At 70.0% G+C, this 50,886-nt stretch carries 43 protein-coding genes; 15 read left to right on the plus strand and 28 right to left on the minus strand.

The annotated features are described in order from the left end of the window. The first annotated feature begins 336 nt into the window (after positions 1–336). A complete protein-coding gene (locus AB0M43_RS30920) occupies positions 337–657 on the plus strand; it encodes a tetratricopeptide repeat protein (protein WP_363729866.1) in 321 nt (106 codons plus the stop codon). Positions 658–761: 104 nt separating this feature from the next. Here the strand turns inward: AB0M43_RS30920 and AB0M43_RS30925 are convergent, their stop codons facing one another. Continuing rightward, complete coding sequence (locus tag AB0M43_RS30925; RefSeq protein WP_363729328.1) at positions 762–1,976, minus strand: NADP-dependent isocitrate dehydrogenase; 1,215 nt, start codon at positions 1,974–1,976, stop codon at positions 762–764. Between the two features lie 235 nt (positions 1,977–2,211). Beyond that, the gene (locus AB0M43_RS30930) at positions 2,212–2,805 is read right to left on the minus strand and encodes an MBL fold metallo-hydrolase (protein ID WP_363729330.1); all 594 of its coding nucleotides are present in this window, start codon (positions 2,803–2,805) and stop codon (positions 2,212–2,214) included. A 75-nt stretch (positions 2,806–2,880) separates the two neighbouring features. Between AB0M43_RS30930 and AB0M43_RS30935 the strand changes: the two genes are divergently transcribed. After that, positions 2,881–3,819: a helix-turn-helix domain-containing protein gene (locus AB0M43_RS30935; protein ID WP_363729331.1), complete on the plus strand. Its 939-nt coding sequence runs from the start codon at positions 2,881–2,883 to the stop codon at positions 3,817–3,819. A gap of 210 nt (positions 3,820–4,029) precedes the next feature. Here the strand turns inward: AB0M43_RS30935 and mdh are convergent, their stop codons facing one another. Both mdh and AB0M43_RS30945 read right to left on the minus strand, forming a co-directional pair. Beyond that, positions 4,030–4,980, minus strand: coding sequence for a malate dehydrogenase (gene mdh, locus AB0M43_RS30940; protein ID WP_363729333.1), 951 nt, complete (start codon positions 4,978–4,980; stop codon positions 4,030–4,032). Positions 4,981–4,994: 14 nt separating this feature from the next. Further along, positions 4,995–6,140 carry a peptidase M23 gene (locus tag AB0M43_RS30945; RefSeq protein WP_363729334.1) on the minus strand — a complete coding sequence of 382 codons (1,146 nt, stop codon included), beginning with the start codon at positions 6,138–6,140 and terminating at the stop codon, positions 4,995–4,997. 150 nt (positions 6,141–6,290) lie between these two features. On the opposite strand from AB0M43_RS30945, the gene AB0M43_RS30950 reads away from it, so the two are divergent. Beyond that, positions 6,291–10,232 carry an endo-alpha-N-acetylgalactosaminidase family protein gene (locus AB0M43_RS30950; RefSeq protein ID WP_363729336.1) on the plus strand — a complete coding sequence of 1,314 codons (3,942 nt, stop codon included), beginning with the start codon at positions 6,291–6,293 and terminating at the stop codon, positions 10,230–10,232. A 50-nt stretch (positions 10,233–10,282) separates the two neighbouring features. Here AB0M43_RS30950 and AB0M43_RS30955 read toward each other — a convergent pair whose 3' ends face one another. The 6 genes from AB0M43_RS30955 to AB0M43_RS30980 all read right to left on the minus strand — a co-directional run bounded on the left by AB0M43_RS30955 (position 10,283) and on the right by AB0M43_RS30980 (position 17,864). Beyond that, on the minus strand, positions 10,283–11,284 hold the full coding sequence (locus AB0M43_RS30955; RefSeq protein ID WP_363729337.1) for a dipeptide ABC transporter ATP-binding protein: 1,002 nt from the start codon (positions 11,282–11,284) through the stop codon (positions 10,283–10,285). Next, on the minus strand, positions 11,277–12,260 hold the full coding sequence (locus tag AB0M43_RS30960) for an ABC transporter ATP-binding protein (RefSeq protein WP_363729338.1): 984 nt from the start codon (positions 12,258–12,260) through the stop codon (positions 11,277–11,279). Before AB0M43_RS30960 ends, AB0M43_RS30955 begins: the two co-directional genes overlap by 8 nt. Before the next feature lie 2 nt (positions 12,261–12,262). Beyond that, positions 12,263–13,225 (minus strand): ABC transporter permease, encoded by a 963-nt coding sequence (locus AB0M43_RS30965; RefSeq protein WP_363729339.1) that lies wholly within the window; start codon positions 13,223–13,225, stop codon positions 12,263–12,265. An 11-nt stretch (positions 13,226–13,236) separates the two neighbouring features. Then, positions 13,237–14,163 carry an ABC transporter permease gene (locus AB0M43_RS30970; protein WP_363729340.1) on the minus strand — a complete coding sequence of 309 codons (927 nt, stop codon included), beginning with the start codon at positions 14,161–14,163 and terminating at the stop codon, positions 13,237–13,239. Between the two features lie 97 nt (positions 14,164–14,260). Next, complete coding sequence (locus tag AB0M43_RS30975) at positions 14,261–15,862, minus strand: ABC transporter substrate-binding protein (protein ID WP_363729341.1); 1,602 nt, start codon at positions 15,860–15,862, stop codon at positions 14,261–14,263. Positions 15,863–16,271: 409 nt separating this feature from the next. Next, on the minus strand, positions 16,272–17,864 hold the full coding sequence (locus tag AB0M43_RS30980; protein WP_363729342.1) for an ABC transporter substrate-binding protein: 1,593 nt from the start codon (positions 17,862–17,864) through the stop codon (positions 16,272–16,274). Positions 17,865–17,978: 114 nt separating this feature from the next. Here AB0M43_RS30980 and AB0M43_RS30985 point away from each other — a divergent pair, with 114 nt between their 5' ends. Beyond that, positions 17,979–18,839 (plus strand): bifunctional methylenetetrahydrofolate dehydrogenase/methenyltetrahydrofolate cyclohydrolase, encoded by an 861-nt coding sequence (locus tag AB0M43_RS30985; protein WP_363729343.1) that lies wholly within the window; start codon positions 17,979–17,981, stop codon positions 18,837–18,839. 58 nt (positions 18,840–18,897) lie between these two features. Here the strand turns inward: AB0M43_RS30985 and AB0M43_RS30990 are convergent, their stop codons facing one another. From AB0M43_RS30990 to purN, 4 genes are read right to left on the minus strand one after another with little or no spacing between them, the layout of a single operon-like run. After that, the gene (locus tag AB0M43_RS30990) at positions 18,898–19,158 is read right to left on the minus strand and encodes a UBP-type zinc finger domain-containing protein (RefSeq protein WP_363729868.1); all 261 of its coding nucleotides are present in this window, start codon (positions 19,156–19,158) and stop codon (positions 18,898–18,900) included. Next, positions 19,151–20,725: a Na+/H+ antiporter gene (locus tag AB0M43_RS30995; protein WP_363729344.1), complete on the minus strand. Its 1,575-nt coding sequence runs from the start codon at positions 20,723–20,725 to the stop codon at positions 19,151–19,153. Before AB0M43_RS30995 ends, AB0M43_RS30990 begins: the two co-directional genes overlap by 8 nt. A gap of 10 nt (positions 20,726–20,735) precedes the next feature. Beyond that, on the minus strand, positions 20,736–22,280 hold the full coding sequence (purH, locus tag AB0M43_RS31000) for a bifunctional phosphoribosylaminoimidazolecarboxamide formyltransferase/IMP cyclohydrolase (protein ID WP_363729345.1): 1,545 nt from the start codon (positions 22,278–22,280) through the stop codon (positions 20,736–20,738). After that, positions 22,277–22,906, minus strand: a complete 630-nt coding sequence (gene purN / locus AB0M43_RS31005; protein ID WP_363729346.1) for a phosphoribosylglycinamide formyltransferase — start codon at positions 22,904–22,906, stop codon at positions 22,277–22,279. Before purN ends, purH begins: the two co-directional genes overlap by 4 nt. A 135-nt stretch (positions 22,907–23,041) precedes the next feature. Between purN and AB0M43_RS31010 the strand changes: the two genes are divergently transcribed. Both AB0M43_RS31010 and AB0M43_RS31015 read left to right on the plus strand, forming a co-directional pair. Then, positions 23,042–23,479, plus strand: a complete 438-nt coding sequence (locus AB0M43_RS31010) for a CD225/dispanin family protein (RefSeq protein WP_363729347.1) — start codon at positions 23,042–23,044, stop codon at positions 23,477–23,479. A 96-nt stretch (positions 23,480–23,575) separates the two neighbouring features. Continuing rightward, the gene (locus tag AB0M43_RS31015; protein ID WP_363729348.1) at positions 23,576–24,373 is read left to right on the plus strand and encodes a hypothetical protein; all 798 of its coding nucleotides are present in this window, start codon (positions 23,576–23,578) and stop codon (positions 24,371–24,373) included. A gap of 106 nt (positions 24,374–24,479) precedes the next feature. Here the strand turns inward: AB0M43_RS31015 and AB0M43_RS31020 are convergent, their stop codons facing one another. The 4 genes from AB0M43_RS31020 to AB0M43_RS31035 form a co-directional block, all read right to left on the minus strand. Beyond that, a complete protein-coding gene (locus tag AB0M43_RS31020) occupies positions 24,480–25,739 on the minus strand; it encodes a DUF6350 family protein (RefSeq protein ID WP_363729349.1) in 1,260 nt (419 codons plus the stop codon). 164 nt (positions 25,740–25,903) lie between these two features. Next, positions 25,904–26,791: a succinate--CoA ligase subunit alpha gene (gene sucD / locus AB0M43_RS31025; protein WP_363729351.1), complete on the minus strand. Its 888-nt coding sequence runs from the start codon at positions 26,789–26,791 to the stop codon at positions 25,904–25,906. A gap of 3 nt (positions 26,792–26,794) precedes the next feature. Continuing rightward, positions 26,795–27,973, minus strand: a complete 1,179-nt coding sequence (gene sucC, locus AB0M43_RS31030; protein WP_363729353.1) for an ADP-forming succinate--CoA ligase subunit beta — start codon at positions 27,971–27,973, stop codon at positions 26,795–26,797. Positions 27,974–28,479: 506 nt separating this feature from the next. Next, the gene (locus tag AB0M43_RS31035) at positions 28,480–28,884 is read right to left on the minus strand and encodes a cobalamin B12-binding domain-containing protein (protein ID WP_363729354.1); all 405 of its coding nucleotides are present in this window, start codon (positions 28,882–28,884) and stop codon (positions 28,480–28,482) included. A gap of 245 nt (positions 28,885–29,129) precedes the next feature. Between AB0M43_RS31035 and AB0M43_RS31040 the strand changes: the two genes are divergently transcribed. Further along, positions 29,130–29,924, plus strand: coding sequence for a M23 family metallopeptidase (locus tag AB0M43_RS31040; RefSeq protein WP_363729355.1), 795 nt, complete (start codon positions 29,130–29,132; stop codon positions 29,922–29,924). Positions 29,925–30,070: 146 nt separating this feature from the next. On the opposite strand, the gene AB0M43_RS31045 is transcribed toward AB0M43_RS31040, so the two are convergent. From AB0M43_RS31045 to AB0M43_RS31060, 4 genes are all read right to left on the minus strand, one after another. Continuing rightward, the gene (locus tag AB0M43_RS31045; protein ID WP_363729356.1) at positions 30,071–30,772 is read right to left on the minus strand and encodes a DUF4386 domain-containing protein; all 702 of its coding nucleotides are present in this window, start codon (positions 30,770–30,772) and stop codon (positions 30,071–30,073) included. Between the two features lie 641 nt (positions 30,773–31,413). After that, positions 31,414–31,797: a DUF2809 domain-containing protein gene (locus tag AB0M43_RS31050; protein ID WP_363729358.1), complete on the minus strand. Its 384-nt coding sequence runs from the start codon at positions 31,795–31,797 to the stop codon at positions 31,414–31,416. Between the two features lie 63 nt (positions 31,798–31,860). Next, a complete protein-coding gene (locus AB0M43_RS31055) occupies positions 31,861–34,371 on the minus strand; it encodes a UvrD-helicase domain-containing protein (RefSeq protein WP_363729360.1) in 2,511 nt (836 codons plus the stop codon). A 110-nt stretch (positions 34,372–34,481) separates the two neighbouring features. After that, the gene (locus tag AB0M43_RS31060) at positions 34,482–35,636 is read right to left on the minus strand and encodes a helix-turn-helix transcriptional regulator (RefSeq protein WP_363729361.1); all 1,155 of its coding nucleotides are present in this window, start codon (positions 35,634–35,636) and stop codon (positions 34,482–34,484) included. Positions 35,637–35,767: 131 nt separating this feature from the next. Between AB0M43_RS31060 and AB0M43_RS31065 the strand changes: the two genes are divergently transcribed. The 4 genes from AB0M43_RS31065 to AB0M43_RS31080 all read left to right on the plus strand — a co-directional run bounded on the left by AB0M43_RS31065 (position 35,768) and on the right by AB0M43_RS31080 (position 40,357). Further along, positions 35,768–37,765: a M4 family metallopeptidase gene (locus tag AB0M43_RS31065; protein ID WP_363729363.1), complete on the plus strand. Its 1,998-nt coding sequence runs from the start codon at positions 35,768–35,770 to the stop codon at positions 37,763–37,765. Between the two features lie 73 nt (positions 37,766–37,838). Beyond that, entirely contained in the window at positions 37,839–39,191 is a 1,353-nt protein-coding gene (locus AB0M43_RS31070) for a M20/M25/M40 family metallo-hydrolase (protein WP_363729365.1), read from the plus strand. Between the two features lie 233 nt (positions 39,192–39,424). After that, complete coding sequence (locus AB0M43_RS31075; RefSeq protein ID WP_363729367.1) at positions 39,425–39,718, plus strand: chorismate mutase; 294 nt, start codon at positions 39,425–39,427, stop codon at positions 39,716–39,718. Positions 39,719–39,922: 204 nt separating this feature from the next. After that, entirely contained in the window at positions 39,923–40,357 is a 435-nt protein-coding gene (locus AB0M43_RS31080; RefSeq protein WP_363729368.1) for a hypothetical protein, read from the plus strand. A 124-nt stretch (positions 40,358–40,481) separates the two neighbouring features. Here the strand turns inward: AB0M43_RS31080 and AB0M43_RS31085 are convergent, their stop codons facing one another. The 3 genes from AB0M43_RS31085 to AB0M43_RS31095 form a co-directional block, all read right to left on the minus strand. Continuing rightward, the gene (locus AB0M43_RS31085; protein ID WP_363729369.1) at positions 40,482–41,576 is read right to left on the minus strand and encodes a thioester domain-containing protein; all 1,095 of its coding nucleotides are present in this window, start codon (positions 41,574–41,576) and stop codon (positions 40,482–40,484) included. Positions 41,577–41,723: 147 nt separating this feature from the next. Then, a complete protein-coding gene (locus tag AB0M43_RS31090; RefSeq protein ID WP_363729370.1) occupies positions 41,724–42,365 on the minus strand; it encodes a response regulator transcription factor in 642 nt (213 codons plus the stop codon). A gap of 4 nt (positions 42,366–42,369) precedes the next feature. Further along, positions 42,370–43,605, minus strand: a complete 1,236-nt coding sequence (locus AB0M43_RS31095; RefSeq protein ID WP_363729372.1) for a PspC domain-containing protein — start codon at positions 43,603–43,605, stop codon at positions 42,370–42,372. Between the two features lie 135 nt (positions 43,606–43,740). Here AB0M43_RS31095 and AB0M43_RS31100 point away from each other — a divergent pair, with 135 nt between their 5' ends. The 3 genes from AB0M43_RS31100 to AB0M43_RS31110 all read left to right on the plus strand — a co-directional run bounded on the left by AB0M43_RS31100 (position 43,741) and on the right by AB0M43_RS31110 (position 46,539). Beyond that, positions 43,741–45,027, plus strand: coding sequence for a PspC domain-containing protein (locus AB0M43_RS31100; RefSeq protein ID WP_363729373.1), 1,287 nt, complete (start codon positions 43,741–43,743; stop codon positions 45,025–45,027). After that, positions 45,024–45,248 carry a hypothetical protein gene (locus AB0M43_RS31105; RefSeq protein ID WP_363729375.1) on the plus strand — a complete coding sequence of 75 codons (225 nt, stop codon included), beginning with the start codon at positions 45,024–45,026 and terminating at the stop codon, positions 45,246–45,248. The genes AB0M43_RS31100 and AB0M43_RS31105 overlap by 4 nt, the downstream gene beginning before the upstream one ends. Before the next feature lie 85 nt (positions 45,249–45,333). Further along, on the plus strand, positions 45,334–46,539 hold the full coding sequence (locus tag AB0M43_RS31110; protein ID WP_363729377.1) for a phosphatidylserine decarboxylase: 1,206 nt from the start codon (positions 45,334–45,336) through the stop codon (positions 46,537–46,539). A gap of 56 nt (positions 46,540–46,595) precedes the next feature. Here the strand turns inward: AB0M43_RS31110 and AB0M43_RS31115 are convergent, their stop codons facing one another. The 3 genes from AB0M43_RS31115 to AB0M43_RS31125 all read right to left on the minus strand — a co-directional run bounded on the left by AB0M43_RS31115 (position 46,596) and on the right by AB0M43_RS31125 (position 49,656). Beyond that, the gene (locus AB0M43_RS31115; protein WP_363729378.1) at positions 46,596–47,498 is read right to left on the minus strand and encodes a CDP-alcohol phosphatidyltransferase family protein; all 903 of its coding nucleotides are present in this window, start codon (positions 47,496–47,498) and stop codon (positions 46,596–46,598) included. 311 nt (positions 47,499–47,809) lie between these two features. Further along, positions 47,810–48,727: an NUDIX domain-containing protein gene (locus tag AB0M43_RS31120; protein ID WP_363729379.1), complete on the minus strand. Its 918-nt coding sequence runs from the start codon at positions 48,725–48,727 to the stop codon at positions 47,810–47,812. Continuing rightward, a complete protein-coding gene (locus tag AB0M43_RS31125; protein WP_363729380.1) occupies positions 48,724–49,656 on the minus strand; it encodes an NUDIX domain-containing protein in 933 nt (310 codons plus the stop codon). Before AB0M43_RS31125 ends, AB0M43_RS31120 begins: the two co-directional genes overlap by 4 nt. A 218-nt stretch (positions 49,657–49,874) precedes the next feature. Between AB0M43_RS31125 and AB0M43_RS31130 the strand changes: the two genes are divergently transcribed. Continuing rightward, a complete protein-coding gene (locus AB0M43_RS31130) occupies positions 49,875–50,753 on the plus strand; it encodes a PspC domain-containing protein (RefSeq protein ID WP_363729382.1) in 879 nt (292 codons plus the stop codon). Positions 50,754–50,886: the final 133 nt, after the last annotated feature.

Genomic DNA, 50,886 nt, shown 5'->3' on the forward strand with positions numbered 1-50,886 from the left:
GACTCACCCCGATCGAGTTTGAGACACTACACAAGGCCACTCAACCGGCCTGAACACCGCTAACCCCGCGAGTCAACCAAACCGGGGGCAGTCCCCAACAACCTCGCAGGCTGGCGTGGACAGGCCGGCGACACGCCAGGAGCCACCCAGGCGTTCGCCGAACTCCTCACCGACCAACTCCGCATCCTCGGATCAGAACACCTCGACACGCTCAACACTCGACAGAACCTCGCCCACCTGCGTGGACGTGCTGGCGACGCAGCAGGAGCAGCCCTAGAACTCGCCGAACTCCTCACCGACCAACATCGCATTCTCGGACCAGAACACCCCCACACTCTGACAACACGCAACAACCTCGCAAGCCTCTGCGGGCACCTCGGCAACCTAGCGGAAGCAGTCAGAGCCTTCTCCGAACTCGTCACAGACCTACACCGCATCCTCGGACCAGAACATCCCCAAACCCTCATCGCTCGCAACAACCTCGCCCTCTGGCGCGGACGTGCTGGCGACGCGACAGGAGCAACTCAAGCATTCGTCGAGCTCCTCACCGACCAACACCGCATCCTCGGACCAGAACACCCCCACACACCCGTGACTCAGCGAAACTTCGAATACTGGCGCGCCCGAGCAACGCCCCCAGCGGACGCCAACGCATGAGCGGGCAGAAGCTGCGGGGTTCGCGCGGCGTACTCAACTGATCGTTTTGGGGTGGCAAAAGGCCGGCCCGCGTTCAGCGGACCGGCCTTTGACGTGCGGGAAGACTAGGCGAGCTTCTTCGCCAGGTTGGTGGCGAGCGCCTCCAGGAACTCGTCCGTGGTCAGCCACGGCGCGTCCTTCGAGATGAGCAGCGCCAGGTCCTTCGTCATCTGGCCACCCTCGACGGTCTCGACACAGACCTCCTCGAGCGTCTTGGCGAACTCGGTCACGGCCGGGGTGCCGTCGAGCTTGCCGCGGTGCGCCAGGCCCTGGGTCCAGGCGTAGATCGAGGCGATCGGGTTGGTCGAGGTCTTCTCGCCGCGCTGGTAGGCGCGGTAGTGCCGGGTGACGGTGCCGTGGGCGGCCTCGGCCTCGACGGTCTTGCCGTCGGGCGAGAGCAGGACGGAGGTCATCAGGCCGAGGGAGCCGAAGCCCTGGGCGACGGTGTCGGACTGGACGTCGCCGTCGTAGTTCTTGCAGGCCCAGACGTAGCCACCTTCCCACTTGAGGGCGGCGGCGACCATGTCGTCGATGAGGCGGTGCTCGTAGGTGATGCCGGCGGCGTCGAAGTCGGCCTTGAACTCGGCGTCGAAGATCTCCTGGAACAGGTCCTTGAACCGGCCGTCGTAGGCCTTCAGGATCGTGTTCTTGGTGGAGAGGTAGACCGGGAAGTTGCGGTCCAGGCCGTAGCGGAACGAGGCGCGGGCGAAGTCGCGGATCGACTCGTCGTAGTTGTACATGCCCATGGCGATGCCGCCGGCGGGGAATTCGGTGACGACGTGCTCGACCGGGGCGGAACCGTCGGCCGGGGTGTAGGTCAGGGTGAGCGTGCCCGGGCCGGGGACCACGAAGTCGGTGGCCTTGTACTGGTCGCCGTGCGCGTGACGGCCGATGACGATCGGCTTGGTCCAGCCGGGGACGAGGCGCGGCACGTTGCTCATGATGATGGGCTCGCGGAAGACGACGCCGCCGAGGATGTTGCGGATCGTCCCGTTCGGGGAGCGCCACATCTTCTTCAGGCCGAACTCCTCGACGCGGGCCTCGTCGGGGGTGATGGTGGCGCACTTGACGCCCACGCCGTGCCGGAGGATCGCGTTGGCGGCGTCGACGGTGACCTGGTCGTCGGTGGCGTCGCGGTGCTCGATGCCCAGGTCGTAGTACTCGAGGTCCACGTCGAGGTAGGGCAGGATCAGGGTTTCCTTGATCTGCTTCCAGATGATGCGGGTCATCTCGTCGCCGTCGAGCTCGACGACCGGGTTCGTTACCTTGATCTTCGCCACGTCGGCGCACTCCTTCGATGAATGAGGCTTAACAGTACGAGCGTACTGCCCAGCATCGGGCTCCGGCGGGCGGGGTGACCGACGGCACTCCGGCCGGCCTCCGCCAAGCCCGACCGGGGTCCCCACTCCAGCGCGGCTCGGGCGCCCCGGCCGGGGACTCACCCAGCCAGTCGCCCGACCCAACACCCGAGGCACCCGACCACCCGACAGTGCCACTCACCCGCGACACCAGCCCCTAGATCACCGTCGTCCCGTCCGGCACGAACAGCGGACCATGCCCCGGAACCAGCCACCCCGCCACCTTCAGGACCCGCTCCCGGTTCTCCCGGAGCAGCTCCCGGTCCGGCGCGACCGGGTCGTCGGCGGGCCCGTTCGGCCGCCACCACAGGTCGCCGACGAACGCGACCACCCCGTCGGGCGTCCCGACCAGCACCGTGATGTCCTCGGGGCTGTGCCCGGGGGTGGCGATCAGCTTGACGGAGGGGGTCAGTTCGTAGCCCTCGGCGGGGCGGTCCTCCCACTGGTCGCCCTGGTAGATGGCGTGGTGGTCGTGCATCCGGGCTTGGGCGAACAAGCCGGCGTTGATGGTGTTGTCGGGGTGGTGGTGGCTCAGGACGACGTCGGTGATGTCGCCGGGCGCGACGCCGAGGGCCGCGAGGGGGTCGAGGATCCGGGACTGGCTGGCGACCATGCCCGGGTCGATGATGATCTTCCGGTCGCCGTCGGCGACGTAGGACACGGTGGCGGCGACCCCGGGGCCGGTAGACAGGGTGTAGCCGGTGGTCAGTACCTGGAAGAACGCGGTGGTGCCGCGCGGTGCGTCGGTCATGACCAAGATCCTTCCTTCGACGGGTACGCGCTGCCAGTGGCACGATTGCCATTGATCGCGGCTATCATGCCAGCCATGCGCACCGTGGCCGCGTACGCTCCCGCCGGCACCATCTCCTTCGGCCTGTCCCTGGTCGCGGAGGTGTTCCAGCCCCGGGCGGGCGTCCCCGACTTCGTGTTCGAGCTGTGCACCGACGTGCCCGGGCCGGTTGCCGTCGACCCCGGCCTGACGCTGGTGGTGGAGCACGGGCTGGACCGGCTCGCGTCCGCCGACCTGGTGCTGGCCCTGCCCGGCGTGGGCTACGACGCCTGGTCGGCCGGCTCCGTCGCCGCCTTCCGGGCCGCCGCCGACCGGGGCGCGCTGGTCGCCGGGCACTGCGTCGGGGCGTTCCTGCTGGCCACGGCCGGGCTGCTGGACGGCCGCCGGGCCACCACGCACTGGCGGTTCGCGGACCGGCTGGCCAGCCGGTTCCCGGAGATCGAGGTGCGGGCCGACGAGCTGTACGTGGACGAGGGCCGGGTGCTGACCGGGGCCGGGGCCGCCGCCGGGCTGGACATGTGCCTGCACCTGATCCGGCGGGAGCACGGCGCGGCGGTGGCGACGGCGATCGCCCGGGAGCTGGTCGTGCCGCCGCACCGGGAGGGCGGGCAGGCACAGTACGCGACGGCGCCCGTGCCCGTGGCCGGCGGCGACCGGCTGGCCGAGGTGCTGGACTGGGCGTGCGGGCAGCTGCACCGGCCCCTCGCCGTGGACGAGTTGGCGCGCCGCGCGCTGCTCAGCCGGCGGACGTTCATCCGCAGGTTCCGGGCCGCGACCGGGGTGTCGCCCGGGGCGTGGCTGATCGGGCAGCGGCTGCGGCGGGCCGAGGAGTTGCTGGAGACCACGGACTGGCCGTTGGACGAGGTGGCGAGGCAGGTGGGGTACGCGAGCGCGGCCGTGCTCCGGGAGCAGTTCGTGCGCCGCCGGGGCGTGCCCCCGAGCGAGTACCGCCGCGCGTTCGGCACCCGCGACTGACGTCCCGCGCTGGTCACCGCCGTGCCGAGCGCGTGCGGCGGCGGTACCCCGAGCGATGACGACCGGCCCCTGGCGCACTGACGCCACGCGCCCCTCGGCCAGCTGGCCCGGCGTCCGGCGGCCGGCCGCTCGGGGCCGCCGACCAGGGCCGGATTCCCCGGGCATGGCGAGGGCCCGCAGCCACCGGCTACGGGCCCTCTCAGACTGGAACTACAGGGCGGCGACGTCCGCCTGCTTGGCGCGGACCGCCTCGGCGGCCTCCTTGAGCCCGGCGAGCTCGGTGTCCGTCAGCACGGTCTCGACGACCTTGCGGACCCCGGTCGCGCCCAGCTCGGCCTCGACGCCCAGGTAGACGCCCTCGATGCCGTACTCGCCGTCGACCCACGCGCAGACCGGCATGACCGCGCCGGAGTCCTCCGCGACGGCCTTGGCCATCCGGGCGGCGGCGGCGGACGGCGCGTAGTACGCCGAGCCGGTCTTGAGCAGGGCCACGACCTCGGCGCCGCCGTTGCGGGTGCGCACGACGAGCTCCTCGATCTTCTCGGCCGGCAGCAGGTCCGCGAGCGGCTTGCCGTCGACCGTGCAGCGCGACGGCACCGGCACCATCGTGTCGCCGTGCGAGCCCAGGGTGAGGGTCTTCACAGAGGCGACCGGGACCGCGAGGGTCTCGGCGACGAAGTGGGTGAACCGGGCGGTGTCGAGCATGCCGGCCTGGCCGAGGACCCGGTTCTTCGGGAACTGGCTGGCGAGCTGCGTCAGCGCGGTCATCTCGTCGAGCGGGTTGGAGACGACGATGATGACGGCCTCGGGGGCGTGCTTGGCGACGTTCTCCGCCACGCTCCGGACGATCTTGGCGTTGACCTCGATCAGGTCCATCCGGCTCATGCCCGGCTTGCGGGGCAGGCCGGCGGTGATCACGACGACGTCGGAGCCACTGATGGCCTCGTAGCCCGAGCCGTCGACGCCGGTCGTCTGGCCGACGACCTTGGTCTCGAAGCCCTCGATCGACCGGGACTGGTTGAGGTCGAGGGCCAGGCCCTCGGCCTTGCCATCGACGATGTCCGTGAGGACGACGGTGTCGAAGACGTTGTACTCAGCGAGCCGCTGCGCGGTCGTGGATCCGTAGAAACCGGCGCCGACGACGGTGACCTTTTTTCCCATAGCATCGGACGTTATCAGCAGGTCCCGGCGACCGGTTCTCCCGTGCCCGTCCAGACGTACACGTCACTCACCCAGGTGCCGTCCGTGAGTTTGTCCCACAGGGTGCTGCGGTACCCGCCACGGCCGGCGTGTTCGGTGCCGGTGGCCGAGCAGGCGATCGTGACGGTCTCCCCGTCGGCCACGGTGCCGACGACCGGCTGGGTGGTGCCGGGGCCGGCCCGGCGGTTGAGCGCGGTGCCGCCGTCGGTGTCGACGAGGCCCTGGTTGAGGGCGAGCGCGCCGTAGTTGTTGAGCCGGTTGCCGACGTTCGCCCTGGTGGAGCCGTGCATGGCGTACCCGTCGTAGTCGGAGCCCTGTGCTCTGATCACCCATTTGCCGAACACGTAGTGGTCGATGGGCGTGTAGGCACCGTCCCGGCGCAGGGAGAAGTGCACGTGCGCCCCGGACGAGGAGCCGCCGCAGGAGACGTCCATGCCGATGTCGCCCACGTAGTCGCCCTCTGCCAGCTGGGCGCCGTTGGCCGGGAGGTCGCCGGCGAGGTGGTAGTAGTCGGTGGCCAGGCCCCGGTCGTGCACGACCCGCAGCCAGCCGCGTTGCGAGTCGCACATCCGGTAGGCGAGCCCGCCGCCGGCCGCCAGCACCCGGCCGTCGCCGCCCGCGAGGTCGATAGAGCTGCGGGCGCTCCCCGACATCGGGTGCGGCCCGCCGGTGTAGGACCAGCTCTGGCCGACCGCGTAGGGCAGCCGGAGCGCGGTGCGGTAGTCGGAGCCGGACTTCGCCGGGAACCGGGCCGGGGGCGCGGCCCCGGTCGGGGTGGGCCTGGCCTGGCCGAACACCCGGCGCTCGACGGCGCTGAGGATGGTCATGCCCTGGGCGAGGTCGGCGAATCCGGGGTCGCCCTCGAAGACGGTCCTCCCGTCCCGGAGCAGGAAGAGCCAGCCTTCCGGGTACCCGGTGCCGCCGGGCAGGACGGCCGAGCCGAGCGCGCCGGTGGCGGCGGTGCCGCGCAGTACCGAGACCCGGATCTCCCGGTCGCTCTCCAGGGTGAGTTTCGCCCGCAGAGCGGTCGCGACGGTGTCTTCGAGGGGGTCGGCGGCCCGGGCCGGGGCAGCCGGCGTGACCAGTAGCGTTAATACTGCAAAAAGCGCAATCTTCCGCATCGTCAGATCATGGACAAATCCGGCGTGTTTGTGGGGGAATTTGATCGGCGTGTCGCGTTTGATGATTGAAGTTGCTCGAACTTGTTGACTTGTGAGCTAGAACACGCTAGAAATCGACTAACTTCATCAGGCTCGGACACAGGAGTCTCCATGCGCGGCCATCCCCCTCTGGTTCTCGCCGCCGCCCTCACCGGCGCGACGCTCTCGATCCCGTTACTCGCCGCCCCCGCCCAGGCCGGCACGCCCGTCACGATCCAGTCCTCCGCCCTGTCCGTCCGGGTCGACAACGCCTTCCCCCGGGTCATCGACTACACCGACAGGGCCAGCGGCTACCTCCTCAACGGCAACGAGGACCCGCTCACCCAGATCACGGTCAACGGCACCGCGAAGACCCCGACCGTGACGGGTACGGTCTCCGCCGACCGGGTCGACTACTCCCTGGACCTCGGCGCGGGCGTGGTGGTCGCGGCGCGGATCTCGGTGACCGGCTCCACCGTCGAGTTCCGGGTGACCGGGATCACCGACCCGAACGCCACGGTCAAGACGCTCGCGATCCCGAACCACAACCTGGTGTCGGTCCGCAGCGACCAGGCCGGCGCCGCCGTCACGACCACCCGGATGTGTACCGCGACCCCGGCGTGGATCACGGCGAACACCGCCCCCGCCAACTGCAACAAGGCCACGACGAAGTCCGGTGACACGTTCACCGCGCTGACCAGCTCCACGGCGGCGGACTCCACCCCGCAGGGCCAGATGTACGCGATCGTCAACACCGGCCAGCTCGCCGCCTCGATCGCCACGAACTCCTACTACGACGAGCCGTCCGGCGCCACCTCCAACGAGAACGCCCGGGTCTACAAGCAGGTCGTGGACAAGGGAACCTACCGCCGCGCCGGCCTGTGGAGCGGCGACTGGCTGTACCGGCCGAAGGGCGCGCCCGCCACCGAGCCGCTGCCGTTCGCGAAGGTCGTCGTCGCCCGGGACCGCAACGCCGACTCCGCCGTGGACTGGCAGGACGGCGCGATCGCCTACCGCGACATCATGACCAACCCGCAGGGCTGGCAGGACACCCCCGACCGGGTCGTGCAGCGCATCCCGATGAACTTCGCCTCCCAGGCCACCCACCCGTTCCTGCAGACCCTGGACGAGACCAAGCGGGTGGCACTGGCCACCGACGGGCTGGGCCAGTTCGTGCTGCTCAAGGGGTACGCGTCCGAGGGGCACGACTCCGCGCACCCCGACTACGGGCTGATCGGCGCGCGGCAGGGCGGCGCGGCCGACCTGAACACGCTGACCACGCTCGGCTCGGCGTACAACGCGGACTTCGGCGTGCACATCAACGCCCAGGAGGCGTACCCGGTCGCGCAGTCCTTCACCGACGCCATGGTCACCTCCGACTCGGGCACCAAGTCCGGCGGCTGGAACTGGCTCGACCAGTCCTACGTGATCAACCACCGCAACGACGCCAACACCGGCAACCGGGCCGCCCGGCTCCAGGAGCTCAAGACGGCCGCCCCGGACCTGAAGTTCATGTACGTCGACGTCTGGTACCGCGACGGCTGGGAGTCCCGCAAGCTCGCCCGGGAGATCAACGACCTCGGCTGGCAGGTGGCCACCGAGTTCCCGGACAAGTTCGAGGAGAACTCGCTGTGGAACCACTGGGCCAACGACGTCAACTACGGCGGCGGTGACCTCAAGGGCGTCAACTCGCAGGTCGCGCGGTTCATCCGCAACCACCAGCGCGACGACTGGCTGGCGCGGGACCCGATGCTGGGCGGCGCCGAGAACGAGGCGTACGAGGGCTGGCAGGGCAAGAACGACTTCACGGCGTTCATGAACACCACCTTCGGCACGAACCTGCCGACGAAGTACCTCCAGGGGTTCCAGGTCCAGAAGTGGGCCGCGAACCGGATCGACCTGACCTCCGGGGTCAACGTGACCCTGTCGGGCGGCACCCGCACGATCAGCAAGGACGGCCACCCGGTACTCGTCGGCAAGAACTACCTGCTGCCGTGGGACCAGAGCGCCGAGTCGAAGCTGTACCACTGGAACGACGCGGGCGGCTCCTCGACCTGGTCGCTGCCGACCTCGTGGGCGGCCAACTCGACCGTCAAGCTGTACAAGCTCACCGACACCGGGCGGCAGTTCGTCCAGGACCTCACCGTCACGTCCGGGCAGGTCAGCATCACCGCCACGGCGAAGACCGCCTACGTGGTGTACCCGACGACCGCGCCCACCCAGGGCGACGTCAAGTGGGGCGAGGCCCAGGCGCTCAAGGACCCGCGGTTCTACTCCGGCAACCTGTCCGCGTGGACGACCAACGGGGCGACTTCCGTGGTGCGCAGCACCAAGGGCCAGAACGAGCTGGTGTTCGGCTCCGGCGCCTCCAGCGTCGCGCAGACCCTCACCGGGCTCGCGGCCGGCACCTACGCGGCCAGCGTCAACGTGAAGACCTCGGGCGGCCGGAAGGCGACCCTCGACGTCGGCGGGGTGTCCAACTGGACCACCTCCTCGACGTTCACCAACAACATCGGAGCCGATGACAAGTACGGCACCACGGCGCAGAAGATGCAGGTCCTCTTCGACGTGGCCGCCGGCGGCACCCCGACCCTGACCCTGTCCGCGGCGGCCGGCACCTCGGCCGTGACCTTCGACGACGTGCGGATCTTCAGGACCGCCCGCACCGCGCAGGGCACGCACCACTTCGTCGAGGACTTCGAGAACACCAACGGCGGCTGGGGCCCGTTCGTCGGCGGACCCGGGCACGACAAGGACCCGCAGACCCACGTCGCCCAGAAGCACGCGCCGTACACCCAGGCCGGGTGGAACGGGAAGCTCGTGGACGACGTGATCGCCGGAAACAACTCGCTGAAGACGCACGTGGAGTCCTCCGGGCTGCTGTACCGCACCCTGCCGCAGACCCTGCGGTTCACGCCGGGGCGCAGGTACACCGTGAGCCTGAAGTTCGAGAACGGATTCGCGAACGACCACGCCTTCGTGGTCGGCGACGGGGCCACCACCCTGACGACGGACAACTTCGGCCAGGCCCGCACCGCCACCGCCTTCACCAAGACCTTCGACGCGTCGGCCACCGGCGAGTCGTGGATCGGCGTGACCAAGGTGAGCGGCAACCAGGACCCCGACCACGACTTCATCCTCGACGACGTGGTCGTGGACGACATCGGGCCGGGCACCGGCGGCGGCTCCAACCGGGTCGACCAGTCGACCATGACCGTCACCTCGTGCGACAGCGCGGAGAGCACCAACGAGCAGGCCCCCTGCTCCAACGTGCTCGACGGCAACTCCGGCACCATCTGGCACACCAAGTGGTCCGGCACCGCCGCGCCGATGCCGCACGAGATCGTCCTCGACCTCGGCAGCGCCAAGTCGGTCACCGACCTGTACTACCTGCCCCGGCAGTCGCAGGCCAACGGCCGGATCGCCAACTACGAGGTGTACGTCTCCACCGACGGCACCACCTGGGGCACGGCGGTGAAGACCGGCACGTTCGCCAACAACACCACCGAGCAGACGGCGAACTTCCCGGCCAAGACCGGCCGCTACGTCAAGCTGCGCGCCACCAGTGAGGTCGGCGGCAACGCCTGGACCGCCGTCGCCGAACTCAACATCGGCGTCGCGTCCACCACCCCCGCCCGGATCAACCAGGCCGGCATGTCCGTGCACTCCTACGACAGCCAGGAGACCTCGGGCGAGAACGGCGCGGCGACCAACGTGCTCGACGGGAACTCCGCGACGATCTGGCACACCCAGTGGTCGGGCAGTTCCCCCGCGCTCCCGCACGAGGTCGTGCTCAACCTCGGCGCGAACTACAGCGTGACCTGCCTGCACCAACTGCCCCGCCAGACGGGTACGAACGGCCGGATCGCGGGCTACGAGGTGTACGTGTCCACCGACGGCGTGACCTGGGGGTCAGCGGTGGCCACCGGCACCTGGACCAGCGTGGCCACCGAGCAGTCCGCGTGCTTCACGGCCAAGACGGGCCGGTACGTGAAACTGCGGGCCACCAGTGAGGTGAACGGAGCTGCCTGGACGTCAGTGGCGGAACTGAACGTCACAGGAGTGCCGGCCTAGCCGGTAGGAAGAAGAACGGGCCCACCCTGGCGGGGGTGGGCCCGTTCTCGTCATGCGACGACGTGCTTGAGCTCGGCGAAGTGGCACGCGCTCGGATGCGGGTCCGGTGCGCGCCCGATGAGCAGCGGCTCCTCCGACGCGCAGATGTCCTGCGCCTTCCAGCACCGGGTCCGGAACCGGCACCCCGACGGCGGGTTGGCCGGCGACGGCACGTCACCCTCCAGCCGGATGATGTCCCGGTTGCGCCGGGCCGCCGGGTCCGCCACCGGCACCGCCGACAGCAGCGCCTGGGTGTACGGGTGCGTCGGCCGCTCGTAGATCTCGTCCTCGGTGCCGATCTCGACCATCTTGCCGAGGTACATGACCCCGACCCGGTCGGAGATGTGCCGCACCACGGACAGGTCGTGCGCGATGAAGATGTAGGACAGCCCCATCTCGCGCTGCAACTTGCCGAGCAGGTTGATCACCTGGGCCTGGATGGACACGTCCAGGGCCGACACCGGCTCGTCGCACACGATCACCTCGGGCCGCAGGGCCAGGGCCCGGGCGATCCCGATCCGCTGGCGCTGGCCGCCGGAGAACTGGTGCGGGTACCGGTTGATGTGCTCCGGGCTGAGCCCGACCAGTTCCAGCAGCTCCTTGACCCGGCGCTCCCGGTCGCCCTTCGGGGCCACCTCGGGGTGGATCTCGTACGGCTCCCCGATGATGTCGCCGACGGTCATCCGCGGGTTCAGCGAGGTGTACGGGTCCTGCATCACCATCTGGATGTTCCGCCGCACCTTGCGCAGCCGTTCACCCTTCAGGCCGAAGATCTTCTCGCCCTTGAAGGTGACCGTGCCGTCGGTCGGGTGCTCCAGCTGCATGATCAGCTTGGCGAGGGTCGACTTGCCGCAGCCGGACTCGCCGACGATGCCGAGCGTCTCGCCCTTGTTCAGCTCGAACGACACCCCGTCGACGGCCTTGACCGCCCCGACCTGGGTCTGGAACAGGATGCCCTGCTTGATCGGGAAGTGCTTCACCAGGTTGTCGACCTGGAGGATCGGCTCAGCCATGAAGGACCTCCTCGGCGAAGTGACAGGCGCTCGTCCGGCCGTTGTCCAGGACCAGCAGCGGCGGGACGACATCCCGGCAGACCTGCTGGACCATCGGGCAGCGCGGGTGGAAGGCGCAGCCCGTCGGCGGGCGCATCAGGTTCGGCGGCAGGCCCTTGATGGTGGCCAGTTCCTGGCCCTTGGAGTCCAGCCGGGGAATCGACTCCAACAGCCCCCGGGTGTACGGGTGCGCCGGCTTGGCGTAGATGTCGTGCACGTCGGCGTGCTCGACGATCCGGCCCGCGTACATCACGGCGATCCGGTCGGCCACGTCCGCGACGACACCCAGGTCGTGGGTGATCAGGATCAGGCCCATGTTCAGGTCCCGGCGCAGCTCGGCGAGCAGGTCCATGATCTGGGCCTGCACGGTCACGTCGAGGGCCGTGGTCGGCTCGTCGGCGATCAGCACCTTCGGGTCCTGGGCCAGCGACATCGCGATCATGACCCGCTGGCGCATGCCGCCGGAGAACTCGTGCGGGTAGTTGTGCAGCCGCTCCTTGGCCGCCGGGATCTTGACGAGTTCCATCAGCTCGACGGCCCGCCTGTACGCGTCCTTCTTGCTGAGCCCGTCGTTCTTCCGGAGCGCCTCGGAGATCTGGAAGCCGACCGTGAACACCGGGTTGAGGGCGGAGAGCGCGTCCTGGAAGACCATCGCGATCTCCTTGCCACGCAGCTTGCGCCGCTCCTCCTCAGGGCTCGTGAGCAGGTTCCGGCCGTTGTACCGGATCTCGCCCTTCGTGATGAACCCGGGCGGCATGTCGAGGATGCCCATGATCGCCTGCGCGGTCACCGACTTGCCGGAGCCCGACTCACCGAGCACGGCGAGGGTCTCCCCCGCGTCCAGGTGGTACGAGACGCCGTTGATGACCCGCGCGACCCCGTCCCTGGTCCGGAACTCGATGTGCAGGTCGTCGACTTCGAGAAGATGGTTACTCATGGTCACCGGAGCCTCGGGTCGAAGGCCTCACGCACGGCGTCGCCGAGCATGATGAACGCCAGCACGGTCAGGGACAGGAACACCGACGGGGCCACGAGCGGAATCGCGCTCTCCCGGACCCGCTGGGTGGACTCGGAGATGTCCTTGCCCCAGGAGATGATCGGGTCCTTGAGGCCGACGCCGAGGAAGGACAGCGTGGCCTCGGCGGTGATGAACGCGCCCAGGGCGATGGTCATCACCACGATCACGGGGGCCATGGCGTTCGGCAGGATGTGCTTGAGCATGATCCGGCCGTTGCTCGCGCCGAGCATCCGCGCCGCGTGCACGTAGTCCTGGTTCTTCGCCGAGATCACCGAGGACCGCACGATCCGGGCCGCCGTGGTCCAACCGAAGATGCTGAGGACGACGACGACGAGGAGCAGTTGGCCCCAGTACCCGTCCTCGGAGCTGGACCGGGCCTTCAGGGCCACGATCGCGGCGAGCAGCAGCGGGATGCCGAGCACGATGTCGATGATCCGGGCGAGGATCGCGTCGAGCAGGCCGCCGTAGAAGCCGGCGAGCATGCCGACCACGACCGCGATCAGCCCGGCGAGCAGCGCCGAGTAGAAACCGACCTGCATCGAGGTACTGGCGCCGTGCACCGTCCGGGCGTACACGTCGCAGCCCTGGAGGTTGTAGCCGAAGATCGCGTCGCCGCTCGGCCCCTGCATCGAGCGGGACAGCTCGCAGGAGTGCGGGTCGGCGGAGCTGAACAGGCCCGGGAAGGCCGCCATCACGACCATGACCAGGATGACCAGGGACGAGATGATGAAGACCGGACTGCGCCGCAGGTCGCGCCAGGCGTCGCCCGCCAGGCTGCGGACCTTGCTGGTGTTGTCGGGCTGGTTCGGTGCGCCGGTGCTGCCGGCCGGGCCGGGTACGGCCGCGTGGTTCTCCGACGCGGCGATGGTTTCGAAATCACTCATGCCGGCCCCCTCTACGAGTAACGGATTCGCGGGTCGAGGACGGCGTACAGGATGTCCACGAGCAGGTTGGCCAGCAGGTAGACGACGACCAGCACGCTGACGATCGTGACCACGACGGGGCCGTCGGACAGGTTGATGCCCTTGAAGAGCTGGAAGCCGACGCCCGGGATGTTGAAGATCCGCTCGGTGACGATCGCGCCGCCCATCAGGTTGCCGATCTCGACACCCAGGAAGGTCACGACGGGGATCAGCGAGTTGCGCAACACGTGTACCCCGATGATCCGGGTCTTCTTGAGGCCCTTGGCCTTGGCCGTGCGCACGTAGTCGGAGCGCAGGTTCTCCGCGACCGAGGTCCGGGTGAGCCGGACGGCGGTGGCCAGGGCGAGCGCGCCGAGCACGAAGCCGGGCACGATCAGGGTGGCGATGCCCTTGTCGGCGTCGTAGCCGGGCGTGAACCAGCCCCACTTGCCGCCCGGGAACGTGCTCAGCATCAGGCCGATCACGAAGCTCGGGATGCCGATCACGACCAGGGTCAGGAACAGCGTGACGTTGTCGAACACGCCGCCGCGCCGCATGCCGGCGATCACGCCGCCGACGACGCCGAGGATGACGACGAAGACGAAGGCGATCGCGGCGAGCTGGATCGTGTAGCTCCACGCCTCGCCCAGGATCTCGGCGATCGGGCGCTGGGACAGCGAGTCGCCGAGGTCGAAGGTCAGCAGACCCTTGATGTAGTACCAGTACCGGACCAGGAAGGGCTCGTCGAGGTGGAAGTCCCGCGTGAGCTTGGCCTTCACCGCGTCGTTGAGTTCCTTGCCCTCGCCGGCCAGCGAAGTCAGCGGGTCGCCGGTGGCGAACATCATCGAGTACACGATGAAGGTGGTGCAGAAGAACGCCAGCACCATCTGGAGCAGGCGTCGAACTATGTAACGGAGCATGGTTCCTCCGACGAGAGCCGGGTCCGGCCTGGGCAACGACAGACGACGCTGCCCGGCAGCGCGCGACGGGCGCGAGCTGACCGGGCAGCGTCGGTGATCACTTGGTGTCGAGCTTCAGCAGGTCGACGTGGCCGCGGGCGTCGACGAAGACGTCCTTGACCTTGGTCGAGTAGCCGTAGACGTTCTGACCGAAGAACAGCGGCGCGACCGGGACGTCCTTGGCGAGCAGCGCCTCGGCCTCCTGGTACTTGCGGATCGCACCGTCGGCCGTCGCCTCCTGGTTACCGGCGGCCACCAGGGCGTTGAACGCCTTGTTGTCGTAGCCGTAGTAGTTGGAGGAGCCGCCCGTGCCGTACAGCGGGTCGAGGTAGTTCTCCATCGAGGCGTAGTCCATGGACCAGCCCATCCGGAACGCGCCGATGTCCTGCTTGGCCTTGGCCTTGGTCCGCAGGTCCGCGAACTTCGGCTCGCCGGCGCCGACGCACTTGATGCCCAGGTTCTTGATGAGCTGGTTGCAGACCGCGTCGACCCATTCCTTGTGGTCGCCGTCGACGTTGTACGTGATCGTCACGGTGCCGCCCGGGAAGCCGCCCGCGCCGTCCAGCAGGGCCTTCGCCTTGGTCGGGTCGAACTTGACCGCGTCGCCACCGGCACCCGGCTTGTAGCCCGGGACGACCGGCGAGACGAACGAGTCGGCGGCCTTGCGCGAACCCTTGAAGATCGTCTTCACGATCTCCTCGCGGTCGATGGCCATCGAGATCGCCTTGCGCACGTCGGCGTTGGCGAACTTCGGGTTGTAGACCGGCAGGGCCATGAACGTGAAGCTCGAGCTCGGGCTGGTCTTGTACCGGTCCCCGAGGTCAGCGGTCGCGCTGCTCAGCGAGGAGGTCGGGATCGTGGTCATGATGTCGTTCGTGTTGGCGAGCAGCTCGGAGTACTGAGCGGTCGCCTGCTGGTAGATCTTGAACGCGATGCCCTTGACCTTGGGCTTGGTGCCCTTGTAGCCGTCGTACGCCTCGACCTCGACCTTCTGGTCGTGGGTCCAGGTGCCCTTCATCTTGAAGGGGCCGTTGCCGATCGGCGCCTCGTTGTACGCCTTGACGTCGGTGAAGGCGGCCTTCGGCATCGGGTAGAACGCGGTGTACCCGACGACCGACAGCCAGTCCGCGAACGGGGCGTCGAGCTCGACGGTGAAGTTGAGGTCGTCGACCTTCTTCAGCCCGGCGAGGGTCTTCGTGGTCGGGATGGCCTTGGTGTCGGCCGGGTTCAGGTCGCCGTAGCCCTTGATCTTGGCGAAGAAGTTGTTGCTCTCCTGGCCGTTCGGGCCGTACGCGCCGTAGTTCCACGCGTCGATGAAGCTGTCGGACGTCAGCTTCTCGCCGTTGTGGAAGGTGTAGCCGTCCTTGATCTTGATCGACCAGGTCTTGCTGTCCTTGGTCTCGATCTTCTCGGCGACGTCCAGCTCGGCCTTGTTCGTGGTGGGGTTGATGTCCACCAGACCGACGAACAGCGCCTCCAGGACCTGGCTGCCCGAGGTGTCGTTCGTGTTGGTGGGCGTCAGGAACTTGGGCTCAGCGATGCCGATGCTGACCGTCCCGCCGCTCTTGCCGGAATCCGAGCCGCTGTTGCCACACGCCGTCAGCGCGATGGCAGCTGCGACGGGAACGGCAACCAGTGCGGCAATCTTGCGTACCTGCATTGATCCTCCTCGTTTCCATCACGCTGTGCCACCGTTGCCGCGTATGGACCGATGGACAGCCAAGCAAACGTAAAGTCCACTCCACTGCACCGGCAAACCAGAACGATCACGGGACCGTAACGATGATCAGTTCAACTATTTGCAGAACCTCCGTCGAGATGGTAGTGGATTTCCGGCACATTCATGGCATGTATGTGCCGTATTGCGTGGTTTAACGCTATACCCCATGCTGTGGCAGAGGTCGCAAGATTGAGGATTATCTATCATAGGTAACTCATGGATAAGTGGATAAGAAGGGATTCCGGGGAGTTAAGGTCCACTCTCGACTACACAGAGTGATGAATGCCATGACATCGAAACCGGCCGTGGGCCCGGCGGTCGAGGTGACCGCCGGACCACATGGACACCGTTACTTGGTCTCGATCTTCAGCAGATCGACCCTGGTGAACGGGTTGACCTCCACGTTGGTGACCTTGGTGGAGTAGCCGAAGACGTTCTGGCCGTAGAACAGCGGGGCGACCGGGATGTCCCGGGCGAGCATGTCCTCCGCCGCCTGGTACTTCTTGATCGCGCCGTCCGCCGTCGCCTCCCGGTTGCCCGCCGCCACGGTGTCGTCGAACTCCTTGTTCGCGTAGCCGTAGTAGTTCGAGGAGCCGGTCGTGGAGTACAGCGGGGTCAGGTAGTTCTCCATCGACGGGTAGTCCATCGCCCAGCCCAGCCGGAACGCCCCGATGTCCTGCTTCGCCTGCGCCTTGGTCCGCAGGTCCGCGAACTTCGGCTCACCGGCGCCCACGCACTGGATGCCCAGGTTCTTGATGATCTGGTTGCACACCGCGTCGACCCACTCCTTGTGGTCGCCGTCGACGTTGTAGGTGATCGTCAGCGTCCCGCCCGGGAAGCCGCCCGCCTTGGTCAGCAGCTCCTTGGCCTTCGCCGGCTCGAACTTGCAGCCCTCGCCGCACGCGTCGGCCCGGTAGCCGGGCACCACCGGGGACACGAAGGCGTGCGCCGGGGTGCGCGAGTCCTTGAAGACGACCTTGGTGATCTCCTCGCGGTCGATCGCCATCGAGATCGCCTTGCGGACGTCCACGTTCGTGAACTTCGGGTTGTACAGCGGCAACGCGATGAACGTGAACGACGAACTCGGGCTCGTCTTGTACCGGTCCCCCAGGTCCGTCTTCGCGCTGGACAGCACCGAGGTCGGCAGGGAGGTCATCACGTCGACCGTGTTGGCGAGCAGCTCGGAGTACTGCGCCGTGGGCTGCTGGTACACCTTGAAGTTGACGCCCTTGATCTTGGGCTTCTCGCCCTTGTACGCGTCGTACGCCTCGACCTCGATCTTCTGGTCGTGGACCCACGTCCCCTTCATCTTGAAGGGCCCCTGCCCGATCGGCGCCTCCTTGTACGTGTCCATGCCGGTGAAGGCCACCTTCGGCATGGGCACGAACGCGCTGTAGCCGAGCACCGAACGGAAGTCCGCGTACGGCTCCGTCAGCGTGATCGTGAACTCCGTGTCGCTGACCTTCTTCAGGCCGGACAGTTCCTTGGTCGGAGGGGTGGCGTTCTTGTCGGCGGGGTTGAGGGCCGCGTACCCGTCGATCGAGGCGAAGAAGGTGTTGTTCTGCTGCGCGTTGGGGGCGTAGGCGCCGTAGTTCCACGCCGCGATGTAGTCGTCGGCGGTGACCTTGTCGCCGTTGTGGAACGTCCAGCCCTCCTTCAGCTTGACGGTCCACACCTTGCTGTCGGAGGTACTGATCTTCTCGGCGGCGTCCTCGACGGCCTTGTTACTCGCGTCGAACTTGACCAGGGGCGTGAACAGCGCGTCGACCACCTGGCCGCCGGCCGTGTCGTTCGTGTTCGTCGGGACGATGAACCTCGGCTCACCGATCCCGATGCTGACCGTCCCGCCACTGCTGCCGGAGTCCCCGCCGCCACAGGCCGCGAGGGCCACGCTGGCGATGACGGGTACGACAACCAGGGCGGCGACTCTGCGGACCCGCATGTTGCCTCGCTTCGTGATCGTGAAATTGGCGTCTACAGGTTAGGCGCAAACCACCACCTACCTGGGTAGAACACCAATTTTCGTCACGTGCGGGGGCGTGGAAGAATCAGCCCTGTGACCGCGACAATTCTGGACGGCAAGGCCACCGCCACGGCGATCAAGGAAGAGCTCCGCCAGCGGGTGGCGAAGCTCGCCGAACGGGGCGTCGTCCCCGGGCTCGGCACGATCCTGGTCGGCGACGACCCCGGCTCGCACGCGTACGTGGCCGGCAAGCACCGCGACTGCGCCGAGGTCGGCGTCGCGTCCATCGCCCGCCAGCTGCCGGCGGACGCCACCCACGAGCAGGTCGCGGCCGTCGTCGCCGAACTCAACGCCGACCCCACCTGCCACGGCTACATCGTGCAGCTCCCCCTGCCGCCGCAGATCGACACCCAGCGGATCCTGGAAGCCATCGACCCCGACAAGGACGCGGACGGGCTGCACCCCGTCAACCTCGGTCGACTGGTACTCGGCTTCGAGGGCCCCCTGCCCTGCACCCCTCGCGGCATCGTCGAACTGCTCCGCCGCTACGACGTGCCGCTGAAGGGCGCCGAGGTCGTCGTCATCGGCCGGGGCAACACCGTCGGCCGGCCGCTCGGGCTCCTGCTCACCCGCAAGAGCGAGAACGCGACCGTCACCCTGTGCCACACCGGCACCCAGGACCTGGCCGCGCACACCGCGAAGGCCGACATCGTCATCGTCGCCGCCGGCAACCCCGGGCTGCTCACCGCCGACATGGTCCGGCCCGGCGCCGTGGTCGTGGACGTCGGGATCACCCGGGTCGTCGGCGCCGACGGCAAGGGCCGGTACACCGGGGACGTGGCGCCCGAGGTGGCCGAGGTCGCCAGTTTCGTCGCACCGATGCCCGGCGGGGTCGGGCCGATGACCCGGGCGCTACTCGTCACGAACGTGGTGGAGCGCGCCGAACGCGGCTAGTGGTCCGCACGGGAAGGGCCCGCCACGGTCATCGTGGCGGGCCCTTCCCGTCGAACGTCTAGCCCAGCACCTCGTCCTTGTAGCACCAGCGCCAGGTCTCCCCCGGCTCCGCCGACCGCATCACCGGGTGCCCGTCGCGCTCGTAGTGCCCCGTCGCGTGCCGGTACGGCGAGGAGTCGCAGCACGCGACGTGCCCGCACTCCAGGCACTGGCGCAGATGCACCCAGTCGGTGTTGCCCACCGCCACGCACTCCTCACAGAAGTCCACCGCGAGCGGCGGCGGCTCGCCCAGGGCGGCCAGGTGCGGGCAGTTATTCATCATGTCTCCGTTCGAGAAGGGACTCTTCGAGGTCCATGTCGCGCTGGGCGGCGCGGAGGACCGCCTCCGGCACCCGGCCCTGGTCCCGGGCGATCCGGAACACCTCGCGCTCGGCGTCGAGCATCTGGCGACGCAGCCGCGAGTACGCCTGGCTGGGGGTCTCGCCGTCCGAGTTGCCCAGCCGCTCCCAGGCGACGTTCGTCCGGTAGTCCACCACCCCGCGCAGCCGCTCGATGACGTGCACCGGGGCGGACTCGGCCAGCGCGTACAACCGGTCGAGGGCCGCCTTGCCCGCCTCGTGCTGCACCCCGGCCTCGGCCAGGGCGTCGGCGCGCGGATCGTCGCGGGGCAGCTTCAGCCGGCGGGCCAGCGCGGGCAGGGTCAGCCCCTGGAGCAGCAGCGTCACCACGATGACCGCGAACGCCAACCAGGTCAGCAGGGGGCTGTTGTCCACCCCGTCGGCGGACATCAGCGCGGGAAGGCTCAGCGCGGCCGCCAGGGTCACGACGCCGCGCATGCCGGCCCAGGACAGCACCGCCATCACCGCGACGCTCGGCCGGGGGCTGCGGTGCCGCACCCGGGGCAGCATGCGGCTCAGGTACGTGCCGACGTACACCCACACGAACCGGCCGACGATCACGACCGCGACCACCCCGGCGGTGGCCTCGACCACGACCTCGATCGGGGTGTTGAGGTTCTCGATGATCAGGCGCAGCTGGAGCCCGACCAGCAGGAAGACCGCGCCCTCCAGCAGGAACCGGACCATCCGCCAGAACGCCTCCATCTGCAACCGGGAGGCCGCCGACATCAGCGTCGGCCAGCGGTGCCCCACCACCAGGCCGCACACCACGACCGCCACCACCCCGGAGGCGTGGATCTCCTCGGCGGGGATGAAGACCAGGAACGGCGTGAGCAGCGACAGCGAGTTGTCCAACAGCGCGTTGGTGATCCGCCGGTGCAGGAAACTGATCAGGACCGCCCCGACGAAGCCCACCGCCAGACCGCCCACCACGGCGATCGTGGCCGTCCGGGTGATGTCCCACCCCGACAGCGCCTGCCCGGTGGCCGCCGCGACCGCGACCCGGAGCGTGACCAGCGCCGTCGCGTCGTTGACCAGGCTCTCGCCCTCCAGGATCGTCACCGTCTGCCGGGGCAGGCCGATCCGGCTGGCCAGCGACGTCGCCGCCACCGCGTCGGGCGGGGCGACGATGGCCCCCAACGCGAACGCCGCCGCGAGGGGCACGTCCGGCACGATCCAGTGCAGGGTGAGCCCCACCGCGGCGGCGATGAACAGCGCGTGCCCGACCGCGAGCATCAGGATCGGGCGCAGGTTCCGGAGGAAGTCCGGCACCGAGGTCTCGACGGCCGCCACGTACAGCAGGGGCGGCAGGATGCCGACCAGCACCATCTCCGGGGCGAGCTTGATGTCCAGCACGCCCGGCACGAACGAGACGACGATGCCGACCACGAGCAGCATGATCGGCGAGAGCACCCCGAGCCGACGGGCCAGGGCGGTGGTCGCGACGACGGTCGCGACCAGCCCGACGATCAGGAGCAGCTCTTCCACATGACCGAGGTTAGTGGAAGAAGTGCCGGGTCCCCGTGAGATAGAGCGTGATCCCAGCCGCCTCGGCGGCCTCGATCACCGACGGGTCGTTCCGCGAGCCGCCCGGCTGCACGACGGCGGTGATCCCCGCGTCGAGCAGGACCTGGAGGCCGTCCGGGAACGGGAAGAACGCGTCCGAGGCGGCGGCGGACCCGGCGGCCCGGTCACCGGCCCGGGCGACGGCCAGCCGCGCCGAGTCGACCCGGTTGACCTGGCCCATGCCCACCCCGACGGTCGCGCCGCCCTTGACGAGCAGGATCGCGTTGGACTTCACGGCCCGGATCGTCCGCCAGGCGAACTCCAGGTCCTTGAGGGTGGCGGCGTCGGCCGGGGCCCCGGTCGCCAGGGTCCAGTTGGCCGGGTCGTCGCCCTCGGCGTCGATCCGGTCCGCCGTCTGCAGCAGCACCCCGCCGGAGATCGGCCGGGACTCGACCGGCGCGGCCGGAGCGTCGCCGATCACCAGGATCCGGCACATCTTGCGGGCCTTGAGGATCTCCACGGCCCCGTCCTCGAACGCCGGGGCGACGATGACCTCGGTGAACACCTCCGCGACCTGCCGGGCCATCGCCTCGGTGACCGGGCGGTTCACCGCGATCACGCCACCGAACGCGCTCTGCTCGTCACACGCGTTCGCCAGGGCGTGCGCCGTGGCCACGTCGTCGGCGACCGCGATCCCGCACGGGTTCTGGTGCTTGATGATCGCCACGCACGGCAGCTCGTGGTCGTTCGCGGCCCGCCAGGCGGCGTCGGCGTCCAGGTAGTTGTTGTAGGACATCTCCTTGCCGGCGAGCTGCTCGGCGTTCGCGAGACCGCCCCGGCCGTGGCTGTAGAGCGCGGCCTGCTGGTGCGGGTTCTCGCCGTAGCGGAGCACCGCCGAGCGATCCCAGGTCCCGCCGATCCAGGCCGGGAACGCGGTGTCGGCCGGCGGGGCGACGACACTGCCCATCCAGGACGCGACGGCCACGTCGTACGACGCGGTGTGCCGGAACGCCTCGACGGCGAGCTGCTGGCGCTCGGCCAGCGTGAGGCCACCCTCGGCGACGGCCGCGACGAGCTGCGGGTAGAACGCCGGGGAGGTCACCACGGCCACGTTCGCGTGGTTCTTCGCCGAGCTGCGGACCATGGCCGGGCCGCCGATGTCGATCTGCTCGATGCACTCGTCGACGGACGCGCCCGACGCGACGGTGGCCGCGAACGGGTACAGGTTGCTGACCAGCAGGTCGAACGGCTCGATCTTGAGGTCCTCGAGCTGCTGGACGTGCGTCTCCAGCCGGCGGTCGGCGAGCAGACCGGCGTGCACCTTCGGGTGCAGGGTCTTCACCCGGCCGTCGAGGCACTCGGGGAACCCGGTCAGCTCCTCGACCCGGGTCACCGCGACCCCGGCGGCCTCGATGGTGTTGGCCGTCGAACCCGTCGACACGATCTCGACGCCCGCCGCGCCCAGCGCCCGCGCCAGCTCGGTGAGGCCGGTCTTGTCGTAGACGGAGATGAGTGCCCGTCGAATCGGCTGCCTCACGGGATGTACACCTTTCTGCCTGAGATCGTCCAGCCCTCGCGGACCAGCCTGCCTACGTACTCAACGAGCTGCGCCCGTTCGGCGACCTTGATCCGCTCGGTGAGGGTCTCCACGGTGTCGTCGAGCTCGACGGGTACGGCGACCTGGGCGATGATCTGCCCGGTGTCGACGCCGGAGTCGACGAAGAACAGGGTCGCGCCCGCCAACCGGACGCCGTACTCCAGCGCGTCGCGCGGGCCGTGGATGCCCGGGAAGGACGGCAGCAGCGCGTTGTGCGTGTTGACGTAGCGGTCGCCGAACCGGGCGAGGAACTCCTCGCCGACCAGCTTGAGGAAGCCGACGGAGACGACGAGGTCGGGCTCGTACCCGGCGACGTGCGCGGTCAGCGCCGCGTCCCAGTCCTCACGGGTCGGATGGTCCTTCACGACCTCGACGAAGGTGGGGATGCCCGCGTCGGCGGCGATCTGGAGGCCCCTGGCCCCGGGGCGGTCGGCCCCGACGGCGACGATCCGGGCGCCGTACGCCGGATCCGCGCACGCTTCGATCATGGCGGCCAGGTTGCTTCCGGTGCCGGACAGCAGGAGGACGAGACGGGCGGCCACAGCAGGACTCCTCGCAGGTGACACGTCGGTTCGCCTCAACCCTAGTCGGGTTGCCGACCGTGGCTGGACCCAGGGCCGCATCGGGATGTACCGGTTGGCGGTGTGCGGGTACGCTGCGCACGTCGCAACCCCTGTCATCAGCACGAGGAGTCCAACCCGATGGGTTACCCCAACCAGGACCCGAACCAGCCGCCGTACGGGCAGCAGCCGCAGCAGCCCCCGTACGGTCAGCAGCCGCAGTACGGTCAGCAGCCCGACCCGTACGCCGCCCAGCAGCAGCCGCAGTACGGCCAGCCGTACGGCCAGCCCGCGTACGGCCAGCCGGCCCCCACCGGCGAGATCCAGAACTACATGGTGTGGTCGATCCTGACCATCTTCCTGTTCTGGCCGCTGGCGATCCCGGCGATCATCAACGCGTCGAAGGTCAACGGGCTCCTGGCGGCCGGCGACTACAACGGCGCGCAGGAGGCCTCCCTGGCTGCCAAGAAGTGGGCCAAGATCGCGACGATCGTCGGCGGTAGCCTCTACGCCCTCTACGCGATCTGCTGCATCGGCAGCCTGATCATCAACGCCGGCAGCGCGAGCAGCGGCTACTAGGACGGACACCCGGGCCCGACCTCTGTAGAGGTCGGGCCCGTCCGTTTCTCCCCGATTTACACTCCTAAATGATTCATCGGTGCATACGATCAGCTCATGACGATGCCACCGCCGCCACCTCCGGGCGGGCCCGACTACCCGGAGACCCCCCGACCGCCGGACGATGTGCCGCAGATCGTCCCGCCGCCGACCGTGCCACCGCCCCTGGGCGCCGACCCGCCGAGCAGCCCGCCCCCGCCGCCCTACGGCAGCGCGCCGCCGACCCCGCCGCCCGGCCACGAGCCCGGCACCTACGGCACACCGCCCAGCGAGCCCGGCACCTACGGGTCGCCGCCCACGAGTTCCCCGCCGTTCGAGACCGGCCCGGGGACATACGGCACGCCGCCCGGCACCTACGGCACGCCGCAGCCGGGGACCTACGGTTCCCCGCAGCCCACCACCTACGGCTCCGGCCCGAGCGGGATGCCCCCGCCGTCCCACGAGGACGTGCCGATCCCACCGCCGCCCGGCGGGGTGCCCCAGGGCTACCAGTACCCGCCGGCCGGCAACCCCGGAGCGGGCATGCCGCCCACGATGCCGCCGTACGGCGCGGCCCCGATGGAGCAGCCCAAACCCAAGGGCAACATCTACGGCATCCTGGCGCTGAGCTTCGGCATCGCCGGCGTCGTCCTGTCCTGGTGCTGCGGGCTCGGCATCCTCGCGGGCATCCCGGCCGTCGTCATGGGCGTCCTCGGGATGCGCAAGGCCCAGTCCGGCGAGGCCAACAACCGCACGCTCTCGCTGATCGGCCTGATCCTGGGCGCGGTGGCCATCCTGATCGGGATCGGGGTGTGCGCGCTCACCGACTGGGGCTCCATCAACGACCGGATCAGCGACATGGACAACGGCTACTGAGCGGACCACGGTGACGCCCGCGTCGGCACATGCCCGACCGGGCGTCCCGCCATTTCCAGGACCGGAACCCGACCCGGCCTGGTCCACGGTCAGGACACCGAGACGGCTACCGACGTCGCAGAGTCCTCAACAACCGATACCCCACGGCCCCCACCGGCGCCCCCACCGCCACAGCCAACCCCCCGAACAACCCGAACTGCCACCAGCTCGGCCCGATCTCGGCCAACCGCTCCGCCCCCAACGACCCGCTGGCGGCCAGGGCGAGCAACGCGCAGATCACCGCCGCCGGAATCCCGGCGAGCATGGCGGCCTTCGCCAGTCGGGGGGTACGCAGCTCCGACCGCCGCGCCAGCAGCGCCCCGGCCAGCGCGGTGGCCAGCAGCGGGATCAGGATCGCGAGCCCGCCGAGCCAGGTCACCGGCCGGTCGGGCAGCCCCGAGAGGATCGGGAAGCCGGGCAGCGCGCCGAGTTCGACGCTCAGCGGGCTCACCACGGTGTCCACCCCGAACGCGAACCCGGGGCCGACCAGGTAGCTCATGGCCCAGATCGCGACCGTCGGCGTGTACACCAGGCAGAGGACGGTGAGCCCGGCCTGGCCGGCGACCCCGGTCGAGTAGGACCGGAACATGCCGCCCGCCGCGCCCCCGGTGACGGCCGTGGCCACCCCGGCGGCCGCCGCGCCCGCTCCGAACAGGAGCAGCACCCCGACGACGGCGGTGCGCAGCGCGTGCTGGGACTGGCGCGGCACCCGCCGCCACACCCCGCCGAACAGCCCGGACTCGGCGAGCGCCCCGCCGCCGGCCGTGACCGCGGCGAGCAGGCCCGTGGTGAGCGCGGCGCGCAACGGCGAGACGGTGAGGCCCTCGGTACTGGCGACGGCGGCGGCGAGGCCACCGATCATCGCGTACACCGCGGCGACGGCGCCGATCACCGGGGCGAGCAGCTTGGCCACCTCGCGCGGGTCGGTCGGCGCGTCCGTGATCGAGGCGCCGAGCCCGATGCCCCGGGCGGTGTGCGCGCCGGCCCGGACGAGGCGGTGCAGGATGAGGCCGGTGAGGGCCAGCGGGGCGAGGCTGATGGTGATGTCGCCGGCCTGGACGGGCACCCCGTGGCCGAGCAGCCAGGCGACGGCGCCGAACCGGACCGTCGCGGTCACGGACGCGGCGCTGCTGCCGTCGAGGAGCCAGCCGGCGGCGACGAGGACGATCACGGGCGCGAAGGAGATCAGCGCGGCCCAGCCGCTGGTCACGACGGCGGCGGTGAGCACGGAGACCGGCTTCTGCCGCTTCCGGGCCGGCGTCGTCGGGGCACCCGTGCGGACCAGCACCGTGTCGCGCTGCGCGGCGGTATAGGTCTCCTCGTCCATCGCTGTCCACTCTAGGCGAACATCCGTGCACCTTGACGGGCCAGGGACGACGCGGCGCACCCCTCGTACCCGGAAAAGGGCCCTGCCCCCGCGCCAGGAGTGCCGACAGGACGCGAAAAGGCCCGCCGCACCGCTCGACACGGTGGGGCGGGCCTCGTCAGTTCTTACAGAGCCTGCACAACCTCGCGCATCAGCCGCGCGGTCTCGGACGGCGTCTTGCCGACCTTCACGCCCACGGCCTCCAGCGCCAGCTTCTTCGCGTCGGCGGTCCCGGACGAGCCGGAGATGATCGCGCCCGCGTGGCCCATGGTCTTGCCCTCGGGGGCGGTGAAGCCCGCGATGTAGGCGACGACCGGCTTGGTCACGTGCTCCTTGATGTACGCGGCGGCCCGCTCCTCGGCGTCGCCACCGATCTCGCCGATCATCACGATCGCCTCGGTCGCCGGGTCCTCCTGGAAGGCGGCGAGCGCGTCGATGTGCGTGGTGCCGATGATCGGGTCGCCGCCGATGCCGACGGCCGTGGTGAAGCCGATGTCGGACAGCTCGTACATCATCTGGTAGGTCAGCGTGCCCGACTTCGACACGAGACCGATCCGGCCGGAGCCGGAGATGCTCGCCGGGATGATGCCCGCGTTGGACGCGCCCGGGGAGGCGATGCCGGGGCAGTTCGGCCCGATGATCCGGGTCTTGTTGCCCGTGGCGACGGCGTGCGCCCAGAACGCGGCGGTGTCGTGCACCGGCACGCCCTCGGTGATCACGACGGCGAGCTCGATGCCCGCGTCGATCGCCTCGAGGACGGCGCTCTTGGTGTGCGCCGGCGGGACGAAGATGACCGTGGTGTCGGCCCCGGTCTGCCCCATGGCCTCGGCCACGGACGCGAACACGGGCAGCGACACGCCGTCGACGTCGACCGTGGTGCCGGCCTTGCGCGGGTTCACGCCACCGACGATCTTGGTACCGGCGGCCAGCATCTTCCGGGTGTGCTTCATACCCTCGGAGCCGGTCATGCCCTGCACGATGACCTTGGAGTCCTCAGTCAGCCAGATAGCCATGTGTCAGACCCCCGCAGCCGCGAGCTCGGCGGCCTTGCGGGCCGCTCCGTCCATCGTGTCGACGCGCTGGACCAGCGCGTGGTTCGCCTCGTCGAGGATGCGGCGACCCTCTTCGGCGTTGTTGCCGTCCAGCCGGACGACGAGCGGCTTGCTGACGTCCTCGCCGCGCTCGGCCAGCAGCGCGAGGGCGGAGACGATGCCGTTGGCGACCGCGTCGCACGCGGTGATGCCGCCGAACACGTTGACGAACACGCTCTTCACGGCCGGGTCCGACAGCACGATCTCCAGCGAGTCGGCCATGACCTCGGCCGAGGCGCCGCCACCGATGTCGAGGAAGTTGGCCGGCTTGACGCCACCGAACTCCTCACCGGCGTACGACACGACGTCGAGCGTCGACATGACCAGGCCCGCGCCGTTGCCGATGATGCCGACCTGGCCGTCGAGCTTGACGTAGTTGAGGCCCTTGGCCTTCGCCGCCTGCTCGAGCGGGTCGACGGCGTCCTTGTCCTCGTACGCCTCGTGCCCGGCCTGCCGGAAGTCGGCGTTGCCGTCGAAGGTGACCTTCGCGTCCAGCAGGAGGACCCGGCCGTCGCTGAGCTTGGCGAGCGGGTTCACCTCCACCAGGGTCGCGTCCTCGGCCACGAACGCCGCCCACAGCTTCACGGCGATGTCGGCGATCTGGTCGGCGACCTCGGCGGGGAACTGGGCCAGCGCCACGATCTCCTTGGCCTTCGCGAGGTCCACGCCCTTGCTGGCGTCGATGGCGACCTTGGCGACCTTCTCGGGTGCCGTGTGCGCCACCTCCTCGATCTCCATGCCGCCGGCGACGCTGGCGATACAGAGGAAGGTGCGGTTGGCCCGGTCGAGCAGGTACGAGAAGTAGTACTCCTCGACGATGTCGGCCGTGGTCGTGACCATGACCTTCTCGACCGTGTGGCCCTTGATGTCCATGCCGAGGATGGCCCGGGCGTGGGTCTCGGCCTCGGCGGCGTCGTCGGCCAGCTTGATGCCGCCCGCCTTGCCTCGACCGCCCACCTTGACCTGGGCTTTCACTACGACCCGGACGCCGAGCTTCTCGGCGATCTCGCGGGCTTCTTCAGGGGTGGTGGCTACGTCGCCGCTCAAGACCGGCAACGAGTGCCGCTCGAACAGCTCGCGCCCCTGGTACTCGTACAGGTCCACGTTTGCGCGTCCCGTTCCGTCGTCCTGACGCGCCCGCCGGATTGACGGGCCTAACGCCGCAGACTAGCCGTCCACGCGCACGCGGGTGAACACGCGGGTACGCGTTGTGCGCTAATCCACAGCCGGCCGTTCCCTCCCGAAGCGGGCGGGGCGGGCCTCCCCACAAAATACTGCGAAAACTCCCCCGCGAGGGCGTTACCCCCGGCCCGGGGCCTCGTTGAACTGGTTGTCAGACCCGGGGGACGAAACACCAGGAAACGGACTCCACTGGGGACGACGAAAAACGGCCGATGCCTCGTCGGTCGAGGGGTGGCGGCGGGGCGTTGTGCACGAGGGACCAGACATGTGAGGGGTGTGTCTGGTCCCTCACCTTTTGCATGTCCAGGGTCAAAAACCTGAAGACCATTATTTGGTTACGCCGCGCGCCCCACCCGGCGCGCATCGGCACTTCTGCCGTTCCGTGAATCCGGCGCCCGACCTGTCCGGCCGGGCTGGAGCCCAGGCCCTCAGGCCGTGGTCGGGGCGAACCGCTCGCGGACCCAGTCGACGATCGACGTCGTGGTCGCGCCCGGGGTGAAGATCTTCGCGACGCCGAGCCGCTCGAGCTCCGGCAGGTCGTCGTCCGGCACGATGCCGCCGCCGAAGACGACGATGTCGTCCGCGCCGCGCTCGCGGAGCAGTTCGAGGACCTTCGCGAAGAGGGTCATGTGCGCGCCGGAGAGGACGGACAGCCCGACGACGTCGGCGTCCTCCTGGATGGCGGTCTCGACGATCTGCTCGGGGGTCTGGTGCAGGCCGGTGTAGATGACCTCCATGCCGGCGTCGCGCAGGGCGCGGGCCACCACCTTCGCACCGCGGTCGTGACCGTCGAGGCCAGGCTTGGCGACGACCACCCGAATCCGTGCACTCATCGAGACTCCCTTGTCACGCGTCCTGCGCTGACGGTACCGCAGCGGTTCGGGGGTGACCCACACCGCATCCACAGTGAGCAGGGTCACTCGAATCTCACTTTCCGTAACGAGACTCACCTGATTTTTCATCCGGACGGTCAGCAAGCCCGAGCGAAAGGTCACGAAACCATGATCACGCTTGGCAGTCATCGATGTCAGGGGACAGCCTTAGCGACGGCCAACTCGCTAGCTACGGAGGTTGTCGCGTGCGACATACCAAGGACGCTGAAGAACAGTTCGAACCTGACGAACATGCACTTCAGCAGGATGCAGCAAGATCCAGCAAGGTCATTCGGCACCGGGCCTCACTGACCGGCGCCCTGCGCAACCGCTACGTCGGAGCCTCTCTCGCGATCGTCGCCGTGACCCTCGCGGCCGTCGCCTCACTCGTTTCCGTCAACAGCGACAAGCCCGCGACCGCCTCGGCGACCGTTACGGAGAGTGACCGCAACCTCTCCGCCCGGGCGGACCGCGCACAGCGCCAGGACCCCGCGCCCGCGCCGTCCACCGCCGCCGCGACCACCCCCTCGCCGGAGGCGACCCCCTCCCCCGCGGCCCCGCCGCCGCCTCCCCCGCCGCCGCCGAAGCCCGCGTGGGTCTCGCCCGTCGCGGACTACACCTTCACCAGCGAGTTCGGTGAGCGCTGGGGCGCCCTGCACGCCGGCGTCGACCTGGCCAACGGAGAGGGCACCCAGATCCGGGCCGCAGCCGCCGGCACCGTCGAACTGGCCGCCACCTACGACTACGGCGGCTACGGCTTCGCCGTGATCATCAACCACGGCGACGGCGTCCGCACCCTCTACGGCCACAACTCCGCCGTCCAGGTGCACGCCGGCCAGCGCGTCGAGGCGGGCCAGAACATCGCCCTGATGGGCAACACGGGCAACTCGATGGGCTCGCACTGCCACTTCGAGGTCCACGTGGGCGGCGACAGCGCCAACAACGGCAACGCCGTGGACCCGCAGGCCTTCATGGCCGCGCGTGGCGTCAAGCTGAACTGAGCGCGCGCCGGTCGCTCGTGTGCCACCGGCGATCCGCACGACAGACAGCCGCTCCGTGACGATGCCGGGTCGGCCTCCGTGACCACTCCGGAGGTCGGCCCGGCATCGCGCTGTCCGGGGCCACGTGCGACGTGCTGGCCACTCGCCTAGACGGGCGCGGATTCGAGGCTCGGGCCGGGCGTCTTGACGCCCTTGATCAGCAGCCAGAGCACCATGGAGATCTCCGCGACGGCGGCCGGCGTGATGAGGAACGGACTCAGGACCGCGCCCAGGTCCGGGTCGCTGAAACGCGCGAGCAGGTCCACGAGATACCCGACGCCGCCGACGACGCACAGCACCGCCAGCGCGCGGGGCAGCATGCCCGACCGGTACACCAGGTACCCCAGCGGCAGCAGCCACATGCCGAAGAAGATCTGCGCGACGAGGAACCCGTAGCCGTGCAGGTCGAACATCAGCAGCACCAGCGCGTCGGCCCCGGGCCTACCGAGGGCGTCGGCGCGGGAGCTGTCGGTGGCGATGGTCAGCGCCGCGTACTGATAGACCATGTTGAGGCACATCATCCCGACGGCGACCGCCACGAAGACCACCATGGCGCGCGCGACGAGGCGGTGCACATGCTTCAGGAGCACGTACAGCGCCATGGCCAGGAACAGGAAGAACGTGGCCTGCACCAGGTCCGCCACGAAGCTGGCCCGGACCAGCCCGGCGTGCTCGGCGACGTTGCGCGCGGTCGTGGCGGCATCGCCCGGGACGTAGACCTCGGAGCGGCCGTAGAAGGCGAAGCCGGCGAAGACGCCGACGATCAGATAGAACAGTCCGGCGATCCTGGCGAGGCGCTGGGGACGCATGGCCTCTCCCCTCTCATGTAAAGCAAACTTGACATGCTGAAGGTAAAACAAACCCAACACCATGTCAAGAAAACTTAACCTCAGATGGGTACGGGTCCCCGCCCGCCCATCGATGGTCGCCCGCCGCGCCTCGAAGAGAGTGCCGCCCGGCCGGGCACGCCAGCGCGTGACCAGGGGGAATCCGCCACGTGGCCGCACTGGGTAGAGCAAGGGTTCGGTGCGGCCCGAGCCGGAATGCCACAGCGGCGCCGGGCGGACACGCTGCGCCGGGCGGCCGTCGCGGCGGCTCGACATGTTCCGGGACGGGCCGGTTGCTCGACGGGGCCGCCGGGCCTGTGCCAGGACACGACCCGTCGCCTGTCCGAGCGGCGGCGCTGACCGGCCAGCACCGAGCCGGGCGGAGGCTTGACCGGGTCGCGTCGGCCCGGGCCAAAGCCGGGCGGGGGCTCGGCCGGGTCACGTCGGCCCGAGCCGAGCCGGGCGGGGGTTCGACGGCTTCGCGCCGGTCAGAGCCAGCCGGGCGGAGAACCAACGGCGTCGCGCCGGTCAGAGCCAGGTTGTTGGCGCCCCGGGCCTGAGCCGGGATGTCACCCAGCGCCCAACGGCGCTCCGGTCCGGGGCGCGAGGCGTGGTCGAACCGGTCAGCGTGGGGCCGGACTCTGGGCGCGGACCCGGGCTCGGGCGCGGAGCAACCAGTGCAGCGCGAGCAGTGACAGCACGCCCACCGGATACCAGGCGACATCCACCCAGTCGAACCGCGCCCCCAGCACGAGCCGGGCCACCAGACTGCGCTCCGAGAGAGCCGCCGGCACAGGCGTCAGCTGGGACAACTCCACCAGCCAGCAGAACCCGACCGCGACGGCACCCGCCACCAGCGGCGCGATCCGGGGCCGCAGGAACACCACCCCGACGTACACGACCGCCGCGTACAACGCGGTGCCCGCGTACTGCGCGGCCGCACCACCGCCGAGGGCCCGGACGGCCAACCCGGCGGCCACGAAGCCCCCGGCAGCCCCCACCGCCACCAGCCGCACAACCAACGGCGTCGCCGGCCGACCGGCAACCGGCCCGAACATGTTCTCCGCCGGTCAGAGCTTGGAGACCGGCGCGTGGCGGAGCATCAGCCACAGGGTCTGGTCACCGAAGTCGATCTGCGCCCGGGCCTTGGCCCCGATCCCCTCGACCGCCAGCACCCGCCCCAGCCCGTACTTGTCGTGGTTCACCCGGTCGCCCGGCTCCAGGTTCGGCACCTTCGCGAGTTCGCTGGCCGACCGGAGCATGCCCGAGTCGAGGCCGAGCCGGGCCGCGATGCCCCGCGCACCGGTCGCCCCGGATCCGCCCCCGCGGCTCACGGTGACACCCGCGCCGATCCCGATGCCGGTGGTGCCCGTGCCGTACTCCCAGCGCAGCAGGTCCGGCGGCAGCTCCTCCAGGAACCGCGACGCCGGGTTGTACTGCGGCTGCCCCCACGCGCTCCGGGTCACCGCCCGCGACAGGTAGAGCCGCTGCCGGGCCCGGGTGATGCCGACGTACGCGAGCCGGCGCTCCTCCTCCAGCTCCTTGGGCTCGCCGAGCGCCCGCATGTGCGGGAACACGCCGTCCTCCAGGCCGGTGAGGAACACGACGGGGAACTCGAGCCCCTTGGCGGTGTGCAGGGTCATCAGCGTGACCACGCCCGCGTCGTCGGTGTCGGACGGGATCTGGTCGGCGTCGGCGACGAGCGCGACCTGCTCCAGGAACCCGGCGAGCGTCGCACCGGCCCCGCCGACACCCGGCGCGACGGCGGCGGCGCCCCGCGCCCCGGAACCCGCGCCCCCGGCACCCGCACCGCCCGAAGACCCAGCCAAGAACCCGCCCGAGGCCCCGTCCGGAACCCCGTCCGAGAACCCGCCCGCAGCCCCGGCCGGATCCCCACCCGAGGAGCCCGCAGCCGACCCGGGCGCCCCGGCCAGCGACCCGACCCCGTCCCCGGACCCCGCCGCCACATCCCCGTCCAGGCCCTCCAGAGCCTCGACCCGCTCCGTGTACTCCCGCGCCACGCTCACGAGCTCCTGCAGGTTCTCCACCCGCCCGGCGTCCTGGTGGTCCTCGCTGTTCTCCAGCTCCTCCAGGTACCCGGTGCGGGACAGCACCGCCTCCAGCACCTCCTCCGGGGGAGCCACCTCGGCGAGGGCCCGCAGCTCGTCCATCAGGTCGACGAAGCCGGCGATGGCGTTGGCGGACCGGGCGGCGATGCCCGGGGCCTCGGCGGCGCGGTGCAGGGCGGCGCCGAAGGAGATCCGGTCCCGGAAGGACAGTGCCTCGACGCACGCCTCGGCCCGGTCCCCGATGCCGCGCTTGGGGGTGTTCAGGATCCGCCGGACGCTGACCAGGTCGTCGGGGTTGGCGATGGCCCGCAGGTACGCGAGCGCGTCGCGGACCTCCTTGCGCTCGTAGAAGCGCACCCCGCCGACCACCTTGTACGGCAGGCCGACCCGGATGAACACCTCTTCGAACACCCGGGACTGCGCGTTGGTCCGGTAGAACAGCGCGATGTCGGCCGGGCGGACCTCCTTGGTGTCCACGAGCCGGTCGATCTCGCGGGAGACCCAGCTGGCCTCGTCGTGCTCGGTGTCTGCGACGAACCCGACGATCTGCTCGCCGTCGCCCGCGTCGCTCCACAGCCGCTTGGGCCGGCGGTCGGAGTTGCGGGAGATGACGGCGTTCGCGGCGGTGAGGATGGTCTGGGTGGAGCGGTAGTTCTGCTCCAGCAGGATCGTCTTGGCCTGCGGGTAGTCCCGCTCGAACTCGAGGATGTTGCGGATCGTGGCGCCCCGGAAGGCGTAGATGGACTGGTCGGCGTCACCGACGACGCACAGCTCCCCGGTGTCGCCGACGAGCTCGCGGATCAGGGTGTACTGCGCGATGTTCGTGTCCTGGTACTCGTCGACCAGCACGTGCCGGAACCGCCGCCGGTAGTGCCCGGCCACGTCGGGGAACGCCTGGAGCAGGTGCACCGTCGTCATGATGATGTCGTCGAAGTCCAGCGCGTGCGCCTCGCGGAGCCGGCGCTGGTACAGCGCGTACACCTCGGCGAGGGTGCGTTGGGCCGGGCCGTCGGCCCTGGTGGAGAAGTCCTCGGGGTCGACCAGCTCGTTCTTCAGGTTGCTGATCTGGGCGGCCAGGCCCCGGGCCGGGTAGCGCTTGGGGTCGAGGTCCAGCTCGCGGGCGACGAGGGTCACCAGGCGGCGGGAGTCGTCCGCGTCGTAGATCGAGAAGGTGGACTTCAGGCCGGCGAGGGCGTGCTCGGCGCGCAGGATCCGCACGCAGGCCGAGTGGAACGTCGACACCCACATCATCCGGGCCCGGCCGCCGACCAGGTGCGCGACCCGCTCCTTGAGCTCGCCGGCCGCCTTGTTCGTGAAGGTGATGGCCAGGATCTCGCCGGGCTGCACCCCCCGGTGGGCCAGCAGGTAGGCGATCCGGTGGGTGAGGACCCGGGTCTTGCCGGATCCGGCCCCGGCCACGATCAGCAGCGGCGTGCCCGCGTGCTCCACCGCCGCACGTTGCTGGTCGTTGAGTCCGTCGAGCAGGGGCGAGGTGTCAAACAGCGTGTCCATCGCGTCAAAGTCTAGGCCGCACCCCCGACAAATCCCGCCTCGCGGGTCGCCGCATCAGCCGACGGACACCCGACCACGCGACCCACAGCCGCGCGCGCCCGCCCGGAGGGTCACTCGACGGCTTCGAGCCCCTGGCGGTACACGTCGATGGCTTCCATCTCCCGGCCGCCCGCGCGGAGCAGATCCCCCAGCTCACGGGCCACGGTGCACGTCTCCAGCCCCACGGACACCCCCAGCGCGGCCCGGAGTTCGCGCTCGGCGGCCGCCAGGTCACCGGCGTCCCGGGCGATCAACCCCTTGATCCGGTACGCCACGGCGGGCTCGGCCTCCGCCGCCACCGCTACCGCGTCCTCGGCCCGCCCGACCCGCCAGAGCGCCTCCGCGAGTTCCCCGGCGACGGCGGCGCCGAGCAGTTCCCGGGCGTGGCTGAGTTCGGCGACGGCGGCGGCGTGTTCCCCGGTCCGGGCGAGCAGCCGGCCGCGCGCCCACTGGCCGACGGCGGCGGAGTGCCGTTGTTCGCGGCGGCGGCAGGCGGCCCGGGCCCGTTCGGCGGCGGCCTCGGCGTCGGCCCACCGGCCCTGGGCGCGCAGGGTGCGGGCGGTGCGCAGGTACCGCTCGACGACGGCGGCGGCCTCGGCGGTCGGCCCGACGAGGGCACCGGCCGCGTCGGCCTGTTCGACGGCGCGTTCGGTGAGGCCGAGGTCGGTGTAGGTGTGCACGAGGGCGTAGCGCAGTTCGGCCTCGGCGTCGGGGTCGGGCAGGCCGTCGGCGTGCAGCTGGGCGAGGGCGTTCTCCAGGAGGTACGCGGCCTCGGCCGGCCGGGCCGCCCGCGCCCGCGCGGTGAGCAGCGGCACCCGCACGGTGATCGGCTCGGCGGCGAGCAGCTCGTCGGCCCCGTCGAGTTCGCCCATGCCGGTGAGCGCGAGGGCCTCGATCCGGGTCAGTCCGTGCTCGGCGGCCCGGGTCCGGATCCGGCCGTACGCGCCGGGCTTGCCGGCCAGGTCGGCCTCGGCGAGGGAGATGAGCAGGTCGACAGGCAGCTCGGTGGGTCGCCCGGTGCTCAGTTCGGCGGGTGAGACGCCCAGCCGGGACGCGAAGTACGCGAGCGCGTCGGTGGACGGGGTCCGCCGCTCGGCCTCGACCGTGGAGATGTACGCGGCGGTGTACCTGTCGCCCGCGAGCTCCTTCTGCGTGAGCCCTTTTTGTGTACGAAGTCGGTATAACCGAGCGCCCAGGGACTCCCGACTGCTCACTGCACCCGCCATAACACACACCGTAACCCATCCGGTTTGCTCACGGCCAAGGTGTTACAGGCCCCTTTACTCGAGTTACGCACACTGTTATACATGCGTTCGTGACAGCAGTCACATTCCCCTCAGTGAATGGGAGGCACCGGGTGAAACGGTCTCTAGCCGCGGCGGGAGCGGTAGCGCTCTTCGCCGGCATGGCGGTCGGGGTGGCCAGCATGGCCAGCGCGACCCCACAGATTCCCACCCAGTCGCAGGCGGTGGCCCAGGCCAACTCGGTCCTGTCGGGCAACCGTGCCGCGATCCGGGGCACGGCGAACGACCAGTACAAGGTCTTCAGCTCGCGCGTCGACGCCGCGACCGGCGCCACGCACGTGCGCTACACCCGCCAGTACAACGGGCTGCGGGTCTACGGCGGCGACTTCGTCGTGCACAACGCGCCCGGCGGCGCCCTGTCCAGCGTGAGCAACGCGCTGAACGCCCCGCTGGCGATCGGCACCACCCCCGGCATCACCGCCGACGCGGCGAAGTCCTCCGCCGAGCGCACCTTCGTGGGAACTGTCGCCCGCGTCGGCACGCCCGAGCTGATGGTCGACGCCGCCGACGGCAACGGCGTTCTCGCCTTCGAAACTGTCGTCGAAGGAATGAACGGCCAGACCCCGAGCAAGCTGCACGTCATCACCGACGCCCGCACGGGTGCGGTGCGCGGCTCGTTCGACGAGATCGAGTCGATCAACGGCACCGGCAACAGCCTGTACTCGGGCACGGTCACCGTCGACACGACGCAGTCGGGCAGCACGTACACGATGATCGACCCGTCGCACGGCAACGGCAACACGTGCGACATGAACAACGGCACGTCGACGTGTACCAACTTCACCGACGCGGACAACACCTGGGGTACCGGCACCAACGCCAACCGCCAGTCCGCCGCCGTGGACGCGCACTTCGGTGCCGCGATGACGTTCGACTACTTCAAGAACACCCACGGCCGCAACGGCATCTTCGGCAACGGCGCGGGCGTGCCGAGCCGGGTGCACTACGGCAGCAACTACGTGAACGCGTTCTGGGACGGCGCCCAGATGACCTACGGCGACGGCAACAACAAGCCGCTGGTCTCCCTCGACGTGGCCGGCCACGAGATGAGCCACGGCGTCACCGAGTCCGTGGTCTCCGGCGGCCTGACCTACTCCGGCGAGTCCGGTGGCCTGAACGAGGCGACCTCCGACATCTTCGGCAACATGGTCGAGTTCTACGCGAACACCTCCTCGGACCCGGGTGACTACCAGGTCGGCGAGAAGATCGACATCAACGGCGACGGCACCCCGCTGCGCTACATGTACAACCCGACCCTGGACGGCTCGTCGCACGGCTGCTGGTCGACCAGCACCAAGAACATCGACGTGCACTACTCGTCCGGTGTCGCGAACCACTTCTACTTCAACCTCGCCGAGGGCACCGGCTCCACCGCGTACGGCACCTCGCCGGTCTGCGGTTCGGCCCCCGCCGTCGTCGGCATCGGTCGCGCCAAGGCCGAGAAGATCTGGTGGAAGGCGCTCGACGCGTACTTCACGTCGAACACCTCCTACGTGAACACGGCCAACCCGGCCAACACGTCCCGTGCGTACACCCTCAAGGCCGCCACGGACCTGTACGGCAACTGCTCGACCGAGTACCGCGCCGTCCAGGCCGCCTGGACCGCCGTGAACGTGGCCGGCAACGACGCGCCGTGTGGCGGCACCCCCACCGTCGGCCCGACGTCCTCGCCGACCGCCTCCCCGACCAGCTCGCCGACGACCTGCGCCGCCGTCACCAACGGCGCCGACGTGGCGATCCCGGACGCTGGCGCGGCCGTGACCAGCACCATCACGATCACCGGGTGCGCCCGGAACGCCTCGGCCACCACCAAGGTCGCCGTGGTCGTCCCGCACACCTACCGCGGTGACGTCCGGATCGACCTGGTCGGCCCGAACGGCGCCTCGTACCGCCTGAAGACCGAGAACATCAACGACAGCGCGGCGAACGTCAACACGACGTACACCGTCAACGTCTCGGCCCAGCAGGCCAACGGCACCTGGACCCTCAAGGTGCAGGACCTGTACTCGTACGACACCGGCAAGATCGACAGCTGGACCCTGACGGTCTAGTCACGCCCAGCATCGGGGCCGGTCACCCTCGGGTGGCCGGCCCTCCCCTCATCCTGGGAAAGGTACGGACAGCATGAACCGCAAGCTTCCCCTCGCGGTGGCCACGGCCGCCATCCTGGCCATCGGGATCGCCCTGGCGGGTCCGACGGCCAACGCCGCCCCGTCCACCGCGCTCGCGGCACTGCCGAACGGCGCCCCCGACATCGCGGTCGCCGACGTGAAGGCGCAGCTCACCAACCTGCAGACCATCGCGAACAACAACAGCGGCAACCGGTACACCGGCCGCACCGGCTACCGGGCCTCCGTCGACCACGTCAAGTCCGAGATGACCGCCCTGGGCCTCACGGTCAAGGAGCAGTCGTTCTCGACCTCGGCCGGCACCAGCTACAACGTGACCGCCGAACTGGTCGGCACCGACACGTCCAAGGTGATCATGCTCGGCGGGCACCTGGACAGCGTCTCGTCCGGCCCCGGCATCAACGACAACGGCACCGGTAGCGCCTCGCTGCTCGCGGTCGCCAAGGCGTTCAAGAACGCCCGGCCCACGCCGGGGGTCACCGTCAGGTTCGCCTGGTGGGGCGCCGAGGAGCTGGGGCTGCTCGGCTCGAAGGCGTACGTGAACTCGCTGTCGAGCGCCGAGCGGACCCGGATCAAGGCGTACCTGAACTTCGACATGACCGGTTCGCCGAACCCCGGGTACTTCGTCTACAACGACGACACCAACGGGACCGCCCTGTGCGACCTCCTCGTGCGGGGCTTCACGTCGCTCAACGTGCAGACCGAGTACATCGACGTGGACGGCCGCAGCGACCACGGCTCCTTCTACGCCGTGGGCATCCCGACCGGCGGCACGTTCTCCGGCGCCGAGGGCACCAAGACCTCCGCCCAGGCGACCAAGTGGGGCGGCACGGCCAACGCGGCCTACGACCCCTGCTACCACCGGTCCTGCGACACGATCAGCAACATCAACGACACGTCGCTCGATCGGCACGCCGACGTCATCTCCTACGCCCTGTGGGACCTGACCGGCGCGACGTCCACCCCGTCGCCGACCCCGACCGTCCAGCCGACCGGCGGCAGCTGCGCCCCGGTGACGAACGGCACGGACGTCGCGATCCCGGACAAGGGCGCGGCCGTGACCAGCAAGGTCACGATCTCCGGCTGCAACCGCAACGCGTCGGCCAGCACGAAGGTCGCCGTCGTCATCCCGCACACCTACCGGGGTGACGTCCGGATCGACCTGGTCACGCCGAACGGCACCTCGTACCGGCTGAAGACCGAGAGCAACGACAGCGCGGCCAACATCAACACGACGTACACCGTCAACGTCGCCACGCACGCCGCCAACGGCGTCTGGACCCTCAAGGTCCAGGACATGTACTCCGCCGACACGGGCAAGATCGACAGTTGGACACTGACTGTCTAGTCACACGGCACGCGGTGGCCCCGATCATTTTCGATCGGGGCCACTTCCATCTCCCGGTTCCTGTGGCATACTCGGACCCATGCAGCACTGTGCGCGATTTTTTTACTACGGCACCGGGGTCCCGGCAGCCGTAGGTCTCGCGTAACTGACCTACGAACGCCTCGGGCTCACAGCTCGGGGCGTTTTCTCGTTTCCGGGCAAAGGCCAGAACCTTTCACCCCAGGAGAAACGACATGAGCGCCGCAGCGATCGCCCCCAGCAACACCACCGGAGCCACCGGCGAGTCCGCCGACCGGATCTCCGAGCTCCGCACCAGGATCAACAGTATCGACGAACAACTCATCAACCTCTGGCGTGAACGCGCGAGCCTGTCCCAGGAGGTCGGCACCGTGCGGGTCGCTGCCGGGGGCACCAGGCTGATGCTGGCCCGCGAGCGGGAGATCCTGGAGCAGTTCAAGGCGGAACTCGGCGAGGACGGCACCCAGTTGGCGCTGCTCATCCTCCGAGCGGGCCGGGGAAGGCTCTAGTTCTACCCCACCCCTTTTCCGGGTACGGACCCCCGAACCCCTTTTCCGGGTACGGGCAACCCAGGCCCTCATCCGGGTGCGGGCGCCCACGCCCCGATCCCCGCCAGTCGGCACCCGCGCGAACGCCCGCGCCGGGTGCCGCTGTCGTCTCGGCCCGCGGGCGACGGGACGGCGCCGCTGGACGCGCCCACCTAGCCTGGACGCATGGCGCAGCGCACCTCCAGGGTGATCCACACAGTTCGACTCGTCTCTGTGATCTGGGTGCTCGGGGCCGGGGCGTCCGTGTTCTTTGACGTACCGTCCTGGAACACATCGCCTCCATCAACGGTCACCGCCCAGGTCACCTCCACCGAAGAACTCACCACCTCACGCACCCCGTACTACCTCGCCCGCTTCTCCACCTCCGCCGGCGACACCTGCGAGGCCGCGCACGTCCACGGCGACCCGAAGGCCCGCGAGCGCGAGGTCGGCGACCAGGTCCAGGTCCTCTACCGACACGCACAACGGTGTGACGTGGTCGGCCACGCCGACGAGAAGGCGGAGCAGGCGTTCGGACTCTCCCCCTCGATGCTGTTCCTCGTCGCGGGCCTGGGACTGGGCTTCGTGTCCTGGTTCCGCCCAGGGTTACTCGGCGGTTGACCCGACACCACCCCGACCAACACCTCCCGCCCTGCCCCCATGCTCGCCTGGGCCGCGCCCGCCAGGTACGCCAAAAGGGAGGCACCCGGAACGGGTACCCCCCTCTGTGGCTTGCTCTGGGTCGTTACGCCTGGAAGTTGATCCGGCGGCGGCGCATCAGCACCAGCCCGCCGCCCACTCCGAGCAGCAGCACCCCGGCGCCGGCGATGCCAGCGGCGGCGGCACCGGTGACCGGCAGGGTCGGGGTCGCGGTGAGATTCGCGACGGCCTCGGCCTTGACGTCGACCTTCTTGTCGCCCGGCAGGATGACCTTCTGGGTCAGGTCCGCGCCCTGGGAGTTCACGAAGACCCGGGCCAGCTCCAGGTTGCCGGAGCCTGCGGCTGTGGCCTTGACCTGGCCGGCGGTGTCGCCGGTCAGCCAGAACTTGCCGCCGTTCGCCGTCTTCGTGATCACCTTGCCGTCAGCGTCGAGGATCTTGCCGCCCGTGGCCGAGAGGGTGACCTCCCCGACGGTGCTGGTGACGGTGTACGGGCCGACCTTGTCGCCGACCTTGCCGTCCGCGCTGGCGGGGCTGATCGTGATGCCGAGGGCCACCGGGGCCTTCACGGCCTCACCGAGCAGGTAGTCGTAGATCTTCTTGATCTGGGCGAACTCGTCGGGGTTGAACCGGCGGTCCTCGTGCCCCACAGCCGTGCTCAGCAGCTTGAACTTGTCGCTGTAGTGCCAGATGGCCGCCTGCGTCGCCGCGTACACGATGTACTCGTCGTGCGGGATCGCCAACGACTTGGCGGGCTCGCCGGCCTTGGCCGCCTCGCGCACCGCCGCGGCACTCTTGGTCGGGTAGCTGTTGTGCAGGATCCAGTTGATCTTCAACAGGTCGGCCTGCGAGATGTTCTTCGAGATCGACGACCAGTCGGCCTCGTTGTAGATCGGGTGCTTCGAGGCGTTCAGCGCGGTGCGGATGTCGATGCAGTAGACGAGCTTCTGCTCGCCACCCTTGACCGGGATGGTGATCCCGTTGATACCCACCGGCAGGTCGGCGGGCTTGTCGTCACCGATCGAGCCGTTGAAGTACCGGTTGTCGTAGTCGCCCGCGTGGGAGACGGTGCCGATCTGGCCCTGGACAGGGTCGGCGGCGAGGGCCGGTGAGGCGAGGCCGATGGTCGCCACGCCGATGGCGACCATTGCGACGGCCGTGCGGAGTCTGGTGATGAGCACTGCGGATGGGTCCTTCCCGAGATCGGGTGACGCGACGCCGCATTATTGGCCCCGAACCGAGATCAACACATCCCCCCGCGAGCTGGAAATCCCAGCTGCGCCCCAGAACCGCCCATTTTGTCTACAGTGACACGCCGGCCAATTTACCTACACCAGACGACGATCTGCCGCCCAACGTGATAGCTCATACCGATTTGACATCTGGAGTTTCCGCAACACATTGGACACATGGGTCTCAACGGTCTTGATGGAAATGTAGAGCTCCTTGGCGATTTCCTTGTAGGCATAACCGCGCGCCAGCAGCCGCAACACCTCGCGCTCGCGGTTCGTCAGCTGGTCGAGTTCCGGGTCGGCCACCGGCGCCTCGGAGCGCGACGCGAACGCGTCCAGGACGAACCCGGCCAGCCGGGGGCTGAACACCGCGTCCCCGTCGGCGACCCGGCGGACCGCGTCGGCCAGCTCGTCCGGGGAGATCGTCTTGGTGACGTAGCCGCGGGCGCCCGCCCGGATCAGGCCGATCACGTCCTCGGCGGCGTCGGAGACCGACAGCGCCAGGAACTTCACGTCGGGGCTGGCCCGGCGCACCGCCTCCAGCACGGCCCGGCCGCCCCCGTCGGGCATGTGCACGTCCAGGAGCACCACGTCCGGCTTCTCGGCGTTGATGGCGGCCACGGCGGCGGCCACCGTACCGGCCTCGCCGATCACGTTGACCCGCTTGCCCAGCTCGGCCCGCACCCCCGCGCGGAACATCGCGTGGTCGTCCACCAGAAACACCCTCAGCGCGTCCATGCCCTCATTCTCCTTCCTTGCGGCGGGTCACGGTCAACCGCACCTCTGTGCCATCGCCCGGCGTGCTGCGGATCTCCGCCCGCCCGCCGTGCCGTTCCATCCGTCCGATGATCGAACCCTTGACGCCGTGCCGGTCCTCGCCGACGCCCGCCATGTCGAACCCGATCCCCCGGTCGCGCACGAAGACGCTGAGTTCGGTGGGCTCCGCCTCGGCGTACACGGAGATGGTTTCCACCCCGGCGTGCTTGCCCGCGTTGACCATCGCCTCACGGGCGGCCTGGACCAGGGCCCTGACCTGGTCGTCCACGGCGCAGTCCCCGACGACGACCAGGTCGACGCCCAGGGTGAAGCTGTCCTCGACCTCGGCTGCGGCGGCCTCCAGCGCGGCGGCGAACCGCTCGTCGGGCGAACCGGACGGCTTGTACAGCCAGTTGCGCAGGGTCCGCTCCTGGCCCCGGGCGAGCCGGAGCACCATCTTCGGGTCCTCCGCGTGCCGCTGGACCAGCGCCAGGGTGTGCAGCACCTGGTCGTGCACGATCGCGGCGAACTCGGCCCGCTCGGTCTCCCGGATCCGGCCCTCGCGCTCGTCGCGGAGCTGGACCCACATCCGCCACAGCAGCGGGCCGGACGCCAACGCGAGGCCGGCGAGCGCGATCAGGGCGAACAGCGCGCCGTTGACCAGGGCCAGGACGCTGCCGCCCGGGATGATGTTGGTCAGGGCGATGACACCGATGATGCCGACGATGACCAGCACGCCGCCGCCGACGAGGCGCAGCAGCAGCATCCGCCGGTCGTTGTGGGTGAGGAACCGGGCCAGCCACGGCATCGCCTGGCCGCCGCTGCTCCACTGCTGCCAGCGCTCGGGCTCGGCCTGGTGCCAGATGACGCCCGCGCCGACCAGGACGAGCGCGACCACCCAGCCGAGCAGCATCCGGACCCCGGCGGTGCCGCCCGGGTTCGCGATCAGCAGGATGCCGAGCGCGAGGGCGGTGAACGCGACCAGCTGGGCGCTGTCGCGGCCCTTCCTCTTCCGGGTACCGGCGGCGGGCCGCGAGGTGGGCAGCACGATCCAGAACAGCGCGTACAGCACGGCGCCGAGCCCCGAGAAGGTGAGCAGCACCATGAACACCGCGCGGACGGCGAGCGGGGGCACCCGGAGGTGGTCCGCGATGCCCGCGGCGACCCCGGCGAGCACCCGGCCCTCGGACCGGCGGCGCAGCTTGTTGGTGGCTGTCTCCATGCCGTTGATCGTCACACGCCCCGTCACCCGACGACCACCGGATCTTTCGCGGGCCGCAACCCTGAGGAAGTTCAGGGTCGACTCAGGGTGGCATCCCGGACGCGGAAACGTCCGCCAGCCGACAGTATCGACACCATGACCACTCCGTCCCACGTTCCGCCCCCGTCGGCGGACTTCCGCTCGCGGTACAGCAGGCCCAAGGAGGGCCGCAAGCTGGCCGGCGTGTGTGCCGCCCTGGGCAGGGCCACGAACACGGACCCGGTGCTGTGGCGGGTCGTGTTCGCCGTGTTCGCGCTGTTCGGCGGGGCGGGGCTCGTGGCGTACGCCGCCGGGTGGCTGTTCCTGTCCGAGGACGGCGACACCGCCTCCCCGATCGAGGCCCTGCTCGGCCGGGGGCAGTCCAGTACCCCGGCGTTCGTGACGATCCTGGTCGCGATCGGCTCGGTGATCGGGGCGATCGCGGTCGCGGACACGAACGTCGAGTTCGCCGCGATGCTCGCGCTGATCGTCGTCGGGGTGGTGCTGCTGGTGAACAAGCGGCCGAGCGGGGTCCCGAACGGGGTCCCGGGCGGCCCGCGCGCGTTCGGCCCGCCCGCGCCGCCCGCCCCGGTGGCCTACTACATGCCCGCACAGGCCACCCAGAACCCCGCGGGCCCGCCGGTGGCCCCGCCGGCCGGAACCGTGCCGTTCGCGCCGCACGGGCCGTACCAGCCGGTCGGGAACGTGCCCTTCGCGCCGCACGGGCCCTACCAGCAGCCGCGGTGGGTCCCGCCCCAGGTGCCGCCCCGGCCCCCGAAGCCCCCGAAGCGGCCCCGGGAGAAGTCGATCCTCAGCCGGCTGACGCTGTTCGCGGTGCTGATCGGACTCGGCGTCCTCGGCATCCTGGACGCGACCGGCTGGGGTGTTTCGGTCGCCTCGTACTTCGGCGTCGCCCTCGGCATCGTCGGCGCGGGCCTGGTGGTCGGCACGTTCCTCGGCCGCGGCTACAAGCTGATCGCCCTGGGGATCGTGCTCGCGATCGGGCTGGCCATCTCGGCCTCGGCCACGGAGGTCCGCAAGTCCGTCATCCGGGACGGCGGCCAGCGCACCTGGATCCCGCAGAGCGTGGGCGTGATCGACCCCGAGTACTCGATCCGGGTCGGCCTCGGCACCCTGGACCTGCGGGCCGTCGACTTCACCGACAAGACCGTCACCGTCGCGGTGAGCACCGAGGCCGGCGAGATGCGGGTCCTGCTGCCCCCGAAGGTCGACGTCGAGGTGCGCCCGAACGTGAGCAACGGCGAGGCGACGGTCCTCGGCACCCACGTGGCCCCCGAGGGCCAGCAGTCGACGATCACCGACCTGGGGGTCGACGGAGCGGGAGGCGGCAAGTTGATCATCAACCTGAACGTGAAGTTCGGCACCGCGCGGGTGACCCGGTGAAGCCGCACCGGCTCGACGCCGTGTCCCTCGTCTTCGGCGTGCTGTTCCTCGCGGGGACCGGCTGGTGGGTCCTCGCCCAGGTCGTACACGTCACCGGCGCGACCCTGGCCTGGGCCGGAGCGGCCGCGCTGGTCGGGATCGGGGTACTCGGGATCACCACGTCGATCATGGGCGGCCGGCCCCGTCCGGAGGAGCGCCCCGACGAACCCGTCGATATCTGAGCCAGGTCGGCACCAGGGCCTGTTCCGACCGCCGCATATGCTGGCTGTTGGAACAGGCCCAGCCCGTCGAGAAGAGCCTCACACCATGACCCAATCCATCGTCACCGAGCTCGCGCTCGCCCCGGCCAGGATCAACGACCGGACCGCCCGCGCGCTCGCCGCCGAGTTCACCCGCCACCCCGGCCCCAAGTCGGGCCTCCTGGTCGGCGCCGAGGTCGGTTCGCCCCTCCTGGTCGCGGTGCTCGACGCGCTCGGCCCCGACGACACCCTCACGGTGCTCAGCGAGGACGCGTTCAGCGCCCCGGGCGTCGAGGTGATCGAGAAGTTGTCCCAGGCCAAGCCCGCTGACGTGGTCATCGTGGCCGGCCAGATCGTCGGCAGCGCCGATGACGCCCACGACACCCTGGCGGCGCTGCGGGCCCTGCTCAACCCCGGCGGCGTGCTGTCCCTGGCCGTGCCGGTCCTGCCGGGTACGGGGAGCCAGGCCAACGACGAGATCGCGCGCCAGGTCACCGCGTACGGGGTCGGCAGCGACCTCGTCCTGCGGTCCACCCCGCCGGTCCGCGTGCACCGGCTGCGGTTCACCCCGGGCAGCGTCGAGTCGGCGGCCGACCTGGCCCCGGCGTTCCGGACCAGCAGCGTCCCGCTGGCCGGCGGCATGAACATCGACTCCAACGGCGTGGCCGCGTTCGGCATCTGCGTCGGGCTGGCCACGGCCGCCAAGGTCGTCGCGCCCCGGACCAAGCTCTGGCTGCTCCCGGCCGCGCTGGCCCTGCCGGTCGCCGCGTTCTTCCGCGACCCCGAGCGCGACGTCCCCGAGGACCCGTCGGCCGTGGTCGCCGCGTCCGACGGCAAGGTGCTCTCCGTCGAGCGGCTCACCGACGACCGGTTCGGCGAGCAGGTCGAGTGGCTGCGGGTCGCCGTGTTCCTGTCGGTGCTCGACGTGCACGTCAACCGCGCGCCGGTCGCCGGCCGGGTGGTCGACTCGTTCGTCGAGGACGGCGGGTTCGCCGCGGCGATGAAGCCCGAGGCCGAGCACAACGTCGCGGCGTACACGGTGCTGGACAGCACGCACGGCCGGGTCGTCGTCGCCCAGCGCACCGGGCTGATCGCCCGCCGGATCGTGCGCCGCGCGCCGGTCGGTTCGATGCTGGCCAAGGGCGAGCGGTACGGGCTGATCCGGTTCGGCTCCCGCACCGACGTCTACCTGCCGGTGGACGCGGCCGAGCCCCTGGTGGCCCCGGGCGACCGGGTGGTCGGCGGCTCCACGGTCATCGCCCGCTGGCTCTGAGGACACAAGCAAAAAGGCCCCGCACCCTTGATGGGTACGGGGCCTTTGCGCGCGTTCTACAGGGCGGCTTCGCGGTGCCGGAGCCAGAGGACGGGCCCGCTGACCAGGTAGGCGCCGATCAGCACCATGAAGGTGATCTGGTAGTCGGCGAGGCCGCCGAGCACCGGCACCACCAGGAGCCAGCGCGGCAGGCGCAGCACCCGGGCCAGCTTCGCGTACGGGAACGTGGTGACCATCAGCAGCGCGATGGCCGCGACCGCCACGGCGAGCCCCAGCGAGGGCTTGATCAGCAGCACGGACAGCGCCAGGATCGTGGCCGCCATCGTGGTCGGGACGCCGCAGAAGAACCGGCCGTCCTTGGGCGAGACGTTGAACCGGGCCAGCCGGATCGCCGAGCAGACCGCGATCAGGGCGCAGGCCGGGGCCAGCAGCCAGACCGGGGCGACCGGCTGGAGCCAGCTGAACAGCACGACCGGCACCGCGAGCCCGAACGACGACATGTCCGCCATCGAGTCCATCTGGGCGCCGAACGGGCTGGCGACCCCGAACTTGCGGGCCAGCGCGCCGTCGAGCCCGTCGAACGTGACGCAGGCCAGGATGCAGGCGGCGGCCCACAGCACCTGTCCCTGCATGCTGAGGAACACCGCGAACATCCCGCCCATGATGCTGGAGATGGTGCAGGCGTTCACCAGGCCGAACTTGATCCGCCGGTCGAGGGTGCGCTCGCCGGGCAGGAGCGGGATGGAGATCGGGCCGGCCAGGGGCTCGTCGATGGCGGGCGACTGCGCGGCCGGGTTGCGCGAGACCACGAGGTCCCGGCGGTCCAGGCTCGCGAGGTCGTCCGGGACGACGTCGGCGGCTCCGGTGGTGGTCAGCAGGTCTCCGCCGTCGCGACGACGGCGGCCAACCAGGGCCGTGCGGACGAGCACGCTACGCGCCAGCGTGCCACTGCGGCGCATCGCGCCGGTCCAACGACGGCCAGCGGGTCGTGGTGTGTCACCACTGCGCCGCCAGGGTGCTCTCGGCACTCCAGTCCCTCCAAATGGCCGGATCGGGTGTCTCCGCCACCTCGGCGGCCGTCAAGCCAATGCGTTAAACGATGGCATATGGATGCCACCCTTGGCGACGCCCGCTCGCACAAACTTTCCCTCGATTACGGGCAAAACTACCAAATAGGGACGAAGTGACACTACTGTGAGTGTCGGCATATGGACGCTTCGCTATCGATATTACTCGCCGTAGTTGACGAACACGGCCGGTGAGGCGTAGATCAACTCAACAGCCGCGCGCGGGTGAGAGCCTCGAAAGTGGGCCTGTTCAGGCGAAGCGTGGCAGCCTCCGCCGCGGTGAACCAGCCAGCAGCGGCCGTCGATCCGTTGACCTCCCCCACGACCGGGTCGGTGGGGGTGTCAATAATCACCCGGTACGTGACGCGCACCCCATGCCAGTCCATTGCGCGCCCTTCTGGGCCCCATGCGGCAGGATTGTGCATGTTCGACACGGTAAGGAGCTGTGTGATCCGCCCTGTCTGGCCGGTCTCCTCCCGCAGTTCCCGGAGCACGCCGTCCGCCGAGTCCTCGCCGAAGTCCGTGCCCCCGCCCGGCAGGTGCCAGGTGCCCGCGCCCGGGTAGTTCTCCGAGATCAGGGTCAGCAGGATCCGGCCGGCCGGGTCGGTGACCACGCCGTACGCGCTGAACCGCTGGCCGCGGTCCGGGTCGGGCTCCTCCGGCGTGCTGACCGGCGGGTTCGGGTTCCGCAGCTCCGGCAGGCCGGTCACGCCCAGGGTGGTACGGACCCGGTCGAAGAGGGGCAGGCCCTCGATCTGGGCCTCGGACAGCCACTCCACCCGGTGCGAACTGCCGTCCACCTCGGGGGTCAGGTGACCGCCGACGACCCGGACGTCGTACATGATCTGGTCCTGGTGCCGGCGGATCCCCAGGTGCGGGACATCGTTCACCTCGATGGAGACCGAGTGCAGGCCGGTGACCTTCACGACGAGGCCCGTCTCCTCCAGGAACTCCCGGGCCACCGCGACAGCCGGATCCTCCCCGTGGTCGAGGCCGCCGCCGGGCAGGTTCCAGCTGCCGGAGCTCCCGGAAGTCGGGGACGACTGGACGAGCAGAACCCGTCCGGCGTCGTCCCGGCACACCCCGTACGCTGCGATCCGACGTTCCTGCCTCAAGGTCATGTACTGACCTTAGCCAGCGCCTCCTCCGTCACCTCCGTCAGCGGGAGCCCGGCGAGTTCCGCCCGGGTGAACCAGCGCGCCTCACAGGTGGAGCCCACGGTGTCGTACACCCGTGGAGGTTGGGGGTGGTCGACCGCGACCTGGTAGAAGGCGCGCACGCCGTGCCAGTCGATCGGGTACCCCTCGGGGCCGACCTGGGCCATGTCCCGGTGGCTCGCGACCCCCAGCAGGGCCAGCAGCCGGCCGCGCTGCCCCGTCTCCTCGGACAGCTCCCGCATCAGCGCCGCGTCGGGCTGCTCCCCGAAGTCGATCCCCCCGCCGGGCAGGTGCCAGCGCCCCGCGCCCGGATATCCGGCCGACACCCGGGTCAGCAGCACCCGGTCGGCGGGGTCGGTCGCCACCGCGTACGCCGCGAAGCGCTGCGCCCGGGGGCGGCCGTCCGGCCCGGGGACCAGCAGGAACGACGGCAGCTCCGGCGGGTCGTCCGGGCGCAGGTCACCCGTTCCCGGCAGCCCGAGCGCCGTCGCCGTGAACGGGCGCAGGGCCAGCTGCTCGGCCTCGTGCGGCGGCACCCAGCGCGCCAGGTCCGTACTCCCCGACAGCACGTCGCGCAGGCCGCCGCCGGTAACCTTGACCGTGTAGAGCAGGCGGTCGGTGTGCAGGGCCAGGCCCCGGTGCGGGAGGGCGCGCAGGTCGGAGAGCACGTCGCGCAGCTCGGTGACCACGACCGCGAGGCCCGTCTCCTCGTCCGTCTCGCGGATCACGGCGGCCTCGGGGTGCTCGCCGTGGTCGACCCCTCCGCCCGGCAACGACCACGAACCCGGGTTGGCGGCGGTGGCCGAGGCCCGGACCAGCAGGATGTTGCCGGCTGAATCGGAACATATGCCGTACGCGGCGATGCGGCGCAGCGGCTCTAGCGCGGGGGTCATGAATCACAAGTGTGACGAGGGTGCACGCTTCAAGGTCAAGAGTTTGCCGGACATATGACAGTGATTGCCCGGTTCTGTTTGGACGGTGTACGGGGCGCGTTCACGTCCGGTGGCCCCGGGTACGACCTTCGGGGGATCCCGGGCTCAGGGGAGGCTCAGGGGTACGGTCAGGGCGGTCACCGATGTCGACGGGGGTCATTGTCGGTCACGCTGTAGACATGACTGAGCACACCGCCATCAAGCAGCTTCGCCGCTCCCGCTCCGACCGGAAGATCTCGGGCGTCTGCGGCGGTACCGCCAGGTACTTCGACTTCGACCCCACCCTCGTCCGGGTCCTCTTCATCGTCTCCGTGTTCTTCACCGGCGGCTGGTCGCTCCTCGCGTACGTCGCCGCGTGGCTGATCATGCCGGAGGAGGGGCACCCGGGGGCGCCCGGTGGACCGGGGGCGCCGGGCTGGGCTCCGGCGGGGGCCACGTGGACCCCCAGTGCCGGGTACCCGGCGGCCGGTGGCTACACCCCGCCGACCTACGCGACGCAGCCCGCGCCGTTCACGGTGGTTCCGCCGCCCGCCGAGCCGTACGTCGCGCCGGTCGACCCGGTCGTCCCGGCTGCTGCGGCTCCGGTCGTCGCCCCGGTCATCGCCCCGGTGGAGCCTTCGATCCCGGAGACGGTGATCGAGGAGCCCTACGAGGAGCCGGTGGACGAGACCCCGGCCACGCCGGTCGCGGTCTCCTCGACGGAGCCGGTCCCGGCCGCCACCGACGGCGTCGGGGGCGACAGCGCTCCGGAGCCGACCGAGATCGTCCGGGCCCAGCCCGGGTCGACGACGGTGCTGCCGGGCGAGACGACCGTGCTGCCCGCCGACTCGACGGACGCGTTCGTTCCGGAGACGACGTTCGTGCCGGCGGACGCCGAGACCACGGTCATCCCGGCCGCGACCACGGTGATTCCCGCCAGCTCCGACACCACGGTGTTGCCGGCTGACACGCGGGACGAGACCACGGTCCTGCCCGGTGACGCGGATCCGGCCACGACGGTTCTGCCTGCCGCTCAGGACGACGGGACGAAGAAGTTGCCGGTCGAGCCGGAGAAGTAGCGAACGCTCGCACTGATCGCCGTTCCGGGTGTCCGGGGCGGCGATCGGCGTGGGGTGGCAGGTGGCGGGTGGGGCGGTCCGTGGCGGTTCGTTGGAAGAGAGAAGAGCCTTTGACTCTCTTCCAACGAACCGC

This window comes from Longispora sp. NPDC051575 (assembly GCF_040681875.1).
In the GTDB taxonomy this organism is placed as follows: domain Bacteria; phylum Actinomycetota; class Actinomycetes; order Mycobacteriales; family Micromonosporaceae; genus Longispora.

What these genes read in the sequence shown, in the direction of transcription:
- AB0M43_RS30945 (WP_363729334.1), bottom strand. Translation starts at nt 6,140, where the DNA reads ATGCGGAAGATTGCGCTTTTTGCAGTATTAACGCTACTGGTCACGCCG.
- AB0M43_RS31120 (WP_363729379.1), bottom strand. Translation starts at nt 48,727, where the DNA reads ATGACCTTGAGGCAGGAACGTCGGATCGCAGCGTACGGGGTGTGCCGG.
- AB0M43_RS31075 (WP_363729367.1), top strand. Translation starts at nt 39,425, where the DNA reads ATGAGCGCCGCAGCGATCGCCCCCAGCAACACCACCGGAGCCACCGGC.
- AB0M43_RS30975 (WP_363729341.1), bottom strand. Translation starts at nt 15,862, where the DNA reads ATGCAGGTACGCAAGATTGCCGCACTGGTTGCCGTTCCCGTCGCAGCT.
- AB0M43_RS31095 (WP_363729372.1), bottom strand. Translation starts at nt 43,605, where the DNA reads ATGGAGACAGCCACCAACAAGCTGCGCCGCCGGTCCGAGGGCCGGGTG.
- AB0M43_RS30980 (WP_363729342.1), bottom strand. Translation starts at nt 17,864, where the DNA reads ATGCGGGTCCGCAGAGTCGCCGCCCTGGTTGTCGTACCCGTCATCGCC.
- AB0M43_RS30970 (WP_363729340.1), bottom strand. Translation starts at nt 14,163, where the DNA reads ATGCTCCGTTACATAGTTCGACGCCTGCTCCAGATGGTGCTGGCGTTC.
- AB0M43_RS31070 (WP_363729365.1), top strand. Translation starts at nt 37,839, where the DNA reads ATGAACCGCAAGCTTCCCCTCGCGGTGGCCACGGCCGCCATCCTGGCC.
- AB0M43_RS31055 (WP_363729360.1), bottom strand. Translation starts at nt 34,371, where the DNA reads ATGGACACGCTGTTTGACACCTCGCCCCTGCTCGACGGACTCAACGAC.
- sucD (WP_363729351.1), bottom strand. Translation starts at nt 26,791, where the DNA reads ATGGCTATCTGGCTGACTGAGGACTCCAAGGTCATCGTGCAGGGCATG.
- AB0M43_RS31090 (WP_363729370.1), bottom strand. Translation starts at nt 42,365, where the DNA reads ATGGACGCGCTGAGGGTGTTTCTGGTGGACGACCACGCGATGTTCCGC.
- AB0M43_RS31100 (WP_363729373.1), top strand. Translation starts at nt 43,741, where the DNA reads ATGACCACTCCGTCCCACGTTCCGCCCCCGTCGGCGGACTTCCGCTCG.
- AB0M43_RS31015 (WP_363729348.1), top strand. Translation starts at nt 23,576, where the DNA reads ATGACGATGCCACCGCCGCCACCTCCGGGCGGGCCCGACTACCCGGAG.
- AB0M43_RS31035 (WP_363729354.1), bottom strand. Translation starts at nt 28,884, where the DNA reads ATGAGTGCACGGATTCGGGTGGTCGTCGCCAAGCCTGGCCTCGACGGT.
- AB0M43_RS31060 (WP_363729361.1), bottom strand. Translation starts at nt 35,636, where the DNA reads ATGGCGGGTGCAGTGAGCAGTCGGGAGTCCCTGGGCGCTCGGTTATAC.
- AB0M43_RS31010 (WP_363729347.1), top strand. Translation starts at nt 23,042, where the DNA reads ATGGGTTACCCCAACCAGGACCCGAACCAGCCGCCGTACGGGCAGCAG.
- AB0M43_RS30965 (WP_363729339.1), bottom strand. Translation starts at nt 13,225, where the DNA reads ATGAGTGATTTCGAAACCATCGCCGCGTCGGAGAACCACGCGGCCGTA.
- AB0M43_RS31115 (WP_363729378.1), bottom strand. Translation starts at nt 47,498, where the DNA reads ATGCGCCGCAGTGGCACGCTGGCGCGTAGCGTGCTCGTCCGCACGGCC.
- AB0M43_RS30990 (WP_363729868.1), bottom strand. Translation starts at nt 19,158, where the DNA reads ATGAATAACTGCCCGCACCTGGCCGCCCTGGGCGAGCCGCCGCCGCTC.
- AB0M43_RS31020 (WP_363729349.1), bottom strand. Translation starts at nt 25,739, where the DNA reads ATGGACGAGGAGACCTATACCGCCGCGCAGCGCGACACGGTGCTGGTC.
- AB0M43_RS30960 (WP_363729338.1), bottom strand. Translation starts at nt 12,260, where the DNA reads ATGAGTAACCATCTTCTCGAAGTCGACGACCTGCACATCGAGTTCCGG.
- AB0M43_RS30955 (WP_363729337.1), bottom strand. Translation starts at nt 11,284, where the DNA reads ATGGCTGAGCCGATCCTCCAGGTCGACAACCTGGTGAAGCACTTCCCG.
- AB0M43_RS30950 (WP_363729336.1), top strand. Translation starts at nt 6,291, where the DNA reads ATGCGCGGCCATCCCCCTCTGGTTCTCGCCGCCGCCCTCACCGGCGCG.
- AB0M43_RS31130 (WP_363729382.1), top strand. Translation starts at nt 49,875, where the DNA reads ATGACTGAGCACACCGCCATCAAGCAGCTTCGCCGCTCCCGCTCCGAC.
- AB0M43_RS31080 (WP_363729368.1), top strand. Translation starts at nt 39,923, where the DNA reads ATGGCGCAGCGCACCTCCAGGGTGATCCACACAGTTCGACTCGTCTCT.
- AB0M43_RS31045 (WP_363729356.1), bottom strand. Translation starts at nt 30,772, where the DNA reads ATGCGTCCCCAGCGCCTCGCCAGGATCGCCGGACTGTTCTATCTGATC.
- AB0M43_RS31110 (WP_363729377.1), top strand. Translation starts at nt 45,334, where the DNA reads ATGACCCAATCCATCGTCACCGAGCTCGCGCTCGCCCCGGCCAGGATC.
- AB0M43_RS31125 (WP_363729380.1), bottom strand. Translation starts at nt 49,656, where the DNA reads ATGACCCCCGCGCTAGAGCCGCTGCGCCGCATCGCCGCGTACGGCATA.
- AB0M43_RS30930 (WP_363729330.1), bottom strand. Translation starts at nt 2,805, where the DNA reads ATGACCGACGCACCGCGCGGCACCACCGCGTTCTTCCAGGTACTGACC.
- AB0M43_RS30935 (WP_363729331.1), top strand. Translation starts at nt 2,881, where the DNA reads ATGCGCACCGTGGCCGCGTACGCTCCCGCCGGCACCATCTCCTTCGGC.
- mdh (WP_363729333.1), bottom strand. Translation starts at nt 4,980, where the DNA reads ATGGGAAAAAAGGTCACCGTCGTCGGCGCCGGTTTCTACGGATCCACG.